We start from the raw sequence: 41,562 nt of genomic DNA, 5'->3' as shown, positions 1-41,562 counted from the left end.
GTGTTCCATCCGAAACGGCAGATCACCCAATGCCCGACGAAGCTAGAGCCCGGATCCATCAGTAGCTTCGCGGCTGACGCCGCTCCCACAAAAGCCACTGCAGTCGGGGTTGGCTCATGGCTGCAGCAGCACAAACAAGAAGCCCCGCAATGCGGGGCTTCTTGTTGCACGAAACGCCAGCTCAGAACCCGTGCGTGATCGCCGCAGGTGCCGATACCGCAAAATCCGCATAAGGATCATGTTCGCCGCTGCCACCTTCGGAGAGGCGGAACTTCAGTGCCAAGCCATCGCGCGAGTCGGCGGCGCGCAGCGCTTCCTCCTGCTCGATGATGCCGTCCTTCACCATTCGGAACAGGCACTGGTCGAAACTCTGCATGCCTTCTTCCAGCGAGTCTTCCATTGCCTGCTTGATGGTGTGCACCTCGCCACGGCGCAGCAGGTCGCGGATCATGGGCGTGTTGATGAGTACTTCGGTTGCCGGCCGACGACGGCCGTCCTTGCCCTTGACCAGACGCTGCGAAACCACTGCACGCAGGTTCAGCGACAAGTTCATCAAGACGTTCTTGTGCGCGCTTTCCGGGAAGAAGTTGAGGATGCGTTCGATGGTCTGGTCGGCGTTGTTGGAGTGCAGCGTGGCCAGGCACAGGTGCCCGGTTTCGGCGAAGGCGATGGCCGCTTCCATGGTTTCGGCGTCCAGGATTTCGCCGATCAGGATGACGTCTGGCGCCTCACGCATCGCGTTCTTCAGCGCGTTGTGGAAGGCGTGGGTATCCAGGCCGACTTCGCGCTGGTTGACGATGGACTGCTTGTGCTTGTGCAGGAACTCGATCGGGTCCTCGATGGTGAGGATGTGCCCGGTCGAGGTGCTGTTGCGGTGGTCGATCATCGAGGCCAGCGAGGTCGACTTGCCCGAGCCGGTCGAACCGACCACCAGCACCAGCCCGCGCGGGGTCATGATCACGTCCTTCAGCACCTGCGGAAGGTTGAGCTCCTCGATGCTGGGGATGCGGCTCTTGATCGCACGGATGACCATGCCAACTTCGCCGCGCTGCTTGAACACGTTGACGCGGAAGCGCCCGGCATCAGCCAAAGCGATGGCCATGTTCAGTTCCAGGTCGCGCTCGAACTGCGGCACCTGGCCTTCGTCCATCAGCGAATAGGCGATTTTCTTGACCATCCCCGGCGGCAGGCCGGTATTGCCCAGCGGGTACAGCTTGCCTTCAATCTTGATGTAAACCGGCGCTCCGGTCGTCAAAAACATGTCCGAAGCGTTCTTTTCGGTCATCAGCTTCAAGAAATAGCCGATATCCATGCGAAATTTTCCCCAACAAACGGCGGCGTGCCGTTGCAAGCACGCCTCTGGCTTGACCACAATGGCCGCGCTCAGTCACCCAAGCCACGGCTCCCCAATGAAATCTAGCTTCGCACAATTAAGACGATTCCTGTGTGCTACCGCCTGCACATTCGTGCTATGCGGCAGCGCGTTGGCGCAGGATCCGGGCGCAATGGAATTGCTTGCCGCACAACAGGCCGTCGAGAAAGCCGACCGCGCCGACGCCGATCAGTACGCGCCGGACACCATGGCGATGGCCCGCCAGCAGCTGGGCCAGGCCCAACAGGCTGCGAGTGATCGCCGGCTGCGCAAGCAGGCGCCAATCCTGGCGCTGCGCGCTGCCGCCGATGCTGATCTGGCGCGCGCGCAGAGTGAGGAAGCAGTCGCGCAGGCCCAGCTGGCCCAGCGCAAGGCCGAGGTTGCACAGCTGCAACGCCAGTTGGCGACAGGGGAGGGGCGCTGATGCGGATCAGGAATCTGGTGGTTGTCGGCCTGTTGGCCGTGCCCTTGTTGGCGTTGGCGGCGGAAGATCCGGCGGTTGGCGCGCTGAGTCACCGGCTGATGGTGCTGCAGGCCGATATGGCCACGGCCGATGTGGCTTCGTTCGAGAAGCTGCAGGCGCAGCAAGCCATCGCCGCGCTGGCCAAGGCCAAGCGCAAGGAATTGGACGATGCCCGTTATCTGGCTGAGCGTCGCGTCGCGATTGCCGAGGCGGCCAGCCGCGCGGCGCTGGCGCGGCGTGAGGTGGGTGAGTTGGAGCGCACCCGCAGCGAATTGCTGATCGAGGCCAGCCGCCGCGATGCGGCCCGTGCCCGTCAGGAAGCGGAGCAGTTGCGGGTACAGACCCAGATCCAGGCCGAAGAGGCCGAGCGTCTGCGCTTGGCCGCCGAGGCCGAGACGCTGGCCCGCCAGGACGCCGAAACCGCGCTGACCAGCGTTGCCGGCCGTCAGCAGCAGCGTTTGAGTGCGGCCCAGCAGAACGCGGCCAAGCTGGCTCGCGAAGAGGCCGAGCTGGTCTCCGGGCAGAAGTTGCCGGCGTCCAAATTTGACGGTCGCGGTGAGGTCTACACCTTCAGTGGCGATGCCTTTGCGGCTGGCCAAGCGGCGCTTTCCGGCGCGGCCGGCAACCAGGCCAAGGCATTGGCCGAATACCTGAATATCGGCAAGAAGGGCCGGGTCATCATCGAGGCCTATGACAGCGCCAACGGCGTTGGTCAGCGGCGTGCGCAGGCGCTCAAGGACGCGCTGGTAGCTGGTGGCGTTGCGGCCAGCCGGATCCAGGTGACGGGCAAGAAAGCGGCCTCCACCCGGGCCCGTTCAGCGGAAGTCATTATCGCGCCGTGACAAACTTAAATGGCTGAAGTTGTTAGGTTTTTGTCATTCGTGCGGGGCTGAATGCGGCGTGGTTTGAATATTCAGTAAACGATTCCGTAGAGGCCTTGCCGGAACCTTTTTGCAGGCGTAGGGTCAATTGTCCGGGCGGCACTTTCGTCGTCCGGACAACGGAGGGCCGAGCCGGTGCAAGCGTGGCGCGAACCAGTAACCGAAAGCTCCTGGCAAGTTGGCCGGAGGACGGTTGGTGGTGCCGCGGTGGGCGGGCCCGGCTTTCCAATCCAGCAACGCCCCGTGCCGTCAGGCCGGGGCGTTCTTGTTTCTGTATGAAGGAGGTAGTCATGTTCGAAGGGCAGCCGCAGAGTGAAATCGACGCATTGGCCAAGGCCAACCCGGAGTTCAAGCAGCTCTACCAACAGCATAAGAAGCTGAACAAGAAATGCATGGACGCGGAGCTGGGTGTACTCCCGATTGACGGGGTCACCTTGGGACAGATGAAACGGGAAAAGCTGCTGGCCAAGCAGAAGCTCCTGCGGATTTACGAAAACAGCATCAACTGAACCTTCCCCACGCTTGACCGTTTATGTCGCGGACGGTGGCGGCCTCCTCGTCGGCCGTCATTGTCCGCGTCACTTGGCAGTGGAATTCCTGTGCCCGAAAGCGTGAGTAACTGACTTTCGCGTACAACCATCGGATAATCATTGGTCCGGCCGCTATGCGGCGCGATCTGAACTAAACCGATGCCTATCCATTCCTCCATCCTCGAACTCATCGGCAATACGCCCATCATCAAGGCCCAGCGCCTGGATGTAGGCGTGTGCGAGCTGTACCTCAAGATGGAGAGTGCCAACCCGGGTGGGTCGATCAAGGACCGTATCGGCCTGTCGATGATCGAGGCAGCTGAAAAGCGTGGCGATCTCAAGCCAGGCGCGACGCTGGTGGAAGGCACCGCCGGCAATACCGGCCTGGGCCTGGCACTGGTGGCACAGCAGAAGGGTTATAAGCTCATTCTGGTGGTGCCGGACAAGATGAGCCGAGAGAAGATCTTCAACCTCAAGGCCATGGGCGCCGAGGTAGTGCTGACCCGTTCGGACGTGGCCAAGGGCCACCCGGAGTACTACCAGGACCTGGCCAAGACTGTTGCCGACCGCACCCCGGGCGCCTACTTCATCAACCAGTTCGGCAATCCCGACAACCCGGCCGCACATGAATTCGGCACCGGCCCGGAGATCATCGAGCAGATGGGCGGCGATCTGGATGCCATCGTGTTCGGCTGCGGCAGCTCCGGCACCATGACCGGCCTGTCGCGTGCCTTTGCCAAACTTTCGCCCAAGACCGAGCTGGTGCTGGCCGATCCGGTCGGCTCGATCCTGGCTGAATACATCAACGATGGCACGCTGAACGAAAAGTCCGGTAGCTGGCTGGTGGAGGGCATCGGTGAGGACTTCCTACCGGATATCGCCGATTTCAGCCGGGTCAAGAAGGCTTACGCCATCAGCGACGCCGAGAGCTTCCACACTGCACGTGAGCTGCTGGGCAAGGAGGGCATCCTCGGTGGCTCGTCCACCGGCACCCTGCTGGCTGCGGCGCTGAAGTACTGCCACGAGCAGACCACACCGAAGAAGGTGCTGGTGCTGGTGCCGGATACCGGCAACAAGTACCTGTCCAAGATGTACAACGACTACTGGATGCTGGACAACGGTTTCCTCGAGCGCCCGCAGTTCGGCGACCTGCGCGACCTGATCCTGCGTCCGTACAGCCAGCGCGACACCGTGGTGGTGGGCCCGAAGGACCTGCTGACCACCGCTTACCAGCGCATGAAGCTGTACGACGTGTCGCAGCTGCCGGTGATGGATGGCAGCCAGCTGGTCGGCATCATCGACGAGAGCGACGTGCTGCTGCACGTTTATGGCGATGAAGCCCGTTTCCGTGACCCGGTCTCGGTGGCCATGGTCAGCAAGCTCGACCGTCTGGACGTCAAATCGCCGATCGAAGCCCTGTTGCCGGTGTTTGACCGCGGCCAGGTGGCGATCATCACCGATGGTGATGCGTTTCTCGGTTTGATCACCCGTATCGATCTGCTCAACTACCTGCGTCGCAGGGTTCAGTGAGTCTCGCGGGCACCCCTCGCGGGTGCCCAGCCTGAAAAATCAGACGAGGCTGGTAGAATTCCGCCTCTTTAGCTGGAAGTAGTAGTCATGACGGATCAGCATTCACGCAGCCAGGACGGCGAGCGCAGCCTGTCGCTTGCCACTTTGGCCATCCACGGCGGGCAGTCGCCTGACCCCAGCACCGGCGCAGTAATGCCGCCGATCTACGCTACCTCGACCTACGCCCAGTCCAGCCCGGGCGAGCATCAGGGCTTCGAGTACTCGCGTACGCATAACCCGACCCGCTTTGCTTACGAGCGTTGTGTGGCCTCTCTGGAAGGCGGTACGCGTGGTTTTGCCTTCGCCTCGGGCATGGCGGCCAGCTCTACCGTGATCGAACTGCTGGATGCCGGCAGCCACGTGGTGGCGATGGACGACATCTACGGTGGCAGCTTCCGCCTGTTCGAGCGAGTGCGTCGCCGCACCGCCGCACTGGACTTCAGCTTCGTCGACCTGACTGATCTGGCTGCGTTCGAAGCCGCGATCACGCCGAAGACCAAGATGCTGTGGATCGAGACCCCGACCAACCCGATGTTGAAGATCGTGGATATCGCCGCGGTAGCCGCCATCGCCAAGCGTCACGGCCTGATCGTGGTGGTGGACAACACCTTCGCGTCACCGATGCTGCAGCGCCCGCTGGAACTGGGGGCGGATCTGGTGCTGCATTCGGCCACCAAGTACCTCAATGGGCACTCCGACATGGTCGGCGGCATGGTGGTGGTCGGCGACAACGCCGAGCTCGCCGAGCAGATGGCCTTCCTGCAGAACTCCATCGGTGGCGTGCAGGGTCCGTTCGACAGTTTCCTGGCCCTGCGCGGCCTGAAGACCCTGCCGCTGCGCATGAAGGCGCATTGCGCCAACGCGATGGAGCTGGCCACTTGGCTGGAAACCCATCCGGCAGTGGAAAAGGTGATTTACCCGGGCCTGGCATCGCACCCCCAGCACGAACTGGCGGGCAAGCAGATGGCCGGCTACGGCGGCATCGTTTCGATCGTGCTCAAAGGCGGCTTTGAAGCGGCCAAGCGTTTCTGCGAGCGCACCGAGCTGTTCACCCTGGCCGAGTCACTGGGTGGCGTGGAAAGCCTGGTCAACCACCCGGCGGTGATGACCCATGCCTCGATTCCGGTGGCTCGCCGCGAGCAGCTGGGCATCAGTGATGCGCTGGTACGGTTGAGTGTGGGTGTGGAAGACGTGGTTGATCTGCGTGCTGATCTCGAGCAGGCACTGGCAGGATGAGTCGTTCGCTTATCGGTGATTACATCGACAGCTTCCGTAACCCCGGGTTCTGGATATATTCGACCTGGTTGGAGCTTGCCACCAAGTATCGGCGCTCGCGGTTGGGGCTGTTCTGGGCGTTGTGCCCGGCGTTGATTTATATGTTTGGTGTTGGTGGATTTTTTGGCTACCTGCAAGGGCATGCGGCAGCGGGGTTCATCCCGCATCTGGGCATTGGTTACGTTTTGTTCCGCCTGATCACCATCAGTTTGAGTGAGTGCACTACGGCATTCCAAGGACATGCCAGTTTCATTTTGGATGGCCGGGTGCGATTGACCGACTACGTCCTGCGTGTAGTGGCAAAGGCAATGTTCTATTTCGTAATGGCCCTGCCCGCAGTCGCGGTTGCCTTGGTCATCAGTCCGAATTTCTACCCGGCGGGGCTTCTGGCTTCACTGCCGGCTTTCATTCTGGTGATACTCAATATTGGCTGGATGGGTGCAATTGTCGCGGTGCTCGGTGCGCGCTTGCAGGATGTGCATGAGTTGATCGGCAGTATCCTGATGTTCAGTTTCCTTTTCACACCGATCATCTGGTATGCGGATCAAGCGCCGATGGATACCGTGCGCGGCATGATTGCGCGCGCCAATCCGCTGTACCACATGATCGAAAGCGTACGTGCGCCAATGTTGGGTGAGCCTATCGAGAAGCTCACATACATCTACCTCGCTGTGATGCTGGTCGGTGGTTGGTTGGCGGCTACTTTTATTTATCGGCGTTATGCGCGCTACGTACCGGTATGGGTATGACACAGGAAATCTATCTGCGGGCGAAGAACATTGGCCTGGACTTGCCTACCTACACCCAGGAGCAGCGCACCATCAAAGCCAGCGTTGGTGTTCTGCTGCAAGCAGCGTTCCAGCCGCCGAAACGGATGATGCGCACCACGCTTGATGGCATTGATTTTGATCTTGAACCGGGTGATCGATTGGCGGTGCTTGGGCGCAACGGTGCAGGCAAGTCAACCTTGCTCAAGGTACTGGTGGGTGCGTATCCGCCAACCCGCGGTACGCTGGAGGTGTCCGGCGCACGCCAGGCATTGTTGAATCTGGGGCTTGGTTTTAACCAGGAGGCAACTCTGGTTGAAAACATTCTGTTGCGAGGTATCGCAATGGGCCTCAAGGCAAAGCAGGCTCATGCCATTGTTGATGAAGTGCTGGATTTTGCCGAGCTTAAAGGCAAGGCTGGTGACCGCTTGCGGACATTGTCATCTGGTCAGCGTATGCGGCTTGGTTTTGCGCTCGCTACTGCTGTACAGCACGAGATACTCATCATGGATGAGTGGATCGGGACGGGTGATGCCGGCTTTGTAAAGAAAGCACAGGAGAGGATGCAGTCGCGGGTGGATAGTGCGCAGATCGTTGTGTTGGCCAGTCACAACTTCAGCTTGCTGGAGAGCGTCTGCAACAAGGCGATCCTGTTGGAAGCCGGGTCCGTTATCGCAGCCGGGCCTGTAGCCGAGGTACTGGTCAAATTCAGGGACGTTCTGGCTTCCCCCCAAACCAGCTTGCAGCAGGGTTGATTGCAAATGCACTTCTTGCTTGTTGCTTATGATTTTCCGCCCATTCCTTCGCCGCAGGCGCTGCGTTGGGCTTACCTGAGCCGGGAGCTGGTGAGGTCTGGTCATAGTGTGGAAGTGATAGCGCCAGACGTGCCGGGCTATGGTCCCGGCGGGTTGCCGGAATTGCCTGATGAGATGGTTATCCGGCGCGTATTTCCTGGGCGCCTGACCCAGCTCCTGTTGGGGCGCGGGCGGAAGAGCGGCGACACCCCGGCTTCGGTCAGTGACAGTAGCGATGTCACTGTCAGTAGCACTCTGGCTGGGGGACTGCCCGTTGTGGAGGTCCTGAACTGGAAAGGACGGCTAAGAAAGTCGTTGGAGGACGCGTTTCGTGTTCGTGGCGGACTCAACTGGAAGGGGCATCTCGCTGAGAAGATCAAAGGCGTAGTATCCGATCGGTTTTTTCCGGACTATCGGGTCGAGTGGGAGCGGCACGCGATAGCTGCGGTGCACGCATCCATCGCTGCGCGACGGCCGGATGTCGTTGTGGTTTCGCACGAGCCGGCATGCACATTGCCGGTGGGATTGGCTGCGGCAAAGAAAGGTTTTCCGCTGGTAGTTGATTTGGGTGACCCGGTATTGGCGCCATATACTCCAAAAAAATGGCGGAAGCGGGCGTTTTCTTTGGAGGCCGAAGTCTGCCGTGCTTCCATGATGGTAAGCGTGACGACGGACGCGGCGGTGTCGGTTTTGCAGCAACGCCATTCCTTGCCGGATAGTAAATTGGTTGTTGTGCAACAGGGCTTCAATCCCGATTTTCGAACCAGCGATGCTTCCGGTGACGGCCTGTTTGATTCGGAGATGCTTGAGCTTCTCTATACAGGTAGCTTCTACAGCTTTCGTGGCGCGCAAAAACTACTGGATGCGGTCTTGGCGCTTCCCGGTGTACGTTTGTCGATAGCTACGATTCGTGCTCCCGACTATCTGGAGGAATACATGCAGCGATCCGAAGGTCGGATAAGGCTGCTTGGTTTTCTTCCGCACACTGTTGCCCTTGCTGCGCAGCGCCGATGCGACATTCTTGTCAATCTTGCCAATGCCGATCCTGTACAGGTGCCGGGCAAGATCTATGAATACCTTGGTGCAGGCAAGCCGATCATGCACCTGCGCGGCGAGAGTCAAGACGCCACTGGCGTGTTGGTGACGACGACTTGCGCGGGATGGGATATTGCTTCGACATCGGAGAATATAGAGTTGGCCTTGGCTGAGGCTATTCAGATTAAAAAACAGGGACAGTTGGCTTTGCGTGCCCCACGGCGCGAAGAGGTGGAGCGATACTCCTGGCCGAGTCTGGCATCGCGTTGGCTTTCCGATGTGGAAGCCGCGCTGCAACGCCAGCACGGCTAGAGGTGACGCCGCCCGTTGATTTCAGGGCGCACGCAAAAAAGTTTATGTGCGCCATCTAGATAAAGAAGGAGTTTTATGAACGGCAGAATTGATGTTATCGCAGAGGTGGATTGCAGCGTGAACGATCGGACCATTTCAGTCATTGGATTGGGCTACATCGGATTGCCCACTGCCGCCACTTTCGCAGCCCATGGGCGGACCGTTGTCGGCGTGGATATCTCCGAACGGGCGGTGACTGCAATTAACCAAGGACAGGCGCATATCGAAGAGCAGGGTCTGCCTGAGATGGTTGCGCAAGGCGTCGCCAGTGGGAGGCTTCGAGCCGTTATCAGCCCCGTCGCTGCTGATGATTTCATCATTGCCGTTCCTACCCCGGTCGACCATCAAACACATCAGCCTGATGTCGGCTACGTGATCTCTGCCGGTCGCTCCATCGCACCGGTGTTGCGAAAAGGTAATCTGGTTGTTCTGGAGTCGACTTCTCCAGTAGGAACCACCCAGCAACTTGCGCGTTTGCTTGCTGAACTTCGTCCCGATCTACGCTTCCCGCTTGATGGCGAATTGAATCCGGATGTGCATCTTGCCTACTGCCCTGAGCGCATCATTCCTGGTCAGATGTTGCGAGAGCTGATTGAGAACGATCGCATCATCGGCGGCATGTCGGACCGTTGTACAGAAAAGGCTGCAGCGCTGTACCGCACGTTTGTAAAAGGACAGTGTGTGTCGAGCAACGACCGTACAGCGGAGCTGTGCAAGTTGGCTGAAAACTCCTATCGTGACGTCAACATCGCGTTCGCGAACGAGTTGTCGATGATCTGCGGCAACCTGGACATCGACGTCTGGAAGTTGATTGAGTTGGCCAATCGCCATCCGCGAGTGAATATCTTGAAGCCGGGGCCGGGTGTCGGCGGGCATTGTATTGCGGTGGATCCGTGGTTCATCGTGTCCAGTGATCCTGGACGTGCAAAGATCATCCGGACTGCCCGCGAGGTCAATGACAGCAAGCCCGGGTATGTACTCGATCTGGTGGCTGAGGCTGTTGCAAAATCGCCGGGGAAAACACCACGAATCGTTTGTTTGGGACTTTCATACAAACCGGACGTCGATGATTTTCGGGAAAGTCCAGCGTTGCAGATTGCGCAATCCTTGACTGCCGCCTATCCAGGGGCTGTCGTCTGTATGGATCCTTTCTCAGATGCGCTCGCTACGTCAGGCGAAGATGTTGGAAGCTTGAATGTGGCTCTGTTCGAGGAAAGTCTCATGAATGCGGACGTAGTGGTTGCATTGGTCGCACACACCGCTTTCCGAGGAATTCCAAGTCCGGCAAACGCCTCTGTTATTGATGCCTGCGGTTTGTGGAGCTGAGGGGGCGATCATGCACAACGAGCACGACACGAATCCTGATGTGAGAACTGTTTGGGCTGATCACATCAATGAAGCCTATTACGACGGCATGGGTTCTGGATTCGGGGCGCGCACCCGCGCCCGCATGAACTGGATGTGTTCGCAGGCTACCGGTACATCCGTGCTGGATGTGGGCTGCAGCCAAGGTATTGCTTCCATCCTGTTGGCTAGGGAGGGGCTGTACGTAACTGGCATCGATATCGATCAGCCAACGATTGACTATGCTTTGCGCGAGCGCGCAAAGGAGATTGAGTCTGTTCAGGAGAGACTGAAGTTTCATTGTGTGGACCTTTCGTCGTTTCCACTGGCTACCTTCGACACCGTGATCATGGGAGAGGTGGTTGAACACCAGACCAGTCCGGTTCGCCTCTTGAAGCGCGCCGCGGAATTTCTAGCCCCGGGTGGCAGATTGATCGTTACGGTGCCCTTTGGTTTGAATCCTTGGCCAGATCATAAGTCGACTATTTTTCCTGGTGATCTTGCTCAGTTTCTGCCAGAAGATTTTGTCGTGCGCGAGCTCGCTGCGACGGATGGTTACATTCGACTGATCGCGGACAAGTCTGCGGGCACGGTTCTGGATCCGAATTGGGATCTGGTGCTCGAAGCAACAAGGGTTGGAGCACTGGATGTCCATCAGAAGTATTACGATGTTTCAGATCAGTTACAGGAACTCCGTAAACAAAAGGTTGCTCTTGAGAGCGCAATCAAAGTGGCGCAGGGTTCGCTAGAAACTGAAGTCCGAGAAAGAAACCGCTTGGAGCTGAAACTAGTTGATGAACAGAAGATGTTCGTCAGCGCTCAGGCGGACTTGAGTGATGCCAAGGCACGACTTGAAGGGATTGGTTCGGATCTCATGATGGCCCGCGCTGCTCACGCCACCGTTGTGTCGGAACTTGATGCTGTCAACGCGGAGTTCGGGCGTGCGCGGAACGAGCACGGGGACGCAGTAAATGGTTTGAGCAACGTCAGGAACGAGCTGCAGAGTTTTCAGCTCCGGCACGACACCACCATCGAAGAACTTGGTTGCACCAAGGTTGAGTTGGATAAATTCCAAGCTGAGCACATTACTGTGCTAGCGCTTCTTGAAGCTGCTGAGACGCAGTTGGCCAACGCCCTTGCCAAGCATGAATATGACGAAACGATGCTTGGGGAGTTGCGGAAAGAGCTCGACGAGACAACTGCGCGCCTTGTGGGCGCTGAGACTGAAGTTGAGGGCTCGCAACAGGAGCTAGCACGGGTCTTTTCGGAACTCCGTGATACCAAGTCCAGCTTGGACGCCGCAACCGCGAGAGTGTCTGTCGGGGCCAAGGAGCTGGAGCGACTTAGGCTGGTGTCCGGGCAGGAAAAGCAGCGAAGCGACGAGTTGGTTCAGCGCCTGGCAAAAGAAAAGATCGGGGTTGAGAAGCAGCTTGGTGGCGTGCGGGCAGAACTATCGGTTGCCCAGTTCAAGCGCACTGGGCATTACCTGCATCTTGAAGCAGAGCGGGCCTATGGTCGTCTCCTGCAGGAACGCATGCGCGAGTTGCATGAGGAGAACTATCGATTCCATAACTCGTTGGCTCTCGCAGTTGGCAGGGCGGTAATGGGATTGCGCACCCTACGGGGTGTTGCCGCTTTCCCGGGAAAAATGCTGCATACATGGCACACGTATAGAAATCGAGATACTTCCATCCCCGCTCTGAAGCTGCCCAAACGTACTCCAGTGGAGCTGCCTTCGCCTCCGGTTTTGAAAGATTCGGCGCAGATTACAAGCCCTGTGGCAGAGAAAAAGAAGGCCGCAAGGGTGGCAGGTGGTGATGCAGCGAGCAAAGAGCTTTCAGCTATGGGTTGGGTTCAGCAGATCGAACCCGGCAAAGTCACCGTGATGAGTGTGATGGATGAATTTTCACGGGCTTGCTTCGCACCGCATGCGAATCTGGTTGAACCTCGCCCGGATAACTGGGAGGCATTGTTGGAGCGTTACCGTCCGCAGTTTCTTTTCGTAGAATCTTCCTGGAAAGGAAACTACGGAACGTGGCAGTATCGCGTCGCGAATTATGCAAATCCACCAGGGAACGAAGTTTCTGAAATGGTGGCCGAGTTCAAGAAGCGTGGCATTCCCACGGTGTTCTGGAACAAGGAGGATCCGGTTCATTTCAAGGACTTCATCGCCAAGGCTGCCAGCTTTGATCATGTATTCACGACCGCAGAAGAAGCGTTGCCGAATTACAGTGAGCGAACTACCGCAAGACTTGGTGTTCTTCAGTTTGCTGCTGAGGATGCGTTGCACAATCCTATTGGGAGCTCTGAGCGAAATAGTAAAGTGTGTTTCGCCGGTAGTTTCTATGCCAATCGCTTCCAGGAGAGGCGTGATGATCAGTTGATGTTGTTGGATGCAGCTCGTGATTATGATTTTGATATATTTGATCGTAACTACAAGCCCAACTCTGCACCGTCCGACTTTTCATTCCCGGAGCGTTTCAGCGCAAATATTCGGGGTAGTCTGCCATATTCAGAAGTCAATAATGCCTATCGTCGATACCGAGTTTTCCTGAACGTCAACTCGGTCGTTGACTCGCCTACCATGTTTTCCAGGCGTGTTTTTGAGTTGCTTGCGTGCGGCACACCTGTAGTGAGTACATGGTCGGAAGGGACCGAGGCGACATTCGGCAATGACTTGATCTGGCACGTTCGTAGCACCGATGAGGCAAAGGAAGCCTTGGCTGTTTTGATGAGCGACGACCGTGAATGGACTAGAAGGAGCCTGCAAGGTATTCGCGAGGTCTTTGCCAAGCATACCTATCGGCATCGGTTCAACCAGATATGTGAGTCACTAGGGGTGCCGCAGCCTCAGGTAGAGAGCTACGCCGATGTTCTGGTGGTCGCCGAGGCCAGGTCGGAGCTCGAGGTTGCTGTGGTGATTGACGCGTTCCAGCGACAGCAGCTGCATGTCGGGAGCAGCAAGCGATTGGTCGTGGTTTGCCGCGGGAATTTTATAGACAAACACAAAATCGAAGCGTCAATGGAGCGAATTCAGCTTGTCAAAAGTGACCTCACGGTTGGCGAAGTGGTTTCCAAAATGTGGGTGGAAGCGTCGCAATGTGTGATCGCGTTGATGTCGGCGCAGGCTGTCTACGGTCGTTTCTATCTGCAGGATCTGATTAATGCGCTTCGATACAGCGGAGCCCAGATGGTAGGAAAGTCGCTTGATGTACGTTTGCAGTACTCGTACGGCGCAACGCTAGAGCCCTTATCCCTGGTCATCGCGGGTGATCGTGTCGCTGCGGATGGCTTGGCCCGCTTGCTGGATGGCAAGGAATCATTCGCATCCAATGATAGATCGGTCTTTGCTGCCGATCAGGCCAATTATTCTCGTGCCCGGTTCATGGACCTGGGTCGTATCCACGATGAAGTTCGCAAAATAGAAATCTGAGTGAAAACCGCTATGTCAGCTAGGAAGATTCGCGTTGGTGTTTTTGGGCATGACCTGAAATTCTGGTATCCGCTGCAAAAGGAGTTGGAGCAGACCGGATTGTTTGAGTTCCGGGATGATATTTGGGCGGGGCACGATCAACATGATGCGATAAAGAGCCAAGCATTGATTGATTGGGCTGATGTCATGGTCGCCGAGTGGGCGATGGAGAACGCTGTTTTTTGCTCTGCCCGCAAGCGCAAGGAGCAACGTCTCATCGTCCGGCTCCACCTTCAGGAGCGCGGATCTACCTACCCCGAGCGTATAGACTATTCTGCGGTCGATGCGCTGGTTTTTGTTGGGCAGCATATTCTCGACGAATGCGTTGAGAAGTTTGATATACCTCGTGATGTGTGTCGCGTGGTAGGTAACTATATAGATGTTGAAAAGTACGCGCTGCCAAAGTTTGGCGGGGCGGATTTCAATCTAGGAATAATCGGCACCGCGCCCAAGCGGAAAAGACTGGACCTTGCAGTCGATACATTGGAGCTTTTGCTCAAGAAGGACCAGCGCTACATGCTTCGGGTCAAAGGTAATAGTCCTGCTGGCATTGATTGGCTTTGGGCCAGGGGGGCTGAGCGCGAGTACTATTGTTCTGTTTATTCGCGTATCAATTCCGGTGAGCTGCGACACAAAGTAGTTTTTGATCCACAGGGAAGCGACGTGGCGCCCTGGTTGAAGATGATTGGTTTTCTGCTGTCGCCCTCGGACTTCGAAAGCTTCCACATGGCGGTAGCAGAAGGAGCTGCTTCCGGAGCGGCGCCTATCGTGTGGAACTGGGAAGGTGCATCGGACATATATCCTGAGTTGCATACGGTAACTAGTGCGATTGAAGCTGCCGAACGGATAGAGTTCCTCAACAAGAGCTCCAGTTCCGCACGGTTGCGCCTGCAGATGCAGGAGGCGATTCGTCATCGCTTCGACAAAGCGGGTGTGGTGAACACGTGGAAAAATCTGCTGTATTCCGCACCATCCGCTGTCCTTGCCGCTCGTTCCTCCAGCCGATCAGTTCTCATTGTCTGGGCTGTTGATGAATGGATGACCTTCCACCGGCGGGAGATGCTTGAGGCGCTTGCACTCCATTTGAAGGAGACGCATGACCTCATTGTTATCGAGCCGGGGAATCATTACGAGACAATCGGCCGTCTTGGCTGGGCTCCTTTGGAAGAGTTGGCGAAGATCGGAAAGGGGCAACTGCTGAAGGTGGGTGAGAACATTTTCAAGACGCGACTGTTTACCGGGGGAATTCCTGCGGGCAGCGGCTTTGCTTCTTTCCAGGGACTTCCGAATCAATTGGACGTTCTGGGTGGACTGATCGCCAAACACTACGGCGCTGATGCTGAGGTGTTGCATTGGGTCTACAAACCAGATCAAGCTGAAAGATTGCCGGTGGGTGCTCGCTATATCTACGAAGTTTACGATGACTATACAATCAACTTCGGCACGGGCGACACCTATCCTGGTGTGGCTAAAGCGGAGAGGTCGGCTGTAGAGCGAGCGGAGCACGTCTTCTTCACTTCGCAACCTTTGCTTGATAGAAAATCAGCCGGCGCCCGCTCGCTGGGTCTGGTCGGGAATGGTGTAGTCACCGAAGTTTTTGAGAGGTATCGGTTGCCGAGAAGGCCACGTATTGGTCGGCCGGTGGCAGGCTACTTGGGAAATCTGGCGACGTTCTTCGATTGGCCACTTATGGTGGAGGTATGTGAGGCCATGCCACACGTCGATTTCGTGTTCCACGGCCAGGTCGAGCTTGCGGCTGGGAGTGCTGCGCATGCCCAATATCAGCGCATGAGAGATATGTCCAACGTAGTGTTCACCGGACGTGTGAATCGAGTGCGGGGGGCGGCGGCAATCAACCAGTATGATGTTTTGCTGATTCCTTTCGTTGTGAATGAAGCGATGCACGCAGTTAACCCGCTGAAACTCTGGGAATACTTTGCAACCGGGCTGCCGGTGATCAGTTCCCCGATGGAGGCAATCACCGAGCCAGCACCACTGCTGTTGGTCGCTCATACGTCTGGGGAATGGGTCGAAAAGATGGAGGCGGTGCTGAAGGAGGATGCTCCTGGGGCTAGAGAGCAACGGATCCAGCGCGCACAGGAGCATTGCTGGAAGCGATTGACGAAGATGCATGCCCAGGTTGTATCGGATTTGTCCGTTTCAGCTGCCTGCTTTTCGCATGAGGTACTGCCGGCTTGACGATGCAGGCTAGGTGATCAATTAAGTCAATGAGATTGGAGGCGGGGGGATGAAATCTCTTTCATCTGATTTACGGGGGTCGTCGGTTGGGACCGGCTATCGCCCCGACATCGATGGACTGCGTGCGGTTGCGGTTCTTAGTGTTGTTCTGTATCACATTAATAAAAGCCTGGTTCCAGGGGGCTTTGTTGGTGTGGACATTTTTTTTGTTATTTCAGGGTTTCTGATCACCGGAAATATCTGGTCTGAGATATCTAGAGGGGATTTTTCTCTCGCGGATTTTTATGTTCGTCGCATCCGACGCATCTATCCCGCGTTTGCGGTGGTAACCGTTGTTACCTTGCTAGCTGGCTGCCTTCTGTTGTTGCCGGACGATCTGGTGCGTTTAGGTCGCTCGGCCTTCTGGTCTGCGGTATCTCTTCCGAATGTCTATTTCTGGAACTATCTGGACACCAGCTACTTTGCAGCTGCTGCTGAACAGGAGCCACTACTGCACATGTGGTCGCTAGGGGTCGAGGAACAGTTCTACTTCATATGGCCGGTCGCTCTTATTGCTCTTGCCGTTGTTGCGAAGCGAAGAAAGTCGTTGATCATCGCGCTGGCACTGGTTGTCAGTGCGGCTTCATTTGCCTATGCGGAGACATTCCTTTCCACTGCGCCGAAGTTTACTTACTACATGCTTCCGGCGCGCGCAGGAGAGTTGTTGGTTGGTGCGTCGGCCGCGTTGCTGATGCAGGGCCGACGGACGCCGGATGGTTCATTGAGTCGTTGGGTAACAGAGATTTGCTCGCTCGGCGGTATTGGGCTTATCGGCTACTCCTTGTTCTTTCTGAACGATTCCTCGGATTTTCCTGGTGTCAATTCCATCTGGCCCTGTTTGGGATCTGTGCTGGTGATTGTGGCTGGTCAGCGAGGTGCAACGTTATCCAGAGTAGTTTTGTCTGTCCGTCCGGTCGTACTTGTTGGACTCATCTCGTACTCGCTCTATCTTTGGCATTGGCCGGTTCTGGCTTTCTACAGGTATTTCTATGGAGAGATCGGGCTTGTAGCTGGATGTGTATCTGTAGTGTTTATGTTATTGGCTGCGTGGTTGAGTTACAAATATGTGGAGGCGCCTTTCAGGTCATGGCGCCCAGCAAAATGGGTTACGGTGGTTTTTGTCTGGCTGGTTCCGCTTGCTGCGATTGTAGCCATTGCCCTTGCACTGATTTCCACCAATGGGCTGAAGAGGTTTGTTGAGAGCTCGGATGGATACAAGGCGCGCGTTGCTGGAATGGCGAGCGCGGTCGCCCCTGCATACAAGTACGACTATGTTTGCCAGCTGTCTGTTAGCGAGCCTGGAATAATGAGTGATCCCCGATGCGTCATTGGTGCCAAGAGTAAGCTCGAGCCCGACGTGCTGCTGTGGGGGGACTCGAAAGCAGCTCAGTATGTCGGGTTCTATGATGACCTGGGTAAGTCTAGTGGAATCTCAATCCGGAACGCAGAGCATTCATCATGCCCTCCCGTTTTTGCAGATGATTTTGGGGGTAGTGCTAACGTCAGTCGGCCCAGCTGCAATAGTTTCTGGCGGGTTGTTAAGTCGGGAGTCGAGTCAAAGCGCTATCGTGTTGTGATTATATCTGGCAACTGGAAGGCCTACGAAAAGCTTGATGGATTCCGGGAAGCGCTGGATACGACGCTCCAGTCAATCTGGTCGACTGGAGCGAAGGTGGTGTTTGTAAGCGATGTGCCTCGCTACAAAGGATATAATCGCGAGTGTTTGCAGCGTAGCGTGCGATTGCCATGGAGGCTTGACTGTGCAGCCGGCGAGGAGGGGCTCAGCAGCGAATTGAGCCAAATGGAGCTACACTTGGCAAGTATCGCTGAACAGAATCCATCGGGTGCTTCTTTCATGGATATCAAGGGGTTGTTGTGCACGCAGTCGGGATGCCATGCTTGGCATAAAGGCGTGCCGCTCTACTTCGATGAAGGGCATTTAAGCCTTGAGGGTGGTAGATTGCTGGGGCAAGAGTTGCTCAGTGCCGAGCGCCGTCAAGAATGGATTTATCCGCTGCAAAATTGAAATTGAAGTAGCTATTTATTCCCGTTCTATTTATATCAAAGGATTTTTATGAAGAAGGTTGTTCTTGGGCTGGTATTGGTTGGCGTCGCAGCCGTTTCTGGCTGCGATATGGTTGCTCCTCCTGCCGAGAATGCTGCTGTTCCGCAGCCAGCTGCTGCGCAAGCCAGCAAAGACGCGGTCGCTTTCGTTCCGAAACTGATTGAATCGCCGGTTGTCGGCGTTTATACGCCTAGCTTTGAGTATTCACTCCGCAATCGTGGAGATGCGAATGCTGAGAATGGTGGGAAGAATTTCATTGCTCTCGAGTTCTGGGGTGTTTCGGTTGAAAATGCGCACCAAGACGTCAAGGCGAAAATGATTGCGTCGGGTTTTAAATTGGTGAGCGAGGATTCAGCTAACGGTGCATGGGTAAATCACTACGCAAATGACAAGTTCGCGGACGTTCTCGTGAACGTTGCACCTATGGGTGCACGCAGCAAGACTACTCCGGAAGGCGTTGGTACTGTTTATTTCGAGTGGAAGAACTGATTTAGGTTAGTGCCGGAGCTTCGTTTTTTGAGGTATATGTATGAACTGGAAAAAGAAAATCGAAGCTCCGGATCGTTCGATTGACTCGCTACGCTGTGGTATTCGTGATGTGCGTCTGGCTTATATTTCCGACTATGAGTTGGGTTTGATCAATGGCCAGAAGTCGTTTCCCGAGCACCTATTGCGACTGGCTGATGCATGGATTGCTGCGGGCAACGCAGAGCAAGGAGCTCTCCTGCTTGAGTCGGGAGAAATCGTGTTCCGAAACAAGGGCAGTGTGGTTCTTACAGTCCCTGGCGACTGGTCAACGGCAGCAGGGGAGAATAATTTTGGCTGGCAACTTCATTCGCTTGATTTCTTGAAACATCTTGTACGTTTGCACGCCGAGTCAGGTAATTTGCAGGCGCTGGATCTTGTCGAGAAGTTTGTTTGCGATTGGGCAGATCAGAATTTGGTCGATCCTCCAGCTTCCCCTATGAGCTGGAACGATCACTCCACGGCGATTCGTCTGGGGGTTCTCAGTCAGATTTATATTTATTTGGTTCGGAATTCGATTGGATCTCTTTCATTGTTGAGATTGTTGTTGTTGCTTTCTGTCAGACATCAACTCGTTCTGGGTGAAGATTCGTTCTATTCGAAAGGTACCAATCACGGCTTGGATCAGGCGTTTCAGCTGTATCTTTCCGCTTTGACGTTCCCGAAGTTTGACGCCGTAGGAGATTTGGAAGGCCTTGCTCTTGAACGCTTGCGCTTCGAAGTCGCAGGCTCTTTCTCCAAAGAAAGTGTTCATATCGAGAATAGCCCCGCATATCATCCTGTTATCTTGTCCAGTGTTCTTCAGGTTAATTCCGCGATTCGCGCGTTGGGTGGGAATCCGCCTATCGCGGATCTGAATGGTTTTATTCCACCCGCGCTTAAGTTTCTGGCATACATATTGCGACCAGATGGATGCCTGCCCGCTATCGGGGACAGTGAGATCGCGCCGGTGCGTAATAATTTGACATGGCTTTTAGGATTCGAAGGCTGGCCGGAACTTCTCCATGCTATGAGTTGCGGCGAAGAAGGGGTGGATTTTGCGGCATGGCACGCAGTTTTCCCGCATTCCGGTTACATGGTTTTCAGGGGGAATCCTGCGAAATTTTCTCCGCGCGAACGTCCACATATTGTGTTCAAGTGCGGTTTTTTGAGTCGCTATCACCGACAGGACGATGACACTTCCTTTGTACTGAATGCGCTTGGTGAAGACTGGTTGGTTGATGGCGGGCTCTATATTCATGATCATGGAGTGCCGGAGCGGGAGTACATGCGCTCAGCCCCAGCCCATAACCTACTGATGCCTGTAGGTGTTTCCGCGTTGCGCAAGCCGGCGAACGGGGGGATTTCTTCGTTGGTGGATAGTTGCCTGGAAGACGAGAATGCTTACGTGATTGGGCGGACCAGGATGTTTCCTGGTTTCGAAGTCGAACGGAAGTTGTCTTACGCTGGAGATTTGCGACTTGAGGTTTTCGACAGTTGCATAGCGGAATCGCCTGATCAAGGTTCCTATCTTCAGTTCTGGCATATTCCTTCAGTTCACGATGTCGATGTAACGGAAAGCGGCTTCACGGTTCTGTCAAAAACGGGCAACAGCATGCGTGCCAGCTTCAGTGGCGATTGCATGGTCCGGGTTTCACTGGCATCCGCAGCGGATGGCGCAATGGGGATATGGTCCCCTACTTATGGAAAGCTCGAACCCGTTACAGTGGTATGTGTGGAGTTGTCTGGGGCAGGCAAGGTGGTCATTGGTGCTTCGCTTGAGATAATTAAGGCTTGATGGTCGGGGTTTCAAATCCACATCATTCGAGAGATCTTGTTGTTGATGTACTGTCGTGAAACGCGTGGGAATTGGCCGCCATCTAGTTGAAATGACCGGTTTGGTCTGGCTGTTTTTGATTCGGCAAGGACCTCGCCAAAGGAAAAGCCCGGGGCAGAAGCGCCGGGCTTTCCATTTCTCCAGTTTCTTGTTGGGCTCTGCCTGCAGAAAGCTATAGGCGTTGCGTCACCAATATGCTCGAAATCAGATCGGATGCATTTCCATCGCCATAAGGGTTGTGTGCGTGCGCCATGAGCGTGTATGCGTCGGAGTCGTCCAGAAGACGACTGATCTGTTCTACGATATTGTCTGAGCTTGTGCCAACCAATTTGACCGTTCCAGCATCAACTGCCTCAGGTCGTTCCGTAGTATCGCGCATGACCAGAACCGGTTTGCCCAGTGATGGAGCTTCTTCCTGGATGCCGCCGGAGTCCGTAAGAATGATATGCGAGCGGCTCATCAGATAGACAAAAGGCAGATAGTCCTGCGGGTCGATGAGATGAACTGCAGTTTGGTCCCCCAGAATCCGCTTCACGGGTTCCTGTACATTCGGATTGAGATGCACCGGGTATACGACCTGGGTGTCGCCGCGTGCTGCGATGTTCTTCAGTGCATGGCAGATCTGCTCGAAACCGTCGCCGAAATTTTCCCGACGGTGGCCGGTTACCAGGACCAGGCGCTTGGACGCATCCAGGAACGGGAAGCGCGCAGCCAACTCTGCTTCAAGTTCAGGATTGGTCTTGATCCTGTCGACGACAGCAAGAAGCGCATCGATTACCGTGTTGCCGGTAACGTGGATGGTGTCAGGATTGACGTTTTCGACGCGGAGGTTGTCAGCAGATTTCTGTGTTGGCGCGAAATGCAGATTGGCTAGCACGCCGGTCAGCTTGCGGTTGGCTTCTTCCGGCCATGGCGAGTAGAGATTACCCGTGCGCAGCCCAGCTTCCACATGCCCAATCGCTGTGCGCTGGTAGAACGCGGCCAGTGACGTGGCGAAGGTTGTGGTGGTATCGCCGTGTACGAGAACGATGTCCGGCTTGTGCTTGGCAATCACTTCCTCCATGCCTTGCACGATTCGCGAGGTCAGGCCCGATAGGGTCTGGCCGGGTTGCATGACGTTGAGATCCTCGTCGGGAGTGATCTCGAACAGCTCCAGTACCTGATCCAGCATCTGGCGATGTTGCGCGGTAACGGCAACGATGGTTTCCAGTTCAGGGCGCTGCTTCAGCGCGGTTACCAAAGGGGCCATTTTGATGGCTTCCGGGCGGGTGCCGAAAACCACCATTACCTTTTTGCGAAGCGTCATGTTGCTGTGAACTCCTTGTTTGCGCTTGACCAGTCAGGACTGAATGAGCGACTGGCGGGCTGTAGCACGCTGTTTGTGGCTTCAGCATTCTACTCTGCCTGCCTTTTTGTTTTCCCGACCAGTCGTGGGTATGGTTGAGAATAAAAAACGGCCTCGTAAGAGGCCGTTTAGCTGCTGTATGTAGCGGTGCGTGGCTTATTACAGCGCCGCTTCCAATTCAGGTAGCAAGGTGAACAGGTCGCCCACCAGGCCAATATCGGCAATCTCGAAGATCGGCGCATCGCCGTCCTTGTTGATGGCGACGATGGTGCCGGCGTCCTTGATGCCAGTCAGGTGCTGGATGGCGCCTGAGATGCCCACGGCGATATACAGCTCCGGGGCGATGATCTTGCCGGTCTGGCCGACCTGCATGTCGCTGGGTACATAGCCTGCGTCCACTGCGGCGCGCGAGGCGCCGACGCCGGCACCGAGCTTGTCGGCCAGCGCATAGATCACCTTGAAGTTCTCTTCCGAGCCAACACCGCGGCCGCCGGAGACAACGCGCTTGGCGCTCTGCAGGTCCGGACGGTCGCTCTTGCCGGCAGCCAGGCCGATGAAACGGGTGTGGCCCGGCAGCGCGGCATCAACGCTGATCGCTTCGACCGGCGCGTTGTTGCCCTTGGCAGCTTCCTGCCAGGACGCGGCGCGCACGGTCGCCACGACCACCTGATCGGCCGGGGCTTCGACGGTGATGATGGCGTTGCCGGCGTAGATCGGACGCTTGAAGGTATGGGAACCTTCCACCGACATCAGGTCCGAGACCTGGTTGACGCCAAGCAGGGCGGCCACGGCCGGCATTACATCCTTGCCAGTGGTGGTCGACGGGCCGAACACATGGCTGTAGCCGGCAGCGGCCTTGGCGATCTGCGGCGCTTGTACCTGTGCCAGCGTGTGTTCATTGGCCGGATTGGCAATGGTCAGAACCTTGCTGACGCCGGCAATCTGCGCGGCTTCGGCGGCGATGGCGGTCGGGTCGGCGGCCAGCACCAGTACATCGATGTCGCCGCCCACGGCGGTAGCTGCCGACACGGTCTTGGCGACGGCGCTGTTGAGCTTGCCGTCCAGGTGTTCGGCGATGACGAGAATCTTGGCCATTACAACAACCCCTTCTGCTTGAGTGCGGCTACCAGTTCGGCAGCATCCTTCACCATCACACCCTTGCTGCGCTTGGACGGCGCGGCGTACTGGGTGGTCTTGAACGTATCTGCGGCCTCGACGCCGAGGTCGGCCAGCTGCAGGGTTTCCAGCGGCTTGGCCTTGGCCTTCATGATGTCCGGAAGCTTGATGAAGCGCGGCTCGTTCAGGCGCAGGTCGGTGGTGATTACCGCCGGCAGGTCGACTTCCAGCGTTTCCAGGCCGGCGTCGACTTCACGGGTGACCGTGGCCTTGCCGTCGGCGATCTCGACCTTGGAGGCGAAGGTGGCCTGCGGGCGCGCCCATAGCGTGGCCAGCATCTGCCCGGTCTGGTTGGCATCGTCGTCGATAGCCTGCTTGCCGAGGATGACCAGGTCCGGCTGTTCTTTTTCCACCAGCTTGAGCAGGGTGCGTGCGGCGGTCAGCGGTTGGATGGCCTGGTCGGTGACCACGTGGATGGCGCGGTTGGCGCCCATGGCCAGGCCGTTGCGCAGATGTGCCTGGGCGTCGGCCGGGGCGATGGTGGCCACGATCACTTCCGTGGCGATGCCCTTGTCGCGCAGGCGCAGGGCTTCTTCCAGGGCGATTTCATCGAACGGGTTCGGCGAGAGCTTGACGCCATCGGTGACCACGCCGGAACCATCCGGCTTGACTTGAATGCGGACGTTGTAGTCCACCACGCGCTTGTACGCGACGAGGATCTTCATGTGCTGCGGGGTCCTTCGGTTGCTGATGGGGGCCGGCGAGGGCCGGGGACAAATTTTCTCGATTCTAGCCGGGTTGGTAGGTCCGTGCGAACGCGTATGGTGGGTGACGGGTCTAATTTAAATGTCCGGACAAATTGTGCGTTATTGGCTTCCGTTGTCAACGGTGCAGGTCTGGCAACAGGGTGCGTTATATCCTTGTTCGGATTGTTTGCCCCCAGCAGACGTACACAATGGGAGACTCATCGCGTGAACACATGGCTTGTGACCGGCGGCGCCGGCTTTATCGGCGGCAATTTTGTCTTGGAAGCGGTAGCAAAGGGTATCCGCATCATCAATCTGGATGCGTTGACCTATGCCGGCAATCTGAAGACGCTGGACAGCCTGGAAGGCAACCCGAATCACCTGTTCGTGCATGGCGATATTGGTGACCGTGGGCTGGTGGCAAGCCTGTTGGCCGAGCACCGCCCTGATGCAGTCCTGAACTTCGCCGCGGAGAGCCATGTGGATCGCTCGATCGACGGCCCGGGTGCGTTCATCCAGACCAATGTGGTTGGAACGCTTGGCTTGCTCGAGGCGGTCCGTGACTACTGGAAGGCACTGCCGGCCGAAAAGGCAGATGCATTCCGCTTGCTGCATGTGTCCACCGATGAGGTTTACGGTACGCTCGGCGAGACCGGCAAATTCACCGAGACCACGCCGTATGCGCCGAACTCCCCGTACTCGGCCTCCAAGGCGGCCTCCGATCATCTGGTGCGTGCTTTCCACCACACCTATGGTCTGCCGGTACTGACCACCAATTGCTCGAACAACTACGGCCCCTATCACTTCCCGGAGAAGCTCATTCCGCTGGTCATCGCCAAGGCGCTGGCCGGGGAGTCGTTGCCGGTTTATGGCGATGGCAAGCAGGTGCGTGATTGGTTGTTTGTTGCTGATCATTGCGAAGCGATCCGCACCGTATTAGCCAAGGGCAGGGTTGGCCAGACCTATAACGTCGGCGGCAATTCCGAGAAGCAGAACATTGAAGTGGTGCAGGCGATCTGCGCGTTGCTGGATGCGCGCCGCCCGCGTGCGGATGGCAGGTCGCGTACAGAGCAGATCACCTATGTCACCGATCGCCCCGGCCATGATCGGCGTTATGCAATCGATGCGTCCAAGCTGAAGGATGAACTGGGCTGGGAGCCGAAGCACAGCTTCGAGCAGGGCATCGGCTTCACCGTGGACTGGTACCTGGATAACCAGCAATGGGTGAATGGCGTGCTGGACGGCAGCTACCGCCTGCAGCGCATCGGCACCGACGCCTGATATCGACGAGCAAGCGTCCGCACGTATGTGCGGGCCAACAAGGGAACAACCATGACGCAACGTAAAGGCATCATTCTGGCTGGCGGCTCTGGTACGCGGCTCTATCCGATCACCCAGGGCGTCAGCAAGCAGTTGCTGCCGGTCTACGACAAGCCAATGATCTACTACTCGCTCAGCGTGTTGATGCTGGCCGGTATCCGTGAGGTGTTGATCATCAACACGCCACACGAACAAATACTGTTCCAGCAATTGCTGGGCGATGGTTCGCAGTGGGGAATGGACATCCAGTACGCGGTGCAGCCGAGCCCTGATGGCCTGGCGCAGGCGTACCTGATCGGCCGTGATTTCGTCGGCGGCAAGCCCAGTTGTCTGGTGCTTGGTGACAATATTTTCCATGGCACAGGTCTGAGCGAGGTGCTCAGGCGCGCGGATGCACGCGATACCGGGGCGACGGTGTTCGGCTATTGGGTGAACGATCCGGAACGTTACGGTGTGGCCGAGTTCAACAAGGACGGCAAAGTCATTGGTCTGGTGGAAAAGCCAATCGAGCCGCGTTCCAACTATGCGGTGACCGGCCTGTATTTCTATGATGGCAACGCCAGTGACTATGCTGCCGAGCTGAGGCCATCACCGCGCGGTGAGCTGGAGATCACCGATCTCAACAAACGCTATCTGGATGAGGGTGCGTTGCAGCTGGAGCCGCTTGGTCGTGGCTACGCGTGGCTGGATACCGGTACACACAAGTCACTGCTGGAAGCCTCGAACTTCATCGAGACCATCCAGACCCGACAGGGCCTGCAGGTCTGTTGCCCAGAGGAAATTGCGTTTGGCCAGGGTTGGATTACCGCTGAGCAGCTTCTGGCATTGGCCGCGCCCCTGTCCAAGAATGGCTACGGCCAGTATCTGCAGAAGCTGGTCCAACGAGGAATTGTTCCGTGAAAGTAATTCAAACCGCCATGCCCGGCTGTGTAGTGATCGAGCCGGTGGTGTTTGGCGATGAGCGTGGCTTTTTCTTTGAAACCTGGAATGCCGAACGTTTCAAGGCGCTTGGTCTGCCTGACAGGTTCGTGCAGAGCAATGTGTCTGCTTCAAGCAAGGGCGTGCTGCGCGGGTTGCACTATCAGTGGCCGCGTCCGCAGGGCAAGCTGGTCAGTGTGCTGGAAGGCGAGGTGTATGACGTGGCGGTGGATATCCGCCGTGGTTCGCCGACCTTCGGTAAGTGGGAGGCTGTCATTCTCAGTGCTGAAAACAAACGTCAGTTCTGGATTCCGGAAGGCTTCGCGCATGGCTTTGCGGTGCTGTCCGAACGTGCGGTGTTCAGCTATCTGTGTACCGAGGTCTATCTGAAAGAGTTCGACGCTGGGGTTTGTTGGAACGATGCCGACATCGGCGTGGATTGGCCGATCAGCGGCCCGACCTTGTCCGCCAAGGATGAGCGCGCGCCGTTCCTGAAGGACATTGCGGAAGACCGCCTGCCGGTTTACCTGCCGTGAGCTTGCTGGTTCTTGGCGGGACCGGGCAGCTTGGGCGGGAGTTGTTGCGCGCGCTGGCTCCACTCGGTCCGATTGTGGCCGCCACGCGCAGCGGCCAACTGGCCGACGGCAGTTTTTGCGAGGTCGCGGATTTCGATGCGCCCGATAGTCTGCCGGCGTTGTTGGATCGGCTGCAGCCTTCGGTGGTGATCAATGCGGCGGCCTACACAGCGGTGGACAAAGCCGAGCAGGAACCGGAGGCCGCGTTCCGGACCAATGCGCATGCGCCTGGAATCATCGCTCGATGGTGTGCGGCCAATGGTGTGCCGATGGTGCATTACTCCACTGATTACGTGTTCAACGGTCAGGGCAAAGCGCCATATGCCGAGGAGGATGCAACCGCACCGTTGGGCGTCTATGGCGCCAGCAAGCGCGATGGCGAAGATGCGGTGCGCGCCGCAGGTGGTCGCCATCTGATCTTCCGCACCGCCTGGGTGTATGCATCGCACGGCAGCAACTTCCTGCGCACCATGCTGCGCGTGGGTGCCGAGCGTGACGAACTGCGGGTGGTGGCAGACCAGATGGGCACGCCAACCTCGGCGGCGCTGATCGCTGATGTCACCGCACTGGCCCTGCAGCATCCAGGTCAGTTGTCCGGGACCTGGCATCTGACCGCATCCGGGCAGACCAGCTGGCATGGTTTCGCCGAAGCGATCTTCGCTGAGGCGCTGGCGATGGGGGTGCTGGCAAGGGTGCCAGCCGTGCAGGCGATCATGAGTGCGGAGTATCCGACACCGGCGAAGCGACCGGCCTGGTCGGTACTGGATAACCACAAAGTGCAGCGGGACTTCGGCATCAATCTGCCCGCCTGGCAGCAGGGCTTGCGGCAGGTAATGGGCGAGATCGCAAAAGCGTGATGCGCGGTTTCGGGTCTGGCGGTGCGCTGCTGATGCAGTGCTGGCAAGACAACCCCCGGGTTCTCTCGCAATTCTGTTCAGTCAAGCATTTGAATCACCCCGAAACCGATGCCAGAGCTCTGGCATCGGCTTTTTGTGGGAGCGGCGTCAGCCGCGAAGCTCGCTGATCATCAGATGACACTATTGCCAGAGGTTCAAGCAACGCCAGCTTCGCGGCTGACGCCGCTCCCACAGATAAGTACCAAGCTCGTGCACCGCCCGTTTGGCACGGGGTTATGTTTGCAGCCCGTTGCCGGCCTCAGGCGCGCCCGTAGGTATCCTCGAAACGCACGATATCGTCCTCACCCAGATAGCTGCCCGACTGCACCTCGATCAACTCCAACGGCAGTTTGCCGGGGTTGCGCAGACGGTGGGTGACGCCGAGCGGGATATAGGTGCTCTGGTTTTCGGCCAGCAACAGCACTTCATCGCCGCGAGTGACTTCTGCAGTGCCGCTGACCACGATCCAGTGTTCGGCGCGGTGGTGGTGCATCTGCAGGCTCAAGGTGCCGCCGGGTTTGACGGTGATGCGCTTGACCTGGAAACGTTCGCCGTGATCGATGGAGTCATAGGCACCCCACGGGCGATAGACCTTGCGATGCCAGGTGGCCTCGCTGCGGCCATCCGCCTTAAGGCGCGCCACCACGTCCTTCACTTCCTGCATGCGGTCGGACTTGCCAACCAATACCGCGTCGTCGGTCTCGACCACGATCACATCGTCCAGGCCGACCATCGCGATCAGGCGCTCGCCATAAGCGAAGGTGTCATGGCAGTCGATGGCAATGACATCGCCGCGATGTGCGTTGCCGTTGGCATCCTGCTTGGACACATCGCGCAAGGCGGTCCAGGAGCCGACATCGCTCCAGCCTGCGTCCAGTGGAACCACAGCTGCATCAGCGGTCTTTTCCATCACCGCATAGTCGATGGAATCGGATGGGCTGGTCTTGAACGCCTCTGCATCCAGGCGGATGAAGTCGGCATCACGTCGTGCCTTTTCCCACGAGGTGCGGCAGGCAGCGAGAATCTGCGGCTGCAGGCGTTCCAGCTCCTGCAGGTAGCGTGAGGCGCGGAACAGGAACATGCCGCTGTTCCAGTAGTACTCCCCGGAGGCGACATAGTCCTGTGCGGTTGCCAGGTCGGGCTTCTCGACGAAGCGCTCGATGGCGCGTGCGCCTTCACCGGCGACGGCCTTGATATAACCGTAGCCGGTTTCCGGTGCGGTCGGCTGAATGCCGAAGGTGACCAGCTTGCCCTGCTCGGCGATGTCGGCGGCTTCCAGAATCGCGCGGTGGAAGTGGGCAACATCGCGGATCAGGTGGTCTGAGGGCAGCACGAGCAGCAACGGGTCGGCGCCGTCGCGGCAGGCCTCCAGCGCGGCAGCGGCAATGGCCGGTGCGGTATTGCGGCCAACCGGCTCCAGCAGAATCGCCGATGGCGTGGTCCCTACCTGCTGCAGCTGCTCGGCGGCGACGAAGCGGTGGGCTTCGTTGGCCACCACCAGCGGCGCCTGCGTGGCGACATCGGCTACCCGCAACCACGTGGATTGCAGCATGCTGTGCTCGCCGGCCAGCTGCAGGAACTGCTTGGGATAGGCTTCGCGCGACAGCGGCCACAGGCGCGTGCCGGAACCACCGGAAAGAATGACGGGCAGGATCTGGCTCATGAAGGTTCTCAGGCGGTGATCAAGGTGGAAATTTCGGCGGTGCGCTCAGCCAACAAAGCCGCGTCACCTCGGGTTTCAACGTTCAATCGCAGCAACGGCTCGGTGTTGGAGCTGCGCAGATTGAAGCGCCAGCTGCCAAAGTCGGCGCTGATGCCATCGGTGTGATCAAGTGCTGGCGCTTGCGCGGCGAAATGCGCCATCACCCGCGCAACGGCAGCCTTGGCGTCGGCAACCTTGAAGTTGATTTCGCCGCTGCACGGGAAGCGCGCCATGCGGTCTTCGACCAGCTCGGCCAGCGACAAGCCGCTGCTGGAGACCTGTGCGGCAATCAACAGCCACGGGATCATTCCCGAATCGGCATAAGCGAACTCACGGAAGTAGTGGTGTGCGCTCATCTCGCCACCGTAGACGGCGTTCTCGGCGCGCATCTTCTCCTTGATGAAGGCATGGCCGCTCTTGCACAGCACCGGCACACCGCCGGCAGCTTCCACCATTTCGACCGTGTTCCAGGTCAGGCGCGGGTCGTGGATGATCTTGCCGCCGGGATTGCGGGCAAGGATGGCCTGGGCCAATAGCCCAACCAGGTAATAGCCCTCGATGAAGCGGCCATTGTGGTCGAAGAAGAAGCAACGGTCGAAGTCGCCATCCCAGGCGATGCCGAAGTCAGCAGCATGCTCGCGGACGGCGTTGGCGGTGGCTTCGCGGTTCTCCGGCAACAGCGGATTGGGGATGCCGTTCGGGAAACTGCCATCGGGTTCGTGGCAGATACGCACGAACTCCAGCGGCAGATGCGGTGCCAGCAGGTCGACAATGGCACCGGCACCACCGTTGCCGGCGTTGACCACCAGCTTCAGTGGCTTGAGCTGGCTGGCGTCGATATAGCTGAGCAGGTGCTGGATGTAAGCCGTCTTGTCATGCTGGGCGGTCTGGCCCGCACGTGCCGGCTGCGGCTGTGACGCATCGGCAGCCACCGCGTCGGAAATGGTGAACAGGCCGGTATCCGAACTGATAGGACGCGCTTGTTCGCGCACCAGCTTCATGCCGTTGTAGTCCATCGGGTTGTGGCTGGCGGTGACCATCACCCCGCCGGCTGCCTGCAGGTGGCCGGTCTGGAAATAGACCTCCTCGGTGCCGCACAAGCCGATATCGATGACTTCCCGACCTTCCCCACGCAAGCCGGCAGCCAGCGCATCCTGCAGCGCAGGGCTGGTCAGGCGCACGTCGTGGCCCAACACCACCGGGCCGGCGCCGAGTTCGGCAGCCAGGGCCTTGCCGATCTTGCGCGCCATGTCTTCGTTGAGCTCTTCAGGCACGCGGCCGCGGATGTCGTAGGCCTTGAACGCGGGGAGGGGCATGCATGCATCCTGCTGGTGAAAGATCACCTAGTTTAGTCCGCTACGCGTGCGCAGGCTGTCTGCACGCTGGATGGAAGTCCCAACGTGTGCAAAACAGGCTGGCCGAAGGTCCAAGGGGGTTGCCCCTGCGGTATGGCTAGAATATGGGGATCTTCAGCACTGTGAGTGTGATGCGATGAGCGATCTCTCCCCGACCCGGCAACGTGGCAAGGTTTTTGCCAGCGCCGCCGAGGCCCTGGCCGGCATCGTGGCCGATGGGCAAACCCTTGCCGTAGGTGGTTTTGGCCTGTGTGGCATCCCCGAGGCACTGATTGCCGCGCTGCGCGACAGCGGAGTCAAGGGCCTGACCGCCATTTCCAACAACGCCGGTGTCGATGGCTTCGGCCTGGGTCAGCTGCTGGAAACCCGCCAGATCAAGAAGATGATTTCGTCCTACGTGGGCGAGAACAAGGAATTCGAGCGCCAGTACCTGGCCGGTGAATTGGAGCTGGAATTCAACCCGCAAGGCACTCTGGCCGAACGCCTGCGTGCTGGTGGGGCTGGCATCCCCGCGTTCTTCACCGCTACCGGCTACGGCACCATCGTCGCCGAAGGCAAGGAAACCCGCGAGATCGACGGCAAGCACTATGTGCTGGAAACCGCGCTCAAGGCCGACGTGTCGCTGGTCAAGGCATGGAAGGCCGACGAAGCCGGCAACCTGCTTTTCCGCAAGACCGCGCGCAACTTCAACCCGGCCTGCGCAATGGCCGGCAAGGTCTGCGTGGTCGAAGTGGAAGAAATCGTCGCAGTGGGCGCCATCGATCCGGATCATGTCCATCTGCCGGGCATCTACGTCGATCGTATCGTATTGAACGCAACGCCGGAAAAGCGCATTGAACAGCGCACCGTGCGTCAGGAGGGGAACTGAAATGGCCTGGACCCGTGACGAAATGGCACAGCGCGCCGCGCGCGAGCTGACCGATGGTGCCTATGTGAACCTTGGCATCGGCCTGCCGACCTTGGTGGCCAATCACATTCCCGATGGTGTGGATGTATGGCTGCAGTCCGAAAACGGCCTGCTCGGCATCGGCCCGTTCCCGACCGAAGCCGAAGTGGATGCCGACCTGATCAACGCCGGCAAGCAGACCGTCACCGCACGCGCTGGCGCCAGCTACTTCGGCAGCCATGATTCGTTCGCGATGATCCGTGGTGGCCACATCAATCTGGCTATCCTTGGCGCGATGCAGGTCACCGACAAGGGTGATCTGGCCAATTGGATGGTGCCAGGCAAGATGGTCAAGGGCATGGGCGGCGCGATGGACCTGGTCGCCGGCGTGCAGCGCGTGGTGGTGCTGATGGAGCACACCGCCAAGAATGGCGAGCACAAGATCCTGCCCGACTGCACCCTGCCGCTGACCGGTGTGGCCGTGGTCGACCGCATCATCACCGACCTGGCGATCTTCGATGTGACCGCTGATGGTCTGGTGTTGGTGGAAGCCGCGCCGGGTGTCAGTGATGACGAGTTGAAAGAAAAGACCGGCGTGCCGTTCCAGCGCTGAGTCGAGCGGATGAGACGATTGGCGGTACTGACCGCCAATCGTCAGTGTGCGGGTAGTAGCGTCTGCAGCGTTTCGCGCGCCAGTGCAGATGAGAAGTGATCTTCGATGTTGCGGTAGCCATTGGCAGACAGACGTTGCCACAGCGCTGCGTCCTGATAGAGCCGTGCCACCTGCGCCGCATAGTCTTCGGCGTTGTCGGCAATCAAGGCATTGTCATCGTGGCGCAGGAACATGCCTTCGGCGGCGATACCGGTAGCCACTACTGGCAGGCCGTGGCTCATGGCTTGGTTGATCTTGCCCTTGACCCCGGCGCCGCTGCGCAACGGTGCGAGGTTGATGCGGCTGTGTTGCAGGAAGGGTTCGACAGCGGGTACATGGCCGTGCACGACCACATCGTCGGCGCGCAGACGTTGCGCTTCCAGTGGCGGAATTTCGCCGACCAGATGCAATACCACGCCCGGCAGCTGCTGCCGTAGCAGCGGCATGATGTCGGTCAGCAACCAGGCAATGGCTTCCTGGTTCGGGTGATGTTGGTAGCCGCCGACAAACAACAGTCCGGAGGTGTCGGCGAAGTTGCGTTCGGCAACGGCTACGTCGTGCACGTTGGATAGCACGGACACGGGTGTGTCCACGCCATTGGCGCGCAGATAGTCCAGCTCAGCGTGGCTCACCACGGTGGTGGCATCGCTGGCCGCGATCAAGGCGAACTCTTCGCTCCGCACTTGCTCGGCGATGCGAAGCAATGCCTGATCGTTTTGAAGCTCAGCGGCGCGTTGCAGGCGCACGTGGTGCAGGTCGACCGTGTCGAAGATGATCGGCGCGGCAGTGAATGCTCGCAGTAGTGGCAGATGGCGACGAGCCACGTGATGTCTGCACAGGAACACCGCATTCACCTGATTGCCGTTGTGCTGCAGCCAGCGATCCAGGCGCGGCTGGCCGGGTGTGCCGACCAATTCGACGCCCAGCGTTTCCAGTAGCGCTGCCGACTCGCTTGTCAGCTGGTTGTTGTCTGGCATGAACGCCACTGACCAGCCCAGTTCGCGGCAGAGCCGCAGCAGTGCCAGAGCGCGTACCGAGCCCGAGTCGCGGCTGGGGGTTGGAGTGGCGGCATCGATGAACAGCAGCAGTTTTCCCGTGCGGGTGGGCGCCGTCGTCGGCCCGGCTAGCGCGGCATCCGCCACGGGCTGCACACGGCGGCGGATGGACAGGAGGGTGCCGCCTACGCCACGGGTGAAAATGCTGCGCAGCAGGCCCGTGGCCAGTGCGATGTTGCGTGACAGGCGCCAGCGTTGCAGGACAATGTGGCGATGCAGAGGGGAGGTCATGGCACTATCGTTGATGAACGCACGGCAGCAGGAACCTGCGTGCAACGGCTGATTCTGAGGGCAGCGGCATGATCGAGCAAACCGGAGCCTGCGTTCCTGCCGTGGATGAGCCAGGAGCAACGGTGGTGCAGCACCTGCCGGCATGGTTGGCAAGGGCCCGAGCCGATGCGTTGATGCCCATTCTGCATGCGCAGGTGCCATGGGAAATCCACCGCATTCGCATGTTTGGGCGCTGGTTGGATTCGCCGCGGCTGAGTTGCTGGATGGGCGACGCCGATGCGCGTTACCGCTATTCGGGCGCGGATTTCCTTCCTCATCCGTGGGTGCCGTCTGTTCTGGCGCTGCGCGAGCAGCTGCAGCAGGCATGTGATGGCAGCTTCAACAGCGTACTGCTCAACCGTTACCGTGATGGCGGTGACAGCATGGGCTGGCATAGTGATGACGAGCCTGAACTGGGTGCGGCGCCGTTGATTGCCTCGCTGAGCCTTGGGGCACCGCGGCGCTTTCTACTGCGCCGTCGGGATGATCCTGCGCAGAAGCTCGAATACCTGCTCGGTCACGGTGATCTGCTGCTGATGCGCGGGAACTGCCAGCGCGACTATCAGCATGCGCTGCCCAAGACCGCGCGGGTGTCGGGCGAGCGCATCAATCTCACTTTCCGCCAGATCGCAGCTGTGCCGCGTCGCGTTGGCCGCTGAGCAGGGTCCAGCCGATCAGATCGGTGGTGGTCTTGTTCAATGCGGTTTCGAAGGCGGCGGCGACGCTGCTGATCTCAGCACTGGCGGCCGGTTCAGCAATGACGAAGGTGCGTGCTGCGACCACGCGCTGGTCCAGGCTGTGGATCAGTTTGGCATTGAGTTCGATGGTGGCTGCCGGTAGCTCGCCGCCGCGGTAGTCCGATTCGAAGCGGCGCAGGTCGGTGGTCAGCTTGTAATCCGAGCGGATGCCGGTGGCGATGCGCGCAACGGCGTCGATCTTTCCCGAGTCCTCGAAGCCGCGCAGCAAGGTGTCTTCCAGGATGTCGGTGGCTGGCTGCGACCAGGTGGCGCCACGGTAGACCTCCAGTTCGCCCGGCGTCGGCCGCACATTGATGCGCGGGCTGTCGATCAGGCGGGCGGCGCTGGGCTTGGCGATGGCCAGCTGCCAGTTGACCTGCGGCCACGCCGGGTCGGCCTGCACCCTTACTTGAGGTGCATAAATAGTGGTGGACTGGCGGTCACCGCCGGCCAATACCGAACAGCCCGCCAGCATCAGCAGGCAGGCCGGGGCCAGCAGTTTGATCAGGGAGGTGTGCTTCATTTGGGTTCGAACTCCTTCGGGGCGTCGCGACCGAGCAGGTAGCGCGCCGGGTTGTTCTCCAGCCGGTCACTGACCCGGCGCAGATCGCGGATCAGGCCGCGCAATTCGGTCAGGGTCGGGCCGAGCTGGGCCAAGCCGTCATTGGCAAAACTATTGATCGCCGCACGGTTCTCACCAAGGATGGCGTCTGCATTACCTGCAGCCGAATCGAGCTTGGCCAGACTGGTATCAAGCTTGTCCATCGTCGCTGGCAGCTGCCGCAGTACGTTCTCGTCCAGATTCTTTATGGCGCCATTGGCCGAACCCAAGGTGACGTTGAGGTTGCGCGCGGCATCGCGGGCTTCCACCAGCAAGGCCTGGGTGCCCTGGTCGCGATCAGCCAAGCCGCCGCTGATGGTTTCCAGATGGGCCAGGGTGGCGGTGATCTTGCTGACGTTGTCGTCGCTGAGCAGCTCGTCCATGCGTTCGACCACGCGGTTGGCCACGTCGGTGATGTTCTGCAAGGCCGATGGCATGGTGGCGATGGTCGGTACCGGCTCCTTGCTCACTGCAGTGAGCGCAGCGGCCTGCGGCGTACCGCCGCTGAGCTGGATGATCGATGGCCCGGTCAGGCTGGTGATGGCCAGCTTGGCGCGGGTATCGGTCTTGACCGGGGTGGTGGAGTTGAGCCGCAGTTTGGCTACCACTTTGCGCGGGTCATCCGGGGCCAGGGTCAGCTCGGTGATCGAGCCTACCGCGATGCCGTTGTATTGCACCGGGCTGCCCACCGACAAACCGGTCACCGCCTCGGTGAACACCACCTGGTATTCCTGCCAGGTGCGGTCGGAAGAGTATTTGGCCGCCCATAGTCCAAAGGCGAGCAGGGCAACGCCGATGAGCAGGGTGAAGGCACCGATCAGGACGTAGTTGGCTTTGGTTTCCATATCAAGCGGGCTCGTGCTGGAGGCCGCGCGCAGCGCGGGCGCGGGGGCCGTGGAAGTACTCGCGTATCCACGGATGGTCGAGTTGTTCAATCTCGGGCAAGGGTGCGTTGGCGATGACCTTGTTGTCGGCCAGCACCGCGACGCGGTCGCAGATGGCGTAGAGCGTGTCCAGATCGTGGGTGATCAGGAACACGGTCAGGCCCAAGGCTTCCTGCAGGGTTTTGATCAGGCGGTCGAATGCGGCCGCACCAATCGGGTCGAGGCCGGCGGTGGGTTCGTCCAGGAACAGCAGGGGCGGGTCCAAGGCCAGTGCACGGGCAAGACCGGCGCGTTTGCGCATGCCGCCGGAGAGCTGCGAGGGCAGTTTGTTGATGGCGTCGGCGGGCAGGCCGGCCAGCTTCACTTTCAGCAAGGCCAACTCGTAGTGCCAGCGCTCGCTGAGTTCGGGGTGGTGCTCCTTCAGCGGCACCTGCACGTTCTCGCCGACCGTCAACGAGGAGAACAGCGCGCCATCCTGGAACAGCACGCCGGTGTTGCGTTCGATGCGCAGACGGTCGGCGGGGTTGCTTGAGCGCGCATCCACGCCCAGCACTTCGATCTGCCCGGCATCGGGCGTGCGCAGGCCGAGGATGGAGCGCATCAATACCGATTTGCCGGTGCCCGAGCCGCCGACCACGCCGAGGATCTCGCCACGGCGTACGTCCAGATCCAGACCGTCGTGCACGGTCTGGCTGCCAAAGCGATTGACCAAGCCGCGTACGCGGATGGCCAGATTGGCGTCGTCGATGTTGGCGTTTTCAATCGTGCTCATCGCCTCACCAGCCCATATGCATGAACCACAACGCGGCCAGCGCGTCGAGGATGATGACCAGCGAAATCGTCTGTACCACGCTGGATGTGGTGCGTTCGCCAACGGATTGTGCCGTGCCTTCCACCTTCAAGCCTTCCAGACAGCCGATCAGCGCGATGATCAGCGCGAACACCGGCGCCTTGGATAGCCCAACCAGCATGTGCCGCACCTCGATGGTGTCGTGCATGCGTGCCAGATACATCTGCGGCGGGATGCCCAGATCGAAGGCGCCGACGGTAACGCCGCCGGCCAGGCCGGCGATCATCGCCACGAAGGTCAGCAGCGGCAGCATGATCAACAGCGCGACCACGCGTGGCAGCACCAGTAGATCAATCGGGTCTAATCCCAAGGTCTGGATGGCGTCGATTTCCTCGCGCGCCTTCATTGCCCCGATCTGCGCGGTAAACGCGCTGGCGGTGCGGCCGGCCAGCACGATTGCAGTGAGCAGCACCGCGAACTCGCGCAGGAAGGCGATCGAGACCAGCTCCACCACATAAATCTCCGCGCCGAAGTCGCGCAGGATGGTGGAGCCGAGGAAGGCGATCACCGCGCCCACCAGATACGACAGCAGCGCAACCAGCGGCACGGCGTTCAGGCCAACCTCTTCCATCTGGTTTACCGCGGCAGTAAGCCGGAAGCGCCGCGGTTGGCGCAGCAGTCGCGCCATCTTGGCCAGGTTCTCTCCGAGGAAGTTGACCAACACCACCACGTTGTCGGCGATGGCGTGCACCGAGCGACCGAGTCGATCCAGTGCTGCTGCCACGCCGAAATCGCGTTGCGGCTTGGGCCGCTCGTCGGCGACTTCCTCGATGGTGCAGACCAGCGCCTGATGATCGGCTCGGAACTGCAGCGCATCATCCGGCAGCCCCAGCTTGTGCGCGTAGCGCAGCAACAGTAGTACCCCGGCCGAATCCAGCCGGTCGATATTGCGCGCATCGATGCCGGTTACCGCCCCGGTCTGGGCATGCAGTACCTCGCCCGAGCGCAGCGCGGTGGCCAACGTCCAGTTGCCGGAAAGCCTGAGCAGGCCATCCGCATCGGGGGGAAGTACGCAGTGGGGAGGGGGAATGTCTTTCATGGTGACCATTGGCTACGGAGAATAACCCGCCAGCCCTTCAAGCCGGATGAGTATTTCCTCCGCTTCAGGTGATACTAGCGGCCATGTCTGCCGAAACCCTTGCCGCCGCCCCGGCCACTGCTTCCAATCGCGCTACCTATGCGCAACGTGTGGCCTTCGTTTCGGAGATGGCTGGGCGTCTGCACAGTTATGGCACAACCGCCCAGCGGCTGGAGGCGGCGGTGGTGGCCTTGGCGCAGCAGCTGGATCTGGATTGCGAGCCATGGTCGAACCCGACCGGTTTGATCCTGAGTTTCAGCGACCCGACCCGCGCCATCGGTTCCAGCGACATCACCCGTGTGATCCGGCTGGGGCCGGGCGACACCAATCTGCACAAGTTGGCGATGGCCGACCAGATCGCCGATGCCGTGTCTGCCGGGCAGATGTCGATCGCGCAGGGGCATACCGCGCTGCGCCAGCTCGACAAGGATGGTGGCCTGCGCAGCAAGATCCAGTTGCTGGCTTCGTTTACCCTGGGCTCGGCCGGCGTGGCCGGTTTGTGGCGGCTGCCGTGGCTGGATATCGCCACCGCCGGCATTACCGGTCTGCTGATCGGCCTGATGCTGTTCTACACCGACCGCCGCGTCGCCACCCGCGAAGCCGGCGAAGCCTTGGCGGCCTTGCTGGCGGGTTTTGTGGCGGTGCTGGTAGCCAGCTTCATCGGGCCGCTGAACATGAACTCCACCATCATCGCCTCGCTGGTGGTGCTGCTGCCGGGTATGGCCCTGACCAACTCGGTCAATGAACTGGCCAGCGGGCATTGGGTATCGGGCACGGCGCGCTTTGCCGGCGCCCTGACCACCATCATGAAACTCACGGTGGGCGCTATGATCGCGGTGACCATCGCCAATTCCATCGGTCTGGAACCGATCATCCGCGCCTCGCGGCCGCAGTCCAACTGGGTGGAATGGGGCTCGGTGCTGGTGGCCTCGTTCGCTTTTGCCATGCTGTTCCGCGCCAGCAGGCGCGATTACGTCTGGGTAATGGCTGCCTCGGTGGCCGGTTATGCGATTTCCCGCTACGGCGGGCAGCAGTGGGGCGCGCCGGCCGGCATCTTTCTCGCCGCGATGGCGGTGACTGCCGCTGGCAATCTGTTTGGACGCATCGTGCAGCGCCCCGGTGCGATCATCCGTTTGCCCGGCATCATCATGCTGGTGCCCGGCAGCACCAGCCTGCGTGGGGTATTGAGCCTGATCCAGCAGCAGAATGTGAGTGCCGGCGAATCGGCGCTGTTGACCGTGGTCAATGTGGTGATGGCGCTGGTGGCGGGTCTGCTGTTCGGCAATCTGCTGGTGCCGGCGCGCAAGAACCTGTAACTGCTGCGGCTGCTACCAAGGGCGGCCGCGAAACGTTGCCTTGAGGTTGAGTGCTTGATTACAGCCGCCTGTGGGCAGCGCACCCGGGACTATTCGAGGTTAGCCAGCAAGGCCAATCGGATGGTGCTTTCCGCGGGATTGCGCTTACCCGGGCCACCACGATTCCGCATCAAGCTGCAGGTGCCGACTGGAAAGAATTTATAATTACTGTGATTACAGAGATTGCAATAAGAAAACGCCGGCAAACTGCCGGCGTTTTGTAACCCAGATTCCAGAGTTATTACTTCTGGATCAGGAAATCTTCAACTTTGCGGCCCGCCTTGGTGTATTCGGCCAGCCAGCGCGGCTGCTTGCCACGGCCGGTCCAGGTTTCAGCGGCATTGGCCGGGTTGCGGTACTTCGGCTCAACCTTGGGCAGCTTGCGGCCGGTCTTGGCTGCACCCTTGCTGGCCTTGGCGCCACGCGGGGCCTTCACTGCAACGGCAGCGCCGGTGCCGAACAACTCTTCGACGGTATAACCAGCCTTCTTGGCGGCGGCGGCAACCAGGGCGCGGGCCTTGGCAATCGGCTGGCGCTTGGCTACAACGGTCTTGCGCTTCTGGGCGTCGCGGATCAGAACGGCCAGTTCTTTGGCCGACAGCTGGGACAGATCAATACTCATCGAATAACTACTCCGGATAATGGGTTGGGGGTGTATGCCATTCCGTGGCAGCGCAGCAAAGCATACCGGGCTGGTTACGGTAATGACAGATTAATAGCGTTTTCGATGTTATCTGCAAATGAAAACACCGGGACTATGTCCCGGCGTTATAAGCAGTTTTCCTCGGTGATTAGGCTCAGCCGACGATCTTGCTGATCACCGTGGCCTGGTCCAGATTTTCCGCTTCGCTGGCGCTGCGTGCGCGGTATTCCACGGTGCCTGCAGCCAGCCCACGCTCGGATACCACGATGCGGTGCGGGATGCCGATCAATTCCATATCGGCAAACATCTGGCCCGGGCGCAGGCCGCGGTCGTCCAGTGCGGCATCCACTCCGGCGGCCTGCAGCTCGGCCAGCAGCGCTTCGGCTGCTGCGGTAACCGTCGGGTCCTGCTTCGGATTGATCATGCACACCACCGCCTGCCACGGGGCCATGCTGACCGGCCAGATAATGCCGGCGTCGTCGTGGTTCTGCTCGATGGCGGCAGCGACAATGCGCGATACGCCAATGCCATAGCAACCCATCGCCATCACCGCGGCCTTGCCGTTCTGGTCCAGCACGGTTGCCTTCAGTGCCTGCGCATATTGGCGACCCAACTGGAATACGTGGCCAACTTCGATGCCGCGGGTAATCTTCAATTCGCCGCCGTCCTGGGCCCGATCGCCGGCCACGACGTTGCGGATATCGGCCACTTCCGGCTCGGCCAGGTCGCGGCCCCAGTTGACCCCGGCAATATGCAGACCTTTCTCATTGGCACCGACGACGAAATCGGCCATTGCCGCTACTTCGCGGTCAGCGACAACACGGATGGTCTTGCGCGGGTTCAAGGGGCCGAGGAAACCCGGCTCGCTGCCCAGATAATCGGCAATCTCGGCCTCGCTGGCCATGCGGTAATCATTGAGGCCAGCCACCTTGGCCAGTTTGATTTCGTTGACTTCGTGGTCGCCACGGACCAGGGCCAGCACGAATTCATTCTCGGTGGTCACTACCGCAATCGACTTGACCGTACGCAGCAGGGCGATGCCCATCAGCGCGGCCACGTCTTCGCAGGTCTTCTGGGTGGGGGTATCGATCCTGCGCAGTTCTTCGCTGGCGGCGCCGCGCGCTGCCGGATCAGCGGCAATCGCCGCTTCCACGTTGGCCGCGTAATCCGAGCCGGTGGAGAATACCAACGCGTCTTCGCCGGAATCGGCGATGACGTGGAATTCCTGCGAGGCGTCACCGCCGATCGCACCGGAATCGGCCTGCACCGCGCGGAACTCCAGGCCCAGGCGGGTGAAGATGCGGGTGTAGGCGGCCTTCATGTTTTCGTATTCGGCGACCAGGCTGGCGTCGTCCAGGTGGAAGGAATAGGCATCCTTCATCAGAAATTCGCGCGCGCGCATGACGCCGAAGCGCGGACGGATTTCGTCACGGAACTTGGTCTGCACTTGGTAGAAATTGACCGGCAGCTGCTTGTAACTGGACAGTTCCTGGCGCGCGAAGTCGGTAATGGCTTCCTCGGCGGTGGGGCTGTAGCAGTACTCCTGCTCCTTGCGGTCCTTGATCTTCAGCAGCTGGCCGCCGAATTTCTGCCAGCGGCCGGTTTCTTCCCACAGTTCCTTGGGCTGGATGGTCGGCAGCTGCAGTTCCACCGCACCGGCGCGGTTCATTTCCTCGCGGACGATGGTTTCCACCTTGCGCAGCACCCGCAGGCCCAGCGGCGACCAGGTGTACAGGCCCGATGCCAGCTTGCGGATCATGCCCGCACGCAGCATCAGCCGGTGGCTGACCAGCTCGGCGTCGGCGGGGGTTTCCTTGGTGGTGTGCAGGTGGAAGCGGGAAAGACGCATGGCAGGGGGCTTCGCAAAACGGACGATCCCCTATTTTGCCAGCCTTGCAGCCCACTCGCTCGCACCGCCACCAACGGGGTAGGGCTATGCAGGGCCAGCTCAAAAGGCAAAACCGGGGTGCGCGGCGGGGTGTTGGGGGGCAAGGCCGCCGGGGGGCGGGGGGGTGGGTGGGGGGGGGCCGGGGGGGGGGGGGGGGGGGGGGGGGGGGTGGGCGGCCCGGGGGGGGCGGGCG

The 41,562-nt window shown here is 59.3% G+C and carries 34 protein-coding genes and 1 pseudogene; 22 read left to right on the top strand and 13 right to left on the bottom strand.

Going from position 1 to position 41,562, the window contains the following annotated elements:
- Positions 1 to 181: 181 nt before the first annotated feature.
- Complete coding sequence (locus ACVOLR_RS14530) at positions 182 to 1,312, bottom strand: PilT/PilU family type 4a pilus ATPase (RefSeq protein ID WP_282266812.1); 1,131 nt, start codon at positions 1,310 to 1,312, stop codon at positions 182 to 184.
- Between the two features lie 97 nt (positions 1,313 to 1,409).
- Between ACVOLR_RS14530 and ACVOLR_RS14525 the strand changes: the two genes are divergently transcribed.
- The 14 genes from ACVOLR_RS14525 to ACVOLR_RS14460 all read left to right on the top strand — a co-directional run bounded on the left by ACVOLR_RS14525 (position 1,410) and on the right by ACVOLR_RS14460 (position 20,458).
- Entirely contained in the window at positions 1,410 to 1,796 is a 387-nt protein-coding gene (locus ACVOLR_RS14525) for a DUF4398 domain-containing protein (RefSeq protein WP_481508021.1), read from the top strand.
- Positions 1,796 to 2,677: an OmpA family protein gene (locus ACVOLR_RS14520; protein WP_481537053.1), complete on the top strand. Its 882-nt coding sequence runs from the start codon at positions 1,796 to 1,798 to the stop codon at positions 2,675 to 2,677. The genes ACVOLR_RS14525 and ACVOLR_RS14520 overlap by 1 nt, the downstream gene beginning before the upstream one ends.
- 329 nt (positions 2,678 to 3,006) lie before the next feature.
- Positions 3,007 to 3,225 (top strand): HP1242/YdcH family protein, encoded by a 219-nt coding sequence (locus tag ACVOLR_RS14515; RefSeq protein WP_481508019.1) that lies wholly within the window; start codon positions 3,007 to 3,009, stop codon positions 3,223 to 3,225.
- A gap of 180 nt (positions 3,226 to 3,405) precedes the next feature.
- A complete protein-coding gene (locus tag ACVOLR_RS14510) occupies positions 3,406 to 4,776 on the top strand; it encodes a pyridoxal-phosphate dependent enzyme (protein ID WP_481537052.1) in 1,371 nt (456 codons plus the stop codon).
- 87 nt (positions 4,777 to 4,863) lie between these two features.
- Positions 4,864 to 6,051, top strand: a complete 1,188-nt coding sequence (locus ACVOLR_RS14505) for a cystathionine gamma-synthase (RefSeq protein WP_481537051.1) — start codon at positions 4,864 to 4,866, stop codon at positions 6,049 to 6,051.
- 68 nt (positions 6,052 to 6,119) lie between these two features.
- The gene (locus ACVOLR_RS14500; RefSeq protein WP_481537050.1) at positions 6,120 to 6,839 is read left to right on the top strand and encodes an ABC transporter permease; all 720 of its coding nucleotides are present in this window, start codon (positions 6,120 to 6,122) and stop codon (positions 6,837 to 6,839) included.
- Positions 6,836 to 7,612 (top strand): ABC transporter ATP-binding protein, encoded by a 777-nt coding sequence (locus ACVOLR_RS14495; protein WP_296250133.1) that lies wholly within the window; start codon positions 6,836 to 6,838, stop codon positions 7,610 to 7,612. Before ACVOLR_RS14500 ends, ACVOLR_RS14495 begins: the two co-directional genes overlap by 4 nt.
- 6 nt (positions 7,613 to 7,618) lie before the next feature.
- Positions 7,619 to 8,998, top strand: a complete 1,380-nt coding sequence (locus ACVOLR_RS14490) for a glycosyltransferase (RefSeq protein WP_481537049.1) — start codon at positions 7,619 to 7,621, stop codon at positions 8,996 to 8,998.
- 75 nt (positions 8,999 to 9,073) lie between these two features.
- Positions 9,074 to 10,363 (top strand): UDP-N-acetyl-D-mannosamine dehydrogenase, encoded by a 1,290-nt coding sequence (gene wecC, locus ACVOLR_RS14485; protein WP_481537048.1) that lies wholly within the window; start codon positions 9,074 to 9,076, stop codon positions 10,361 to 10,363.
- A 10-nt stretch (positions 10,364 to 10,373) separates the two neighbouring features.
- Positions 10,374 to 13,814: a glycosyltransferase family protein gene (locus ACVOLR_RS14480; RefSeq protein ID WP_481537047.1), complete on the top strand. Its 3,441-nt coding sequence runs from the start codon at positions 10,374 to 10,376 to the stop codon at positions 13,812 to 13,814.
- The gene (locus ACVOLR_RS14475; protein WP_481537046.1) at positions 13,815 to 16,052 is read left to right on the top strand and encodes a glycosyltransferase; all 2,238 of its coding nucleotides are present in this window, start codon (positions 13,815 to 13,817) and stop codon (positions 16,050 to 16,052) included. It begins immediately after the preceding gene.
- 49 nt (positions 16,053 to 16,101) lie between these two features.
- A complete protein-coding gene (locus ACVOLR_RS14470; protein WP_481537045.1) occupies positions 16,102 to 18,117 on the top strand; it encodes an acyltransferase family protein in 2,016 nt (671 codons plus the stop codon).
- A gap of 48 nt (positions 18,118 to 18,165) precedes the next feature.
- Positions 18,166 to 18,645 (top strand): hypothetical protein, encoded by a 480-nt coding sequence (locus ACVOLR_RS14465; RefSeq protein ID WP_481537044.1) that lies wholly within the window; start codon positions 18,166 to 18,168, stop codon positions 18,643 to 18,645.
- A gap of 40 nt (positions 18,646 to 18,685) precedes the next feature.
- A complete protein-coding gene (locus tag ACVOLR_RS14460; RefSeq protein WP_481537043.1) occupies positions 18,686 to 20,458 on the top strand; it encodes a heparinase II/III domain-containing protein in 1,773 nt (590 codons plus the stop codon).
- 211 nt (positions 20,459 to 20,669) lie between these two features.
- Here the strand turns inward: ACVOLR_RS14460 and wecB are convergent, their stop codons facing one another.
- The 3 genes from wecB to ACVOLR_RS14445 form a co-directional block, all read right to left on the bottom strand.
- A complete protein-coding gene (gene wecB, locus ACVOLR_RS14455) occupies positions 20,670 to 21,803 on the bottom strand; it encodes a non-hydrolyzing UDP-N-acetylglucosamine 2-epimerase (RefSeq protein ID WP_481537042.1) in 1,134 nt (377 codons plus the stop codon).
- A 198-nt stretch (positions 21,804 to 22,001) separates the two neighbouring features.
- Entirely contained in the window at positions 22,002 to 22,937 is a 936-nt protein-coding gene (locus tag ACVOLR_RS14450) for an electron transfer flavoprotein subunit alpha/FixB family protein (protein ID WP_481537041.1), read from the bottom strand.
- Positions 22,937 to 23,683, bottom strand: a complete 747-nt coding sequence (locus tag ACVOLR_RS14445) for an electron transfer flavoprotein subunit beta/FixA family protein (protein WP_481513749.1) — start codon at positions 23,681 to 23,683, stop codon at positions 22,937 to 22,939. The genes ACVOLR_RS14450 and ACVOLR_RS14445 overlap by 1 nt, the downstream gene beginning before the upstream one ends.
- A 246-nt stretch (positions 23,684 to 23,929) precedes the next feature.
- Here ACVOLR_RS14445 and rfbB point away from each other — a divergent pair, with 246 nt between their 5' ends.
- The 4 genes from rfbB to rfbD are packed head-to-tail and all read left to right on the top strand — an operon-like array spanning position 23,930 to position 27,374.
- Positions 23,930 to 24,985, top strand: coding sequence for a dTDP-glucose 4,6-dehydratase (gene rfbB, locus ACVOLR_RS14440; RefSeq protein WP_481537040.1), 1,056 nt, complete (start codon positions 23,930 to 23,932; stop codon positions 24,983 to 24,985).
- Between the two features lie 51 nt (positions 24,986 to 25,036).
- The gene (gene rfbA, locus ACVOLR_RS14435) at positions 25,037 to 25,924 is read left to right on the top strand and encodes a glucose-1-phosphate thymidylyltransferase RfbA (protein ID WP_481537039.1); all 888 of its coding nucleotides are present in this window, start codon (positions 25,037 to 25,039) and stop codon (positions 25,922 to 25,924) included.
- Positions 25,921 to 26,478, top strand: coding sequence for a dTDP-4-dehydrorhamnose 3,5-epimerase (gene rfbC, locus ACVOLR_RS14430; RefSeq protein ID WP_481537038.1), 558 nt, complete (start codon positions 25,921 to 25,923; stop codon positions 26,476 to 26,478). The genes rfbA and rfbC overlap by 4 nt, the downstream gene beginning before the upstream one ends.
- On the top strand, positions 26,475 to 27,374 hold the full coding sequence (gene rfbD, locus ACVOLR_RS14425) for a dTDP-4-dehydrorhamnose reductase (protein ID WP_481537037.1): 900 nt from the start codon (positions 26,475 to 26,477) through the stop codon (positions 27,372 to 27,374). The genes rfbC and rfbD overlap by 4 nt, the downstream gene beginning before the upstream one ends.
- Positions 27,375 to 27,672: 298 nt before the next feature.
- On the opposite strand, the gene ACVOLR_RS14420 is transcribed toward rfbD, so the two are convergent.
- Together ACVOLR_RS14420 and ACVOLR_RS14415 are read right to left on the bottom strand one after the other, a co-directional pair.
- Positions 27,673 to 29,076: a mannose-1-phosphate guanylyltransferase/mannose-6-phosphate isomerase gene (locus ACVOLR_RS14420; RefSeq protein ID WP_481537036.1), complete on the bottom strand. Its 1,404-nt coding sequence runs from the start codon at positions 29,074 to 29,076 to the stop codon at positions 27,673 to 27,675.
- Positions 29,077 to 29,084: 8 nt separating this feature from the next.
- Entirely contained in the window at positions 29,085 to 30,431 is a 1,347-nt protein-coding gene (locus ACVOLR_RS14415; protein ID WP_481537035.1) for a phosphohexomutase domain-containing protein, read from the bottom strand.
- 175 nt (positions 30,432 to 30,606) lie between these two features.
- Here ACVOLR_RS14415 and ACVOLR_RS14410 point away from each other — a divergent pair, with 175 nt between their 5' ends.
- Together ACVOLR_RS14410 and ACVOLR_RS14405 are read left to right on the top strand one after the other, a co-directional pair.
- On the top strand, positions 30,607 to 31,338 hold the full coding sequence (locus tag ACVOLR_RS14410; protein WP_481537034.1) for a CoA transferase subunit A: 732 nt from the start codon (positions 30,607 to 30,609) through the stop codon (positions 31,336 to 31,338).
- Position 31,339: 1 nt separating this feature from the next.
- Positions 31,340 to 31,969 (top strand): CoA transferase subunit B, encoded by a 630-nt coding sequence (locus ACVOLR_RS14405; protein ID WP_481537033.1) that lies wholly within the window; start codon positions 31,340 to 31,342, stop codon positions 31,967 to 31,969.
- Between the two features lie 41 nt (positions 31,970 to 32,010).
- Here the strand turns inward: ACVOLR_RS14405 and ACVOLR_RS14400 are convergent, their stop codons facing one another.
- Positions 32,011 to 33,294, bottom strand: a complete 1,284-nt coding sequence (locus ACVOLR_RS14400; RefSeq protein ID WP_481537032.1) for a glycosyltransferase — start codon at positions 33,292 to 33,294, stop codon at positions 32,011 to 32,013.
- A 68-nt stretch (positions 33,295 to 33,362) separates the two neighbouring features.
- On the opposite strand from ACVOLR_RS14400, the gene ACVOLR_RS14395 reads away from it, so the two are divergent.
- On the top strand, positions 33,363 to 33,992 hold the full coding sequence (locus ACVOLR_RS14395; protein ID WP_481537031.1) for an alpha-ketoglutarate-dependent dioxygenase AlkB family protein: 630 nt from the start codon (positions 33,363 to 33,365) through the stop codon (positions 33,990 to 33,992).
- Here ACVOLR_RS14395 and ACVOLR_RS14390 read toward each other — a convergent pair.
- From ACVOLR_RS14390 to ACVOLR_RS14375, 4 genes are read right to left on the bottom strand one after another with little or no spacing between them, the layout of a single operon-like run.
- Positions 33,946 to 34,593: an ABC-type transport auxiliary lipoprotein family protein gene (locus ACVOLR_RS14390; RefSeq protein WP_481537030.1), complete on the bottom strand. Its 648-nt coding sequence runs from the start codon at positions 34,591 to 34,593 to the stop codon at positions 33,946 to 33,948. The two genes, ACVOLR_RS14395 and ACVOLR_RS14390, sit on opposite strands and share 47 nt — an antisense overlap.
- Positions 34,590 to 35,516: an MlaD family protein gene (locus ACVOLR_RS14385; RefSeq protein ID WP_481537029.1), complete on the bottom strand. Its 927-nt coding sequence runs from the start codon at positions 35,514 to 35,516 to the stop codon at positions 34,590 to 34,592. The genes ACVOLR_RS14390 and ACVOLR_RS14385 overlap by 4 nt, the downstream gene beginning before the upstream one ends.
- Position 35,517: 1 nt before the next feature.
- Positions 35,518 to 36,327 (bottom strand): ABC transporter ATP-binding protein, encoded by an 810-nt coding sequence (locus tag ACVOLR_RS14380; protein WP_481537028.1) that lies wholly within the window; start codon positions 36,325 to 36,327, stop codon positions 35,518 to 35,520.
- A 4-nt stretch (positions 36,328 to 36,331) separates the two neighbouring features.
- Complete coding sequence (locus tag ACVOLR_RS14375; RefSeq protein WP_481537027.1) at positions 36,332 to 37,444, bottom strand: ABC transporter permease; 1,113 nt, start codon at positions 37,442 to 37,444, stop codon at positions 36,332 to 36,334.
- A gap of 83 nt (positions 37,445 to 37,527) precedes the next feature.
- Between ACVOLR_RS14375 and ACVOLR_RS14370 the strand changes: the two genes are divergently transcribed.
- Positions 37,528 to 38,799: a threonine/serine exporter family protein gene (locus ACVOLR_RS14370; protein ID WP_481537026.1), complete on the top strand. Its 1,272-nt coding sequence runs from the start codon at positions 37,528 to 37,530 to the stop codon at positions 38,797 to 38,799.
- Positions 38,800 to 39,082: 283 nt separating this feature from the next.
- Here ACVOLR_RS14370 and ACVOLR_RS14365 read toward each other — a convergent pair.
- Both ACVOLR_RS14365 and ACVOLR_RS14360 read right to left on the bottom strand, forming a co-directional pair.
- Positions 39,083 to 39,460: pseudogene (locus tag ACVOLR_RS14365) on the bottom strand (H-NS histone family protein); the annotation flags it as partial.
- Between the two features lie 175 nt (positions 39,461 to 39,635).
- On the bottom strand, positions 39,636 to 41,330 hold the full coding sequence (locus ACVOLR_RS14360; protein WP_481537025.1) for a proline--tRNA ligase: 1,695 nt from the start codon (positions 41,328 to 41,330) through the stop codon (positions 39,636 to 39,638).
- Between the last annotated feature and the right edge of the window lie 232 nt (positions 41,331 to 41,562).

It is taken from the genome of Stenotrophomonas sp. STEN030, assembly GCF_056759995.1.
Note: the sequence above shows the minus strand (reverse complement) of the source record. Positions and strands in the feature narration are given on the sequence as shown.

Coding starts and splice junctions, on each gene's coding strand:
- ACVOLR_RS14465 (WP_481537044.1), top strand. CDS start 18,166: ATGAAGAAGGTTGTTCTTGGGCTGGTATTGGTTGGCGTCGCAGCCGTT.
- ACVOLR_RS14480 (WP_481537047.1), top strand. CDS start 10,374: ATGCACAACGAGCACGACACGAATCCTGATGTGAGAACTGTTTGGGCT.
- ACVOLR_RS14385 (WP_481537029.1), bottom strand. CDS start 35,516: ATGGAAACCAAAGCCAACTACGTCCTGATCGGTGCCTTCACCCTGCTC.
- ACVOLR_RS14410 (WP_481537034.1), top strand. CDS start 30,607: ATGAGCGATCTCTCCCCGACCCGGCAACGTGGCAAGGTTTTTGCCAGC.
- rfbA (WP_481537039.1), top strand. CDS start 25,037: ATGACGCAACGTAAAGGCATCATTCTGGCTGGCGGCTCTGGTACGCGG.
- ACVOLR_RS14530 (WP_282266812.1), bottom strand. CDS start 1,312: ATGGATATCGGCTATTTCTTGAAGCTGATGACCGAAAAGAACGCTTCG.
- ACVOLR_RS14450 (WP_481537041.1), bottom strand. CDS start 22,937: ATGGCCAAGATTCTCGTCATCGCCGAACACCTGGACGGCAAGCTCAAC.
- ACVOLR_RS14490 (WP_481537049.1), top strand. CDS start 7,619: ATGCACTTCTTGCTTGTTGCTTATGATTTTCCGCCCATTCCTTCGCCG.
- ACVOLR_RS14420 (WP_481537036.1), bottom strand. CDS start 29,076: ATGAGCCAGATCCTGCCCGTCATTCTTTCCGGTGGTTCCGGCACGCGC.
- ACVOLR_RS14445 (WP_481513749.1), bottom strand. CDS start 23,683: ATGAAGATCCTCGTCGCGTACAAGCGCGTGGTGGACTACAACGTCCGC.
- ACVOLR_RS14525 (WP_481508021.1), top strand. CDS start 1,410: ATGAAATCTAGCTTCGCACAATTAAGACGATTCCTGTGTGCTACCGCC.
- ACVOLR_RS14360 (WP_481537025.1), bottom strand. CDS start 41,330: ATGCGTCTTTCCCGCTTCCACCTGCACACCACCAAGGAAACCCCCGCC.
- ACVOLR_RS14515 (WP_481508019.1), top strand. CDS start 3,007: ATGTTCGAAGGGCAGCCGCAGAGTGAAATCGACGCATTGGCCAAGGCC.
- wecC (WP_481537048.1), top strand. CDS start 9,074: ATGAACGGCAGAATTGATGTTATCGCAGAGGTGGATTGCAGCGTGAAC.
- ACVOLR_RS14505 (WP_481537051.1), top strand. CDS start 4,864: ATGACGGATCAGCATTCACGCAGCCAGGACGGCGAGCGCAGCCTGTCG.
- ACVOLR_RS14370 (WP_481537026.1), top strand. CDS start 37,528: ATGTCTGCCGAAACCCTTGCCGCCGCCCCGGCCACTGCTTCCAATCGC.
- ACVOLR_RS14470 (WP_481537045.1), top strand. CDS start 16,102: ATGAAATCTCTTTCATCTGATTTACGGGGGTCGTCGGTTGGGACCGGC.
- ACVOLR_RS14380 (WP_481537028.1), bottom strand. CDS start 36,327: ATGAGCACGATTGAAAACGCCAACATCGACGACGCCAATCTGGCCATC.
- ACVOLR_RS14415 (WP_481537035.1), bottom strand. CDS start 30,431: ATGCCCCTCCCCGCGTTCAAGGCCTACGACATCCGCGGCCGCGTGCCT.
- ACVOLR_RS14510 (WP_481537052.1), top strand. CDS start 3,406: ATGCCTATCCATTCCTCCATCCTCGAACTCATCGGCAATACGCCCATC.
- ACVOLR_RS14520 (WP_481537053.1), top strand. CDS start 1,796: ATGCGGATCAGGAATCTGGTGGTTGTCGGCCTGTTGGCCGTGCCCTTG.
- ACVOLR_RS14375 (WP_481537027.1), bottom strand. CDS start 37,444: ATGAAAGACATTCCCCCTCCCCACTGCGTACTTCCCCCCGATGCGGAT.
- ACVOLR_RS14405 (WP_481537033.1), top strand. CDS start 31,340: ATGGCCTGGACCCGTGACGAAATGGCACAGCGCGCCGCGCGCGAGCTG.
- ACVOLR_RS14495 (WP_296250133.1), top strand. CDS start 6,836: ATGACACAGGAAATCTATCTGCGGGCGAAGAACATTGGCCTGGACTTG.
- ACVOLR_RS14395 (WP_481537031.1), top strand. CDS start 33,363: ATGATCGAGCAAACCGGAGCCTGCGTTCCTGCCGTGGATGAGCCAGGA.
- ACVOLR_RS14390 (WP_481537030.1), bottom strand. CDS start 34,593: ATGAAGCACACCTCCCTGATCAAACTGCTGGCCCCGGCCTGCCTGCTG.
- ACVOLR_RS14400 (WP_481537032.1), bottom strand. CDS start 33,294: ATGACCTCCCCTCTGCATCGCCACATTGTCCTGCAACGCTGGCGCCTG.
- wecB (WP_481537042.1), bottom strand. CDS start 21,803: ATGACGCTTCGCAAAAAGGTAATGGTGGTTTTCGGCACCCGCCCGGAA.
- ACVOLR_RS14460 (WP_481537043.1), top strand. CDS start 18,686: ATGAACTGGAAAAAGAAAATCGAAGCTCCGGATCGTTCGATTGACTCG.